Source organism: Exiguobacterium sp. SH1S21, assembly GCF_004337175.1.
GTDB lineage: Bacteria > Bacillota > Bacilli > Exiguobacteriales > Exiguobacteriaceae > Exiguobacterium > Exiguobacterium aurantiacum_A.
Genome location: NZ_SJUY01000001.1, coordinates 226,455 through 284,125 on the forward strand (window position 1 = coordinate 226,455; position 57,671 = coordinate 284,125).

The window sequence follows — 57,671 nt, forward strand, 5'->3', positions numbered from 1 at the left end:
CCCGAGGCACACGCTTCAATGATGGTGATGTTGCCATTGGAATACGTAGCTGGCAGCACGAGGATATCTGATTCACGATAGACGAGATGCATATTGTCCCAGGCGTCGATGTCATCCAAGAACGTCACACCTTCGAGGTCATGCTCCTTGATGTAGTCACGACACGCCTCGTACAAGTGTCCATCGCGATTCAATGCGAGCGACAGGTTCGGGTAGTCTCGTTTCAAGGCCCGGTACGCTTCTAAGGCGATGAGCGGTTGGTAGCGGTCGATGAGCCGGTTCGCGAACAAGATTCGAATCGGGTCACCTCGCCGTTTCACACGAAGCGGATGGTCGAAATATGCCTCGATATCGATTGGATACGGTGCATTGACGACTTGTTTATCAGTAAAGCCGAACTCACGAACGAACTGATCACGCGCAACTTGTCCCATTCCGAAGATGAGGTCAGCTCCAGCAAACATGTGATGCAAAATTCGTGTCTTCCATTTCGCATTGACTCGTTCGAGTAGCTTATCCGAAGCGTTATCCTCGTTTGACACGTCGCGGATAGGCTCGCTCAAGACGACGACTTTACTTCCTTTTCGTTTCGCGATCTTCAAGATGAGCGAATGAAGCGGTGTGAAACCTCCAAGCAAAATAATATCTGGCTCAAATCGATTGAGTTGTTTAAACACATCAAAGGAGACGTAATTAAGTGGCCCAATAAATCGTGAACCCGATAGAACTCGGCAGCGATCACCGAGCGGGACTTTCCACCAGTCGGGACGCCGGGCCGTCAATTGGTCATAAAACCAAAACTCGGTATCGAAATGGTCTTGGAGGGCGTAGCAGAACTTGACTTGATACGGGGCGGCGATGTTCGTGATGAAGACGAGTCGTTGTTTCATCAGATTCACCTCACCCGATCCGCTTCGTCGAACTCGGCACGTGCCAAGCTGCGAGTTCTGCTTGAATGTAGGGTAGCGTCAACAGCAGCCGTTTCACGTCTTCGACGCCGAGCTGTTCGGTGTTGTTCGAGTTGTACTCGCCTTGGACCGTCAGCTCCCTGCTGCCTTCACTGAAATATTTGTCGTAGTTGAGGTCACGGTTGTCAGCCGGGACGCGGAAGAAACCACCCATATCTTCGGCGAGGACGTGTTCTTCACGTGTCATGAGCGTCTCGAACGTCTTCTCGCCGTGCCGGGTGCCGATGACTTTGACCGGATTGTCGACTTGGAACAATTGTTTGAGCGCCTCGGCGAGGTCACCAATCGTCGAAGCCGGTGACTTTTGGACCATGATGTCGCCCGCGTGCGCATAATTGAAGGCGAACACGACGAGCTCGACCGCGTCACTGAGACTCATCAAGAACCGGGTCATGAGCGGGTCGGTCACGGTGAGCGGTTCCCCGTTTTTGATCTGTTCGACGAAGAGCGGGATGACCGAGCCGCGGGACGCCATGACGTTTCCGTAACGGGTGCCGCAGATGAGCGTCTTGTCCGGACCGACGGCGCGTGCCTTGGCGACGAATACTTTTTCCATCATCGCTTTCGAGATGCCCATCGCGTTGATCGGATAGGCCGCCTTGTCCGTCGACAGACAGATCACTTTCGCGACACCGGCGTCGACCGCAGCGTTCAAGACGTTCTCGGTGCCGAGGATGTTCGTCTTGACGGCTTCGATCGGGAAGAACTCGCACGATGGGACTTGTTTGAGCGCCGCGGCGTGGAACACGTAATCGACGCCGTACATCGCGTTTTTGACGCTATTCGAATCGCGCACGTCACCGATATAAAATTTCAGTTTGTCATCGTTGTAGCGCTTGCGGATGTCTTCTTGTTTTTTCTCGTCGCGCGAGAAGATGCGGATCTCTTTAATGTCCGTATGGAGGAACCGTTCCATGACGGCGTTGCCGAACGAGCCGGTCCCGCCGGTGATGAGCAAAGTCTTATTCGAAAACATGATCGAGTCTCCTTTCTGAGGTGCATCGTCTGAGAGGTCAGGAGGTTGTGTATGAAGTCTTTTACCCGCCAAATTTGAAATGAATTGGTAATAGAAGGGAAACCCCTATCATTTTTTCGCAACATGTGTCATCTCTTTTTCTTTCAACGGGACGGTCGGCGGTTCGACCTGCCCTTCGATGATGCCTTTTCGAAGGAGGACGTTTCGGACCGTCAACAAGATACAGACGAGGTCGAGACGGTGACCCATGTGTCGGACGTAATCCCCGTCAAACTTCGCCTTCACCTCGATCGGGAGCTCATCGCGTCCTTTCACTTGCGCCCACCCGGTCAGGCCTGGTTTGACCGGGGCGACGCCTTCTGCGCGTCTCGCCTCGATCAAGTCGGTCTGATTCCACAGCGCCGGCCGTGGACCGACGAGCGCCATGTCGCCTTTTAAAATGTTGACGAGTTGCGGGAGTTCGTCGAGGCTCGTCTTCCTGAGGACGCTACCGATCGGCGTGATGTGTTTCGTCGAGCCTGCGAACAGGTGGGTCGGCACGTCTTTCGGCGTGTCGTCCCGCATCGTCCGGAACTTATAGATCCAAAACAACGTCTCGTCCTGACCGACGCGCTGCTGTTTGAACAGGACCGGCCCTTTCGAGTCGAGTTTGATCAAAATCGCGATCAACACGAGCAACGGTGCGAGCAAAAATAGTGCGAGCAAACTCAAGACGATGTCGAGTTTCCGCTTTTGATTCAAATAGCGCATCCCTCACACCTCCTTCTTGAGCGGAATCCCCGGAGTCTGTTTCCACACTTCGCGCATCACATAATCCGTGTACGACAACAAGATGCGGAGCACTTTATCGGACACGTTCGGCATCGCGTAGTCGGAAACGAGTCGCATCGGCGTATCCGTCTCCTCTAACACGCGGAGCGCTTGGAGGACGCGGTCGCGTTTCAATCCGACCATCATCGCCGCCCCTTCTTCCATCGCCTCGGGCCGTTCGTGCGCTTGGCGGATGTTCAAGCCCTTCAATCCGAGGATCGAGCTCTCCTCGCTGATCGTCCCGCTGTCGCTGAGCACCGCTTTCGCATGAAGTTGCAAGTGGACATAGTCGCTGAACCCGAGCGGCTTGAGCGTGCGGATATTCGGGTGCAGCGTCACCCCGGTCTCGCGAATCCGGTTGGCGGTGCGCGGGTGCGTGCTGATGATGAGCGGGAGGTCGTACGTCTCAGCGATCGCGTTCAACGTGTCGACGAGGTCGAAGAAGTTCTCATCCGCGCTAATGTTCTCGTCCCGATGCGCGGAGACGACGAAGTAGCCGCCTGCCGTCAGACCGAGCCGGTCAAGCACGTCCGAGCGGTCGATTTTGTCTCGCTGGCGCGTGAGCACCTCGAACATCGGGCTACCCGTCTTGATGACGCGGTCGGACGGGAGCCCTTCTTTCAGAAGATACTCGCGTGCGATGTCGCTGTACGTCAAATTGACATCGGCGATATGGTCGACGATGCGGCGGTTCGTCTCTTCCGGCACCCGTTCGTCAAAGCAGCGGTTTCCTGCCTCCATGTGGAAGATCGGGATTTTATGGCGTTTGACGGCGATGGCGGCGAGGCAGCTGTTCGTGTCGCCGAGAATGAGCACGGCGTCCGGTCGTTCCGCCTTGAGCACCGGGTCGACCGCGATCAAGATGTTGCCGATCGTCGCCATCGGCCCGTCAGCGGAGGCGTCGAGGATGTAGTCCGGTGTGCGCAGACCGAAGTCTTCGAAAAAGATCTCGTTCAACTCGTAGTCGTAGTTTTGTCCGGTATGGACGAGGATATGTTCGATCGCCTCCGACGCCTCGAGCTTGGCGATGACGGCCGAGAGACGGATGATTTCCGGGCGCGTGCCGACGATGGTCATCACTTTGAGTCGATTCATAACGTTCCCTCCTAAGAAGTATGGTGGATGGATAGGATGCGGATCTTCACTTGGGCGAACACTTGATGGACGAGTGCTTTCTCGCTGTCATCAAACGCGAGGAACCACATAATGATGCCATAGAGGACGACGAGCACGCCTCCTTTCAAGGCGAAGGTGAACAGGTTCGACGCTGGGAACAGCTGTTGGATGCCCCAGCCGATGACCGTATAGAGCGCGAGCGCCGGAAGAATCCTCACGTGGCATGACCGGAAAAACAGGGCGATGTCGAGTTTGAGGATGCGGCTGTAGACAAAGTTCATGTAGAAGACGAGCCCGATGATATTGCCGATACAGATGGCGACAGCCGCCCCGATCGGCCCGTAAATCGGGATGAGGAGCGGAGATAACGTGATGCTGATACAGGCGACGATGAGTGCGCCATACGCCCGATACTTCACTTTGTTCTCGGCGATGAGCGTCGTGTTGCCGATGTCTTGCGTGAGCGTCACGAGGCTCGGGGCGATGAGTAGGAGCGCGACGTAATACGAGTCACGAAACGCCTCGCCGACCCAGAGCCGCATGAACTCTTGCCCGAGGACGAAGAACGACATGACGATCAATCCGACGATATAGAGCTGGATGCGACCGATCCGGACGAACAAGACGGCGATTCCTCCCCTGTCGTCACGCGTGAGCATCCGGCTCACTTTCGGCAAGAACAAGAAACCGAGCGCCGACGCGATCGTCCAGACGTACCCTTCGATGACCATCCCGATCGAGAACAAAGCGATCGAGGCACTGCCGGCGAGCATTCCGAGCAGGCTCGGCGTGATATTGAGGATGAAGCGCTGGGCGACGAGTGTGACCGTGCTCCATGTCATGAAGCCGAAGATGTCTTTATAAATTCCTTTGTCGCGTTCACGGAAGTTCGCGCGGACCGTCGTCTTCCGGTGGATAAAGATGTATTCGATGATGAGCACGAGCGTGCCGACGAACGCGGTGACGAGGACGAGCGCATACAGCCCGTAGCCGAGGAGGAGCGCCGTCACCATGAGGACGACGGTTAGCACCTTCTCAGCTAAATGAAGCGCGCTCGAGAACAAGAAGTACTCATGTGAGACAAGGATGCCCGTGAACGGTTTTGCCGGGAATGACATGACGATGAACAGACCGGCGACGACGTACAAGATTTTCAACTTGTCGAGCTCGGCCGCGGTCAGCCCGGCGTATACCGAGTCGAGGAAGAAATAGACGACCGCGAGGATGATGAACAAGACGAAGCCGATGACGGTGAACAGTTTATAGGCGACGCCGAGGAAGCGTGCCGCCTTATCCTCGTCCCCTTCGGCCATATATTTGCTCATGAACCGGGATACGGCCGCGTCGAGCCCGAAGTCCATCGCGAACATGCTGATCAGCGAGATGGTGAGCATGTAGAGCCCGTAGTTCGCCTGACCGATCTCCCGGATCATCCACGGCGTATAGATCAGTCCGGACAAGATGCCGAAAAAGATTTGCATATATGACATCGCTGCCCCATATTTGATTTTGCGCGTGCTCGCGGCCTCATCGGGCTCGACGCGTGTCGACATGTGTTTCCACCTCTCTTCCTTACTGCCAGAAGAACGTATACACCGGTGCGTCCTGCAGGAACAACAAGACTAAAAGCGTCACCGCCGCGTAATAGACGAGCAATCGTTCGCGCCGCTCGAACGTCTTGAGGATCTCCGGGATCATCAGAATCAAGAACAGCGTGAAGTATTGGACGAGCCGCATCATCGACGGGTTGATGAACGTGAGCGGCAAGAAGCATGCCGCGAGGAACAACGCGTTAAAGTAATGCGTCGCTGACGGGTTATTCGCCAAAATCTCATCGCGCCGCCATAAGGCGACGAACAGGACGAACAGGAGCATGACGCTGAAGTTGATCGCACCCGCCCCATTCATGTAGTCATACGTGTCATAGCCAGATAACGTCACCAACATCTCAAAGAACGGGCCCCGAAACACGAACAAGGCGGCGATGAAGCCGAGCATGCCGAGAATATACACTTTCGTCAGTTGCCGGTTAGCCAAGAAATAAAACGGCAAGAACACGAGCGCCGACTTATGGATCGTCATGGCGACGAACACGAGGACGAGAAACAGTAGGAGCTTGCGGGCCCGGACGAAGTGATAACCGATGAGGACGACGAGCGCCGTCGCCACCGTCTGGCGTAACCCCGTCACGGCGAAAAATTCATAAAACAGGACCGAGAAGAGTAAAAAGCTGATGAGCGGCTCGCTCGAATATTTATAGATGAAGTAACCGAGCGGCACCATGAAGATGACGGCGATCAAGACGAGATACAGTTGATAGTCCGAGATGACGAACTGGGTGAGCCGTTGGAACACATAATAGCCCGGGTCCTCGCTCTCTGTGAAGACGATGGTAAAGAAGTCCCGCGTCAGCGCTTCGAGCGGCAGCGGCTTCGTCGCAAGGAACAGCGCTCCATATTGCGCCGTGTCGTCCCCGACCGAGATGTGACGAAATCCCGACAAGACGATCCACTGGACGGTCGCGAACGTCACGAACCAACCGCGCCTGTAAGTCGTGTCAGAACGCATGAGTAGCATCGCCCAGAGGACGAGCAGTGCGATGTTGACGAGATAGATGGTCATGAGGTCGCCTCTTTTCTAACGATAGATGAGGTTCGTGACGCCCCGATAGAGCGACAGCAAGTTCGAGATCAAGAGTCCGTTGAACCGCAGACGCCCATGTTCGAACGGACTGAAATAGTCACGCACGTCTCGGGTCGCGAGATACGCTTCACGCACCGCCGCCGCGTCTTCTTTGAACGTATGGCGCAAGATGATCGGGATGAGCGTACTCGCATCCGGACGGCGCTCGACGTCAAGGAGTAACTGGCTGAGATAGCGGTCCGACTCGATTTCGGCGCGGTGGGCAATCTTTTTCGTCTGTTGGGCCCCGTGAATCCGGGACAGAACGAGCGGCTCATCCGTCAAATAGTAGTCAAACCCGTCAAGTGCGAACCCGATCCAACATATCCAATCTTGGATGAACCGGTCCTCCTCCGAGAAGCGCCGCGCTGCGAACGCCGCGCGCGGGATGAGGAGCGCACAACCGTTCAGGCTCGACGTCAACATCAAGTGACGGAACATATCACCCGCTTGATACAACCCGGTGAACTTGCGCCGGTAACGTCGGATTGGGGCCCCGTGTTCGTCGATGAAGCGAGTGCCGGTGACGAGAATCGTCCGCGACGGGTCGAGTCTCTCCTGCTCGAGCGTCTCGAGCTGTGCCTCGATCTTCCGCGGGGCGTACAAGTCGTCATGGCTGAGCCAAGAGAAGAAGTCTCCACGCATCTCGTCGATCCCACGGTTGAGCGCGCTCGAGACGCCGCCGTTCGCTTGCTCGATGTAGCGGATCCGGTCGCCGTAGCTAGTGGCGATATCCGCCGTCTTTCCTCTATCGGTCGAGCCATCGTTGACGACGATGACTTCGATATGCGTATACGTCTGGGCGAGGGCGCTGTCGATACATTCAGCCAAATAGTTGCTCCCGTTATAAACCGGGATGATGATCGAGACGAGTGGTTTCATAAAATATTCCTCACTTTCTCGTGTCGGAGCGCCGCGTAGACGTCCAAGTAGTCGATGGCGCGGTCACGGAGCGCAAAATTCGTCCGGGCATGCGTGACGCACGCGTCTTTGTACGATCGTTTGCCACGGGCAAAGATGCGCTCGATCCCGTAATTCAAATCGGCGAGTCCCCGTGTCGCGACGACGACACCCGTTTGATCGGTGACGAGTTCCGGGCTCGCGGTCGCGTCCAAGACGAGCACCGGCGTCCCGCACGCCATCGCCTCGACCGTGACGTTGCCGAACGACTCCTGTTCCGATAAGTTGAGGAACACGTCGGCGAGCGCGTAGTAGCGGGCGAGTTCACGTGCGTCGTTCGTTTCGTTGACGTGGATGACGTTGGGCGGGAGCTCGGTGGCGCCAAGCCGGCCGATCAAGAGGAATGCGTCATTCGGACGTGCCGCCGCGAGGTCGAGGAAGGCTCCGAGCCCTTTCGCCTCACTCCATGTGCTCGCGACACCGAGCAGTACCATCTTGTCGGCCAACTGAAGCCGTTCCCGTAGCTCGGTCGTGTCGACCGGACGAAACACGTCAAGGTCGACCCAGTTATGAATCCGACGCAGGACAGCGGCGTGCTGTAAGAACGAGAAGCGGGCCTCGGTCGTGATCCAGTCGGAGACACCGACGACGGCGAGGCGCGGGATCGCCGTCAACCAACGACGTTTGTCGTCGATCATCTCGCTCGTCCGGTCGAACAGCCAGCTCGGGATATCGTCTTTGAGTTGCGGGCAGTCGCCGCAACCGTGTTGCCACTTGTTGCATCCGACCGTCGTGTAATGCGTGCATTTTCCGGTGAAGAACCAGCAGTCATGGAGCGTCAAAACGGTCGGGATGTCGCGTGCGGCCAAGTATTCGAACAACGTCCTGAGATGAACGTAGTTGGCATGCAAGTTATGGAGATGGACGACGTCCGGAGCGTAGCGCTCGATGTCACGGACCAAATTCTCCGTCGCAAATCGTGAGGCGTAGCCTTGCCGTCCGGTGATGCGGGCGTGCAGCGCGTGCAGCTTCACGTCTACGGGATCGCCGATGACGTAACTCGCCTCGGTGACCGGTCCCGTCGAATGGGCGACACGTGTCTCGTGTCCGCAGTCGTGATGGACAGATGCGAGTTCTTTACAGATTCGTCCAGTGCTCTTCACGTCGTTGATCGCGTTAATATGGAGAATTTTCATCGTCGCCACCTCACTCGTACGCGTAATACTTATGGCGTCCGCTCTTCCGCTTGTTCAAGACGAGGCCGAGCATATGCGTCCCGGTCCGCTCGAGCTGTTCTTTCGCTTTCACGACGAGTTGGCGCTCCGAATTTTCACAGCTGATGACAAGGATCGTGCCGTCGGCGATTTTTGCGAGCAGACGGGCGTCCGCCACTTGCATCATCGGCGGTGCGTCGAGGATGACGATATCGTATTGCCGGCGCACCTCGTCGAGCAGTTCGACCATCTGGTCAGAAGCGATGAGCTCGGTCGGATTCGGCGGGATCGGTCCGGCGGTGAGGAGCGACAACCGCTCGACGCCCGTCTTTTGAATGGCCCGCTCGAGCGAAATCCGTCCGACGAGAATCGTCGATAGCCCGGCTTGGGACGAGAGGTTGAACGTGAACTGCGCCGTCGGTTTACGAAGGTCACAGTCGATGAGGAGGACGCGCTTTCCGAGCTGTGCGTAGACGACGGCAAGGTTCGCCGCTGTCGTCGACTTCCCTTCCCCGGTCGAGGCCGATGTGACGTTGATCATCTGTAGCTTCTGACCGATCGACGTGAACTCGAGGTTCGTCCGGATCGTCCGATACTGCTCCGAGATCGGCGACTTCGGATTGGCGAGCGTGATCAAATCACGCTGCCCGTAATCAGGAAGATTGTCGTTCTTTTTTCTCAGAAACATGAGGGACCTCTCCTTTCCCTTTAGGGGTGTTCGTTTTTATTTTTTTCGGTTTCATGTCACGCCGTTCGATGACCGGCACCGACCCGATGACGGGGAGGTCTAAGAGCCGTTCCGCCTCTTGTTCGTTTTGGATCCGTTTGTCGAACACGTAGCGTAAGAGACCGATCAGCCCGCCGAAGAACAAGCCGACGAACATACCGATTATTGTATTGACGAGGATGTTCGGTGAGATCGGGGTGAGCGGCACTTCAGCCGGCGACAAGATGCGGACGTTGTCGATGTTCATCAAGTCCGGGATCTCGTCCGCGAAAACTTCGCTGATGACGTTCGCCGTCTCGGCCGCCACCGCCGCGTCCGTATGGGTGATGACGACGCTGATGACTTGTGACTCTTCCTCGCTCTCGACTGTGAGCGCGTCACTGATCGGGTCTGGTGCGTTCGGGACGCGTTCTTTCACTTCGTTCAAGATCGCCGGGCTCTTCATAATGACTCGGTACGTATTGACGAGCGAGAGCGACGAGAGCACTTCCGAGCTGTCGACGCGGTCGCCTTCTTGTTCGGTCACTAAGAGCACTTGCGTCGAGGCCTCGTACGTCGGTTGGATGAACGCCGTGCTCACATAATAAGCAGCGAGCCCGCCGAGCAGGATGAACGGTACGAGTAGCCACTTGCTTTTCTTAAGTACCTCGACTAGATCACCGACGATCGTCATTTGCTGATTCATAAATGTTTCCCTCCCTACAGACAGAATGGACGACAGAAATAAGGCATGAGCCTACCGTAATACGTTCTTTCCCTGTTCATCTTGACAATCGGAGGGAATCATTTATCATTTTTTCGCAACATCATGTCATGTTGCCGTTCCGTTTCGTTCTTTGTCTTTTTAGGAACTTGGACCTAAAAAAAAGACCGCCTCGCGAGGAGACGGTCGGTCAGTTCAGTTCGCGATGCAGTTCGCGGTCGGTGATATAGTCGGGTTCGAGTTTTAAGATGACGCGGTCGAAGGTGCGTTGCAGGGCGAACATGCCAAGCAACAGGACGCCGAGCGCTAGAAAGAACGACGTCCCCGGTGAGCCGGTTTCAAACCACCCAAGCAACGCGTACAAGACAAGGAGGCCAAACAGCGTCAGCCAAAACGGGAAACGGATGAGCCGTTGATACGTCGCGTCATCGTTGAATGTACTCCGGATTGTCCCGAGTTTCCATTCACGCACGAGCAACGGGACGACGCCGAGAAACCCGAGTCCGATGAGGAGCGGTTGTGAGAGGTCGACCGTTCGCAGGAACGTGCTCGTCAGGAAGATGGAACCGGCTCCGATCATAATCGCTTTTGCTTTGCCTTGCCGTGCGTAGTCGACGAGGCGACGGATATGTTGTTCGCGTCTCATAGGTCAGCGCTCCTTTATTTAGTCGTTCATCCATATACGAAGTGATCCGCATTTTGGTTTCATAACGAAACAATGAACACTATATAAACACCGAATTCCGTCCTTTGATCCCCATTTGTGACCAATAAAATAAATCTGAATATTTGTAAATGTAAGCGTTGACATTTCGTTTTGACACGTGCTACATTTCAAGTATCAAATAACAACTGAATGGTTCCCTGCGCAGGAATGTTACCTTTAGTGGGCATAACCTGACTCGCGTCAGATCGGTATACGTCTCGTTACGTATCCCATCTGACACGGGTCAGGTTTTTTATTTGAACAAACCAAATTCAACGTAAAGGATGGGAATGGACATGAAGTACGAACAGCTCGCACGCGACATTATCAAGCACGTCGGCGGCAAAGAAAACGTCAACAGCGTTGTCCACTGTATTACCCGATTGCGTTTTAAATTGAAAGACGAAAGCAAAGCTAATACCGAAGCGCTCAAAAGCATGGATGATGTCGTCACTGTCATGAAGAGTGGCGGCCAGTACCAGGTTGTCATCGGCAACCACGTCCCGGATGTCTATAAGGCAGTCGTCGAAGTCGGCGGCTTCCAAAACCAGTCGCCTATTGAAGAAGAGGAAGGACCGAAAGGGTCACTGTTCAGCCGCTTCATCGACATTATCTCTAGCATCTTCACCCCTGTCCTCGGCGTCTTGGCCGCGACCGGGATGATCAAAGGGTTCAACGCCCTCTTCGTCGCTCTCGGTTTGCTCGACGCGACATCCGGCACGTATCAGCTGTTGAACGCCATCGGTGACTCGCTATTCTACTTCTTCCCGATCTTCCTCGGCTATACGGCCATCAAGAAGTTCGGCGGCAGTCCGTTTATCGGGATGGCTATCGGGGCGGCGCTCGTCTATCCGACGCTGTCGACGCTCACGGCCGGTGATCCGCTCTACACCGTCTTCGCCGGCACGATGTTTGAATCACCGATCCACATCACGTTCCTCGGTGTCCCGGTCATCTTGATGACGTACTCGACATCGGTCATTCCGATCATCATCGCGGCGTTCTTCGCAGCGAAGCTCGAGAAGTTCTTGAAGACTGTCATCCCGGACGTCATCAAAATGTTTATCGTCCCACTTTTGACGCTTCTCGTCATCGTCCCACTCACGTTCATCTTGATCGGGCCAATCGCGACATGGGCCGGCACGTTGCTCGGTAGCGCGACGGTCGCCGTCTACAACTTGAGTCCTCTCGTCGCCGGCCTCTTCCTCGGCGGCTTCTGGCAAGTGTTCGTCATCTTCGGCCTCCACTGGGGTCTCATCCCAGTTGCCATTAACAACTTGACGTCACTCGGTGCTGACCCGGTACTCGCACTCGTCTTCGCAGCCTCGTTCGCGCAAATCGGTGCCGTACTCGCCGTCTTCCTCAAAATTAAAAATCAAAAAATCAAGACGCTCAGTATCCCGGCGTTCATCTCAGGCATCTTCGGGGTCACCGAGCCAGCCATCTACGGGGTCACGCTCCCGCTCAAAAAACCGTTCATCATGAGCTGTATCGGTGGTGGTATCGGTGGTGCCATCATGGGTGTCATGGGCACGCAAGTGTATATCATCGGCGGACTCGGCGTGTTCGGCTACCCGTCGAACATCTCGCCAGAAGGCATCACTTCCGGCTTCTACGGCTCACTCATCGGGACGGCCGTCGCCTTCGTCGTCGGTTTCGTCTTGACGTACTTGTTCGGTGGCGTCAATCAAGCGGTCGCCGCGACGCCACAACCAGAAGTCACACCCGTCGCAGAAGAAGTGTCAGCGACAAAAGTCGGGCAAGAACAGATCCTTAGTCCACTCGCTGGGAATGTCGTGAAACTCTCGTCCATCTCGGACGCCGCCTTCTCGTCGGGCTCACTCGGTCAAGGCATCGCCATCGAACCGACGGAAGGCCGGCTCGTCGCACCAGTCTCGGGCACGGTGTCGGCACTGTTCCCAACCCACCACGCCATCGGCATCACGACCGAGACTGGTGCCGAGGTGCTCATCCATATCGGCATGGATACGGTACAATTGGAAGGCAAACATTTCAAAGCACACGTCACGCAAGGCGAGTTCGTCGAGAAGGGTCAGCTGTTGATCGAGTTCGACATTGAGGCTATCAAACGCTCAGGTCGTGCTCTCACAACACCTGTCATCGTCACAAACCGGCAGAAGATTGCTCCGATCCAGGCGACACGTGTCCTCGCGGGCGAACCAATCTTTGTCATCAACGAATAACGACGGGAGGGACAATCCCTCCCGATCATAGAAAGGATGGATTTGATGAGTTTTCCAAACGGATTTTTATGGGGCGGCGCAATCGCCGCGAACCAAGCAGAAGGTGCTTATTTAGAGGGCGGGAAAGGGCTGACGACGGTCGATTTGTTGCCGACCGGAAAAAAACGGTTCGACGTCATGTTCGGTGACTTACCGTCGCTCGAGCCGGTGCCAGGTGAATTCTACCCGTCGCACGAGGCGATCGACTTCTATCACCGCTATAAAGAAGACATCGCCCTGTTCGCTGAAATGGGTTTCAAGGCGCTCCGCCTGTCGATCTCGTGGGCGCGGATCTTCCCGAACGGCGACGACGCGGAACCGAATGAAGCAGGACTGAAGTTTTACGACGATGTATTCGATGAACTATTAAAACATGGCATCGAACCGGTCGTCACGCTCGCCCACTTCGACGTGCCGGTCAGCCTGATCAAAAATTACGGCAGTTGGCGCGACCGCCGCGTCGTCGACTTCTTCGAGACGTACGCGACGACCGTTTTCACCCGCTATAACGGCAAAGTGAAGTATTGGATGACGTTCAACGAAATCAATATGCTGTTGCACCTACCGTTCATCGGTGCTGGGCTCGTGTTCGCGGACGGTGAAGACAAGCAACAAGTAAAATACCAGGCGGCGCACCATCAGCTCGTCGCGAGCGCAAAAGCGGTCAAGGCGGCACACGCCATCAATTCGGATATGCAGGTCGGCTGCATGCTCGCGGCTGGTCAGACGTACGCCTACTCGTGCAACCCGGACGACGTCTTGGACGCGATGGACAAGGACCGTGAATCATTCTTCTTCATCGACGTGCAGTCACGCGGCGAATACCCAGGCTACGCCAAACGCTACCTCGACGAGCACGGTATCACGCTCCAGATGGAAGACGGCGACCTCGAGCTGTTGAAAGAATACACGGTCGACTATATCGGCTTCAGCTATTACGCGAGCCGGACGACGAGCACCGACCCCGAGATCAACAAATCGACCGAAGGGAACATCTTCAGCTCGCTCGAGAACCCGTTCCTTGAGAAGTCGGAATGGGGCTGGACGATCGACCCGACCGGCTTCCGCATCACAGCGAACCAGTTGTACGACCGCTATCAAAAGCCACTGTTCGTTGTCGAGAACGGACTCGGGGCCGTCGATACGCCAGATTCGAACGGCTACGTCGAAGACGATTACCGCATCGACTATATGGCGAAACATATCGAGCAGATGCACGAGGCCATCAAGGACGGCGTCGAGATCCTCGGCTACACGAGCTGGGGGCCAATCGACTTGGTCAGCGCCTCCACCGGCGAGATGAAGAAACGCTACGGCTTCATCTATGTCGACAAAGATAATGAAGGAAACGGGTCGCTCACCCGCTCGAAGAAGAAGAGTTTTGATTGGTACAAACAAGTCATCGCGACGAATGGGACCAATCTGACGTCCTCTGCCCAAACCACATAAGCACCAACAGTCGAACCGGTCCCAGTGATCGGTTCGACTTTTTTGTCAAAAGATTTTTACCGTAAACGCTTGCATAAAAATATTTTTCATAATATGATTCAGGTGAAAATAATTTTAAGGGGGATTTATCTCATGTCACGTTTATTTGAACGGGCACAACAATTCGGGAAATCATTTATGCTGCCCATCGCTGTCTTACCGGCAGCGGGACTCTTACTCGGGATCGGAGGGGCGCTCTCGAACCCGAACACGGTCCAGGCGTATCCATTCCTCGACATCACCTGGCTTCAGCATTTATTCACCATCATGGCCGCAGCCGGGTCGATCGTCTTCGCCAACTTGGCTGTCCTGTTCGCGATCGGAGTCGCGGTCGGGCTCGCCAAATCGGATAAAGGGACAGCGGGACTCGCCGCAATGCTCGGTTATCTGATTATGAACGCCACCATCAACGCCATGCTTCAAATCACGGGTGAATTGATGGAAACGGATCTCGCCAGTGCCGGCCAAGGGATGGCGCTCGGGATTCAAACGCTCGAGACCGGTGTCTTCGGCGGGATTTTGATCGGGATTGTGACGGCGCTCTTGCATAACCGTTACAACAAGCAAGTACTGCCGCAGTTCCTAGGCTTCTTTAGTGGATCGCGCTTCGTTCCAATCATCACATCGTTCGTCGCCATCGGTGTCGGAATCGCACTTTACTTCATCTGGCCGACCGTGCAGAGCGGCATCTTCTCGCTCGGTGGACTTGTCGACAAGACAGGCTATATCGGGACGTTCATCTACGGGTTCGTCCTCCGTATGCTTGGACCGTTCGGGTTGCACCACATCTTCTACATCCCATTTTGGACGACCGGCCTCGGGGGCTCACTGGTTATCGACGGGACTTTGATTGAAGGGACGCAGAAGATCTTCTTCGCCCAGCTCGCCGACCCGAGCACGACCCAGTTCTATGAAGGGACGGCCCGCTTCATGTCAGGTCGCTTCATTACGATGATGTTCGGTCTCCTCGGTGCCGCACTAGCCATGTATCACTGTGCGAAACCAGAACAGAAAAAAGTCGTCTTCGGTCTCTTGTTCTCAGCGGCGCTCACGTCGTTCTTGACGGGAATCACGGAACCGCTCGAGTTCGCCTTCTTGTTCGTGGCACCGGTCCTCTACTTGGTCCACGCCATCTTTGACGGACTCGCCTTCATGATGGCCCACATCTTCGAGATCACGATTGGTCAAACGTTCTCAGGCGGGTTCATCGACTTTATCTTATTCGGGGTTTTACAGGGAAATGACAAGACGAACTGGATGCTCGTACCGGTCATCGGTGCCTTCTGGTTCTTGCTCTACTACGTGACGTTCCGCTTCCTTATCACGAAGTTCAACTTCATGACGCCAGGTCGCTCGGATGAGACAGCTGTTAAGACAGCCGACGTCGATGCATCAGACCGTACGACAGCAATCATCGCAGCACTCGGTGGCGATGCCAATATCGACACGGTCGACTGCTGTGCGACACGCCTCCGCGTCACCGTCAACGACCACCAACACGTCCGTGAGGATTTGTTGAAGGCGACGGGCGCCCACGGGGTCGTGCAAAAAGGAAATGGGATTCAAGTAATTTACGGTCCTTCTGTTACAATTATTAAGAATGAAGTCCAAGAGGCGTTAGGCCGGGGCGAATAACGAATTGTGTTGGAGGGAACAGCCGTGTGGGAACAAATGAAAGACGTCTATCCAGAGATGACGGACAGTGAGAAGAAGATTGCCGATTACCTCATGACGAATATGAACGACGCCATCGAGTTAACGATCACCGAGTTGGCGCAAGCCATCCAGACGTCACCTGGGACCGTGACCCGGTTCTGTAAAACGATCGGGGTCGGAAGCTATTCGGCACTGAAGCTCATGATGCAAAAGACATTGACGGAAACGAACTTGCCCCAGACGGCGACGTCGCTCGAACCGATGCAACGGTCGTATATCGAATTGATTCAGACGACCGCTCACTTGATCGATCAAGACGAGCTGTTAGCCATCTGCGACCATATCCGAGGTTGCCGCTCGGTCCATCTATACGGACTCGGTAACGCCGGGCTCGTCGCCCAAGAGATGGAGTACCGCTTGCGGCGCATGGGATTGCTCGCGACGACGGCGTTCGATAGCCACAGCATGGTCATGGACGCCTCTATTGTGACGAAAGACGACTTGATTATCGCCTTCTCGAACAGCGGTGAGAGCCGAGAGGTCGTCCAAGCCGTCCAGCTCGCCAAAGAATCGGGCTGTACGACCGTCGCTTTCGTCGGTTATCAGCACTCCCCTCTCGCCGAGCTTGTCGACCATCGACTGTTGACGGCCGGCGCGTCGGGTGAGGCGTTCTTAATCAACACACAACTCCCGCTCCTCTTCACAGCGGACGCGGTGACGAAGACATTGATGGAAACGAATGAAGACTTAAAAGCGCATTATTTAAAGACATTGAAAGCGCTCGATCGATTAAAAGAAAGAAGTGATTAAGATGACGAATTTACCAACCGGATTAATTGTCTCGTGCCAAGCACTCGAGAATGAGCCGCTCCATAGCGATTTCATCATGGGTCGGATGGCAATCGCGGCCGTCCAAGGCGGCGCCAAAGGCATCCGGGCCAATTCGGCGAAAGATATTCGTGAAATCAAACAGCAAGTGAACGTCCCGATCATCGGGATCGTCAAACGTGACTATGCGGACAGTGACGTGTTCATTACAGCGACGATGAAAGAAGTCGAAGAATTGATTGAGGTCGGCGTTGACGTGATTGCCCTCGATGCGACACAACGCTTGCGTCCCGGCAACATGACGCTCCAAGATCTCGTCCACGCCATCCGTTCGATTTATCCGAACCAACTCCTCATGGCTGACTGTGCGACGCTTGAGGATTGTATCGAAGCGGATCGACTCGGCTTCGACTACATCTCGACGACGCTCCACGGCTATACGGCCGAGACGAACGGCTCGCTCCTCTTCCATGACGACTTCAAGTTCTTGAAAGATGTGCTCGACCGCGTCACGCAACCGGTCGTCGCCGAAGGCAATATCTTGACGCCCGAGATGGCCAAACGCTGCATGGACCTCGGCACACACGCCGTTGTCGTCGGTGGAGCCATCACGCGTCCACAACAGATCACGGCGCGGTTTGAGGCTGCTTTAGCCATACACTCTGAAAGTTCAATATAAGTGCCTGTCCTCTCCCCTTATCACTATTAAGAATCAGAATTGAGAAGTTCAACATGACCTCGAATTGGATGATAGACGTGATCCCTTCGAGGTTTTTTGTATGCGATTAATTAAACTAGTAATGCTCTATAAAAAAAGGGACAAAAATCTAAAAAATGATAAAATGATATTTAGACTATCGTTTTTATCGATAATCACGATGAGATAGAGGAGCATAATGATAGGATGCATTTTGACGAGACTTCGATTTCCCCTGAGAGCACTGACCACCTCAGGGATTTTTCGCATGTCCCTCAATGAAAATCGAACGAAGCGACCCTTCATTTTACTTGCACGTATCATAAAAAAAATCGAAAGAGAGGGTCAAACGTATGGCAGCGAGTAAGCATAAACGGTCACCATTATCTTTATATCTGACAATTAGCGGGATTTTTTTAGCATGCACCTTTCTCGTTACGATGTTAGATAATCATCAATCGATGAGCATCGGTATACTTCCATTTTTTTCTGGAATGGTTAGTGTCTTCTGGATGACCACCTCGATTCGTCACCATAACGACCCTCCGCGATATTGGATATATATCTTGTGGGCTCTTATCACCCTGACAATCGGAAATTTTGTATGGTTACTGTTAGAAATGCAGTATCTGCATCCCTCGAAACGATTTCTCGCAAATTTATTTTGGATTTTTTCATACCCGTTATTTTTGATGTCGCTCATTGATCGCACGCAAAAAAGTGGTTTTTTACTTACTGACCGTCAATATCGGTTTAACCTCTCAATCTATATGGTCATGGCGATGGCCGTCAGCTCCCATTTCTTGTTGCAGCCATTCCAATCTGCGTTAGACTATCCACTTTATATTCACGCGATTATGTATATTTATCAATTCGTCGATCTTGGTATTTTGTTCTTAGGTATTATTCTCTACTATATGGTCCAAGCAGAAAAAACAGAGAAGACGATCTTATTTTTAGTGGCAGGACTTTTATTACAAGCAACTGCGGATGTCATGATGGTAATCTCGTACCCAGAAATTTCAAATGTCGCTCACGTTTTGTGGACAATCGCTCCACTTCTGATTGGATTAACGGGACTCTTATCCCACGAATATTTGTCAGGCACCTGGAGCAAAAATAAAATCAACCAGAACGCGGAGTACGAGCTCTATTTGCCTTATGCGAGTGGCATTCTATTAAATGTGCTCGTCATGTATAGTTACGACTGGAAAATCAACGTACTCAGTGTCGCTTTAACAGTCACTTACTTCTTGATTGTCGGAAGACAGTTTTTCATCATTCGAGAAAACAAGCACATCCTTGCGCAAATGGAGCATCTAGCTTTTCATGATAGTCTGACAGGGTTGCGCAATCGTCATAGCCTTATCACCGATTTAAAACGCTATATAAGCCATAAGGATGAACGATTGGCGCTATTGATGATTGATCTAGATCGATTCAAATATATTAACGATTCGCTTGGACACCACGTAGGCGATAAAGTCTTGATTGCTGTCGCGGAACATATCCGTTTAATCACGGGAGAGAACGAGCGTCTTTATCGACTCGGCGGGGATGAATTTGTAGTCGTGTTGCGTGAAGGGTCTGAAGAAAGTGCCGAGATTTTTGCGAACGCCTTGCTCGACCTCTTTGCAATCGAGATGACGGTCGCTGAGAAAACCATGAGTCTAACCCCGAGTATCGGAATCAGTCTGTTTCCTAAGCACTCAGAAAACGCCGAGGACTTATTGACGAAGGCGGATGTCGCCATGTACGAAGTAAAGGCGAAAGGGAAAAATAATTTTCTGTCATTCGACACCGAAATGATGACAAAAATGCAACGAAAGATGGAGATTGAAAAAGCGTTAAAGATTGCGCTCGAGAAACAGCAATTTCATCTTGTTTATCAACCAAAAATCGATTTAAAAACCAATGAATTGAATGGCGTCGAAGCGCTGTTGCGATGGAACCACCCTGTCCTAGGAATGGTCTCGCCGATGGAGTTTATTCCTGCAGCGGAAGAGACAGGTATGATTATCGATATCGGAGAGTGGGTGATGCAAGAAGCATGCCACCAAGTCAAGGAGTGGCAATCTTTCGGGATTCCACAGTTGAATGTCGCCGTCAATGTCTCGGTCAGGCAATTAGAAGACGAAAATTTCATTGCTATGGTGAAACAAATCATCGGACGTACAAGGATCGTACCGTCTTGTCTTGAACTCGAAATTACGGAATCCATCATGCAGAACACGAAAGTGACGACGACCCTATTGCATCAGTTAAAGGAACTTGGTGTCCGGACTTCGATTGATGATTTCGGTACAGGCTACTCTTCGCTGCATGTTTTACAACATTTGCCGATTGATGCGTTAAAGATCGATCAATCGTTTGTTAAAGGATTGGATGAGTCCGCGTCTTCACCGATGGTTAAAACAATCATCGAACTTGGGTTGAACCTCGATTTGGATATTATCGCTGAAGGGATTGAGACAGACTTCCAACTACAATTCCTTAAACAAAATAGCTGTACGCTCGGTCAAGGCTACTTGCTCTCTAAACCGCTAGATCGAGCTGACTTTGAACGATATTTAAAGTCTTTCTCATTCATCCATTGAGATAATTAAAAATTGCACACAAAACCCTGAATGCTTGCACGTGAACGTGCTCATTCAGGGTTTTGTGCATTCCTAGACCAGCGAGTCATTGAAAATCGGTCCGCCCCGTCACCGGATAGTTCCCCGCTTCCCACGTATGATCTTTCTGTAGCGTCTCGTCCGACACCAAGAAGTAGTCGTACCCGACTTTTCCTGGCCGATTCGGGACCGGATCGTTCCACGTCGTGTCGAGATGGTACCAAGCACCGTCCAGCTTGACGAGGTTCCATGCGTGCAACTCCGTCCTGGCCTCGCCTGAGATGTATCTCGCCTCTACTCCAGCCGCTTCTAACAGAAGCAACGTCGTCAGCGCGTACCCTTCACAGACACCTTCCCCGTTGAATAGAATCGAGTACGGGGTAAACGGACTCGCCACGCTATCCAAGTTATAAGCTGTATTCAAGACGACGTAGTCGTTCACATATTTCACTTTCTCATAATCGTTCAAGCCGCTAGGCATCTCCGTAACGACTTGATCGACTTTTGCTTCGATTTGCTTAGCTTCCGCGACGTTCATATCGTAGGCCAATTGCATATCCAAATCGACATACCCGCCGTGATCCCGATACTCTGTCTCGCCTCCGCGTGACAAGCGGAAGACATAAATATGGTTCGCTTCGAGCCAATCCCACGCTTCATCCATCGTCTGCTCGAAGTCAAGACTTTTACCGATATAACGGATGCTGAATGATTCATCGAATTGGCTCATATGATAAGCGAGCGCCATGCCGAGTTCTTCCGGTGAGGCGATTTGTTCTGGTAACTCGAACGTGTCCCCTAAAATCGTAGCGGTTTGACTCTTGACTTGTTTCGGACCGAAAAGTTCCGTCATGTCACCTTCCATATACACCATGTATCCGCTCACGAAGCTGACCCCGAGCATTGTCATTGTCAACACGCCGCGTCCGGTCACAACGATGGACGACCAAAGTGCCGACCGTCTACTTTTGATAAGACGATTGAGTTCATCGCTGACCATCTGTTCTAGCTGCGTCCGTTTCATCTTCAATTTAGGATGAACTTGAAACACGACTTTTCTGTACACCGGATCGAGCAGTTCAAACTGTTTAGCGGGATTATGCTCATACTGTTTCAACTCGATTCGGATGGGACGAAGTTCACGCTTTAATGCCCGATGGACAATTCTCATTTCATGACCTTGACGAAACAAGAGAATCGTAATCCCCCCACTTAATAACACGATCAACGTATACATGATGACATTCACGACGTTCGTTTCTCCTCTCGTTCATGTATGCTACCGAATAGAATATTTTCCCTACTCTTAAACCTCTATAAGTATATAATAACTCTATAAACAATATATGGAAGGTGTTGCCGCATGAATATCAATACATATTTGAAAGAGTACGCCCAAACTGCGCTCGGCGAAGGAACACATATCGCTCCTAACGTCCCCGACAAAAAATTGAACGGTGCCATTAAAACTTATGCGCAAGATGCACTTCCAGAACACGTCGTCGTTTTGTACGATTCAACTCTCTTTAAGAGCGGCAAAGAAGGCATGCTGTTTTTAGGGGACCGCTTCTACTTCAAGCCGCTTCTTGAAAAGCCAATCTGTGTATACTACAAAGATTTACAACGTGTCGACTTAGAACGAGAAGTAACATATAAAAATGACAAACGAAAAGAGAAGCTCCATGTCGTCATGCACACCGAACAGTACGATTACAGCATGTCTGACAAGCTAGCGACGTATAACATCGAAGGCGTTGTCGAGTTGTTAAACGGCATCGCAGCGCTCAAAGACAAAGAAGACGAACTCGTCAACGTCTCGCAAGTGACACCGCTCGCCGACTTGCCGGAAACGTATAAGCTTACATATTTAAAAATTTTGGCCGATTTCACCTTCGTCGACGACCAGCAAATCGATGCGAAAGAGTACAGTGAACTCATGTCACTCGTCACTCGGATTCACCTCAGTTCCGAGTATCGATTGCAGCTTCGAAGCTACTTGAGCAACCCGTCGCTTCACACTTCGACGACCGACTTGATTGAAGAATTACGTGCCCTGTCGACGACGCTCGATTTCTCCATCGTCGAGAAATCATTGTTCAAAGACTTACTTTATCTGTTCAAATTAAAACGGCCACTCTCAGCATGGTTTGAGAATGCGTTTCTCCAACAACTAAAAGAGGATCTGTCGATTTCAAGAGACGAAATCGAACTTATCTTAAGTGCTATCCAAAGCGATGAGGATATTTTGACGTTCCGGAAAAATGACTCTGAGATTGCCAAGTCGATGAAAGACTTGGCGGCGAAAGCGGCCGCGGTCGGAGTCCCATTGACGGCCATCTATTTATCAGGATCTGTCGTCGGCTTGAGCGCCGCCGGATTGACGTCTGGTTTGGCTTCTCTCGGCATGGGCGGATTGCTTGGATTCTCGAGCATGTTCACCGGAATCGGGGTGTTGGTCGTCATCGGAGTCGGGACATACCAGGGATTGAAGAAAATCACAGGAATTAAAGATATCGAGAATAATAAGCAACGGGAATATATGCTTCAAGCCATCATCCGGAACACTCAGCAGACGCTCAACTATTTGCTCGAAGACATCAATGAGATTTCAAGTCGTCTCGTTATCGCCATCCAACAAGGGAATGAAAATTCGGAGAAAATCAATCAGTTATCCAATATGCTACAGATGCTAAGCCAAAGTGCTCAATTCAGCGCCGGTAAGCAAACCCATTCGCAGAAAGAACAAATCATGACGCAACTACCGTCAAAACTGAGTACGGTTCGCTTAGATGAGTTGACGTCGAAAGCGACATATCAAAAGATTCGCGATTACATCTATACGTGTTATACGCCTGAACCAATCCAATTGGATGACATGACGTTCAGTAACGAAGAGGAGCTCGTCTTGAAAGAGACGCTCACGCTCGAAGAACTAGAACAATTGCATGAGTCATTCCAAGCGATCGGTTACTTCGAGATGACAGGCGGCGGTCTCGCTGAAGTGACGGGTGGAGCGAAGCGTCTCGTCAAGAACGTCTTCGGTGACAGATGAACCGGTCCGAACAAGACATGGTAGACAAGGCGAAAGCGCTACTCGTCCAACAGCATCAAGCCGCCCAGGCCGAGCAACGCTTAGGTGAAGTAAACAAGCATCTATCACAACTTGAAAATACACAGGATGCGCAGGCTGCTGTCCTCGATGATTTGTTTGAAGATATGATGCGGCTCATGAACGGGCAGTCTCTTTCAGCGGAGGCAACAACGCTTGCACCGCTAGCCGTCCCGATGTTTGACGAACTCGAGCCGATTCAAGTCTCGGGCGTCTCTTGGGATATCTATTTGGCCGAACTGGATACGTATGCGACGCGACATGACGTGTCTGGGCTCGACGACCCGTTCGCCCATTTGTTGACGGCACGACAGCGTCACGATTTGGCAACAACGTTCAAAGAGGAGTTCATGCTGAAGGAAGCGGAATGTGACCGCTACGACTACATGATTGCGTCCTTCAGCGGTCTTGTCGCGGGGGTGATTGACAGTTTCTTTGTCGGTTCACCAACGGACAGCAAATTTCGCAGTTGGTCAGATGAGAAAGTCGACAACGTCGTCATTAAGTTCGCCAACCTCGTCTGGAAACAGGATAAAAAAAACGGGGCCCGTCTCCGCAAACAACCGGACTCGATTGCGAGCGCCATCGGTTTTTTAGAGCGTCGGTTTAAAGTGAACTACGACGCGCGCTATGCGAGCGATTTGAAGATGGGCGAGGCGACACTAAATATGCGTCCATCAGACCATCACTTGAAATCGCTCGCCCACGCGCCGGACATCATCGGCTTGTTCTTCTCGATTTTAGATCAATTTACGGGTAAGGCCAGTTTCATCTCGGACGGCCGACTGCTTCGGCTCGAGCCAAAAGAAGACGGGACCCAAGTGCTTCAAGGTGGGAACGTGTTGGCTAAACTGTTCGCCGGGTTCGCTAACTGGATTGGTCATCTTTTATCAGACGTTTCAGGGTCGAGTGGTGTCCGGGGGCATGACGATGGTCGTCGTGGCGCTGGCATCCCGCTCCCATTTTTCGAACTGTTCCAATTCGCCGACTTCGGACAGGTTTCCCATAAAGGCAAGACACTCTCGTTTGCCGACTTCTCGACTAAAGTGTTCGAGAGCGGGTATGATGCGCGTCACGGTGTCGCGATGGCGGTTCCGGTCGTCTTCAACGAACTCGTCATCCGCCTGCTTTGGGGTTTGAAGAGTCTGTTTTATCACAAAAACGGATGGTTGGAGTCAATCCCTGTCGGCAACAAACCGACACTTCGAAAAATGCTGCTCGTTGGTCACGGGGCCTTGTGCCTGACCGATGGGATGGATGCATATATCCGGAGTGGAAACGTCCCGATTCTGTTTGCGACACGGCTAAACTACGTCGCCTGGAGCCGCTTCGCTTTCGCTTCCATGCAAGAGCTCAAGCATGTGCTCGGGAAAGACGTGTACGACTGGAAAGCCGTTGACGCTTATTTAGAGCAAGAATGGAAGAAACTCAGCGGCGAATACTGATCATAAAAGAGCTCTTATTCCCTACTTACTCGTACCATCTTACAACTAGAAAATTCGACCGCTGTCTCCGACTGGACGAACGTAATCATTGTGAAAGAAGCCATGACGTCGCTCGTCGATGCTCTTGCGTTTCGTTCATTTAGTGCGACGGTGACCGAAGTGTTGAATGAGCTATATACTGTAAAAGCGCAACGCAAAAGACCATCGAACTTGTCATACACAAGTTTGATGGTCTTTTTTCACTCCACCCCAAACCGATACACCGTCCTCGAATGATACAACTCACCCGGTTTCAGTTCAATCGATGTGGCGATGTCTGGATAGTGCGGCGCGTCCGGAAGCGCCTGGGCTTCTAAACAGATGGCGCTATGCTTCTGCCGTCCCTCGAGCGTGACCGGTGTCTCTTCGCTTAAAAAGTTCGCCGTATAGACGACCATGACCGGTTGGTTCGTCTCGACGTCGAGCACGCGTCCACTCACCGGGTCGTGCAACCGCGCCACCCCATCCTTCAAGATGAACGGATGATCGAGCCCGCCCGCTCTCGCGATGGCTTCATCGTCTGACGTGATCGCCTCGCCGACTCGTTTCCCGTCGCGGAAGTCGAACGGTGTCGCATCGACAGGCTGCAGTTCCCCGGTCGGGAGCGACTCGTCATCGAGGCGCGCGACGTGGTCGGCCGGCAGCGTCAGCACGTGATCGTGGATCGTCGGCCGGCCACCGAGATTGAAATAGTTGTGATGGTTCAAGTTGACCCACGTCACTGCGTCCGTCTCAGCCGTCATCGTGACGACGAGTTCATTGTCGTCCGTCAGTTCATAGATGACTTTGAAGCGGACGTTCCCCGGGTAGCCTTCTTCCCCGTCCGGACTTAAGTATATGAATTGAATCGCCTGTCCGTCGACGTCCATGTCCCAATACCGCGACGTGATGCCGTCCGTCCCTCCGTGGATATGATGCGGGGCCTCGCTTGGGGTCAAGGCCACGCCATCAATCTCGGCGTTACGGATTCTTCCGGCGATGCGGCCGACGACTGAGCCCAAATAGACCGGGTTCTCGAGGTATTGATCCAAGTCGCCATATTTCAAAATGACAGAGTCCATGTTGCCGTCACGGTCTGGTGCCGTCAGCTCGGTCATGGCACAGCCATACTCGATCGCCGACAGCCTCATCCCGTTCTTGTTTTCAATCGTTGCTTCTCTCATTGGCTCACCTACTTCGACTAGTTTACCTGTTACTTCCCGTAGTCGACGCGCCGTACTCCACTTTATCGACGTGACTCAAAAATGAGCTCATGAACGCCGTGAAGCGCTCCTGCCCCTCGACCGTCTGTTTGAACACACCCGCGTCCTCTAATCCTTTGACGAACTTGTCGACGACGGCCTGGTCGACGATCACACGCGCGTCACCTGACTTCGTCTTCAACTCCTCGGCCCACGCCTTGTGCATGTCCGCGACCTCGACGTCCTCGCCTTCGATGAAACGGACGACTTGTTCGAGCTCGGTCTTGAGTCGGGCCGGCAACACGGCAAGCCCCATCACTTCGATCAAGCCGATGTTCTCGCGCTTGATATGATGGACGTCGGCGTGCGGATGGAAGATGCCGTCCGGATGCGCCTCGCTCGTCCGGTTGTTGCGGAGGACGAGGTCGAGCTCGTAGCGGCCATCGCGGCGCCGGGCGATCGGCGTCACCGTATTGTGGCGGACGGCGCCCGTATACGGCACGATGTCACCGTCCTCGTAGTTTTGCCAGTGGCCGAGCAGTTGGTTCGCCAACATAGCGAGCTGCTCACGCTGCGTCGAACGGAGCCGGACGACCGAGAGTGGCCATTCGAGCGTCTCGATGTCGACTTGGTCGTAACGGTCCGAGCGATACGTCGCGACGACGTTGGCATCGTCCATCGCAAACCGGTAGCGGCCGGCTTGGTAATGGTCGTGTGTCAAGATCGAGCCGCCGACAATCGGCAGGTCCGCGTTCGACCCGGCGAAGTAATGCGGGAACTGACCGACGAAGTCGAGCAGACGCTCGAACGCCGATCGGTCGATGACCATGTCGCGCACTTCGTTCGACAGTAAAATCGAGTGTTCGTTGTAGTACAAGTACGGCGAGTATTGGAACGACCACTCTTCCCCACCGAGCGTGAGCGGGATGATTCGGTGGTTGGCCCGGGCCGGATGTTTCAAGTGTCCGCCGTAACCTTCGTTCTCGATCGCGAGCAACCCCGTCGGATAGTTCGTCTCTGGCGCCGGTTGTAGCCGGGCCCGTGCGATCTCGCGCGGGTCTTTTTCCGGCTTCGACAAGTTAATCGTGATGTCGAGCGTACCGTAGCGGGTCGGTGCCTTGTACGTGATGTTGTTTGCGATCCGTTTCGTCTGGATATAGTTCGACGCCTGACTCATCTTATAGAAGAAACTCGTCGCGGCCTCGACGTCAACTACCCGAAGCGCGTTGAACGTGTGCGTCACCTCGGACGGTTTCGAGACGAACACGTCCATGACCTCGGCCATGAACCGGTCCTTCTCCTCTAATAAATTCTCGACGAGCCCAGACTCGACCGCGTATTCGGTCAACGTATCGAGCAAGTTCGGGATCGAGTCGCGCGGCACGAACGTCGGCTTGTCAAAGTCGAGCTTGTTCAATCGTGCGAGCACACGGTTCCGCGAGTAGATGCGGTCTTGCTCCGTGATCAGTTCCTCGCGGATCCCCGCCTCGACGAGCGCTTCAATCGTTGCATCGATCATCGTCTCGCCCCCTCTACGTGTTTGTAGCCTTCCGGATGTGACTCGTGCCAGTTCCAGGCGTCTGTGAGAATCATATCGACCGTCGAGCGCTCTGGTGTCCAACCGAGCACGCGTTTCGCCTTGTCCGGTGACGCGATCAGCATCGCCGGGTCTCCGGCACGGCGTGTCCCCGTCTTGACCGGAATCGGGTGTCCCGTCACACGGCGGGCCGCCTCGATGATTTCGAGCACCGACAGTCCCGTCTCCGTACCGAGATTGAACACATCGCTGTCTCCGCCTCGTTTCAAGTAGTCGAGCGCGCGAACGTGGGCGTCGACGAGGTCTTGGACGTGGATGTAGTCGCGGATGCATGTGCCGTCCGGCGTGTTGTAATCGTCGCCGAACACGGTGATCGCCTCACGCTGCCCGTTCGCCACTTCGAGGACGAGCGGGATGAGGTGTGTCTCCGGCGTATGGTCTTCGCCGATTTCACCCGACGGATCGGCCCCGGCGACGTTGAAGTAGCGGAGTGCGACGAAACGAATGCCAAAGGCACGGTCACACCACTTCATCATCGTCTCCATGGCGAGCTTCGTCGCCCCGTACGTGTTCGTCGGGTTCGTTTCAGCCGTCTCCCGGATCGGCATCTCGTCCTGATCGCCGTATGTCGCGGCCGTTGAGGAGAAGACGATCCGCGCGACGCCGTGTTTGCGCATCGTCTCGAGCAACACTTGCGTCCCGAAGACGTTGTTGTCGTAATATGCGAGCGGTTCCTCCATCGACTCACCGACGAGCGAGTTGGCGGCGAAATGAAGCACTTCCGTGACCTCTTCGTTCGCGAACGTCTCGTCCATGAACGCACGGTCACGGATGTCGCCTTCATAGAAGCGGACTTGTTTCGGGACCGACTCGATATGCCCGGTCTGAAGGTTGTCGATCACGATCACGTCTTCCCCGCGTGCGAGCAAGGCGCGGACTGCATGGGAGCCGATATAACCGGCCCCGCCGACGACGAGTACACTCATTTGACTTCCTCCTCTACGAGTTCACGCGCGCCGTCCCCGACGGACGCGATATAAAATGTCGGCGCGTAGCCGATCGTTGTTTCGTATACGGTCGACACGGTCTGGATGACGGCTTCCGTCGACGTCTTGTCGACGATGGCGATGGCGCAGCCACCGAAACCGGCACCGGTCATGCGGGCGCCGATGACGCCGTCGCAATCTTGCGCTGCCTGGACGAGCGTGTCGAGCTCGACGCCGGTCACTTCGTAATCGTCACGAAGCGACGCATGCGAGTCGTTCAGCAGTTGCCCGAACACGTCGAGCTTTTCGTCTTGAAGGGCGGTGAAGGCGAGCTTCGTCCGCTCGTTCTCCGAGATAGCGTGGCGGGCCCGTTTCCGGAGCGTCTCCGGGAGTTCCGATGCGACCGTCTCGAACGTCGCGACCGATAGCTGGCCGAGCGAGGCGACATCGAACCGCTCTTTTAGCAGGCCGAGTGCCGTGTCGCACTCGGTCCGGCGCTCGTTGTATTTCGAGTCGGCGAGTTCACGGCGCTTGTTCGTGTTCATGATCAAAATGTCGTAACCGTCGAGCTTGATCGGCGCATAGTCGTGATGGAGCGTATCGCAATCGAGCAGGATGGCGTGGTCGGCCTTGCCCATCCCGATCGCGAACTGGTCCATGATGCCTGAGTTGACGCCGATGAAGTCGTTCTCGACACGTTGACCGAGATGGACGAGATCGATTCGCTCGAGCCCGAGGCCGTACACGTCATTGATCATGAGCGCCGTCACGAGTTCGAGTGAGGCCGACGACGACAGTCCGGCGCCGTTCGGGATATTGCCGGCGAGGAAGAAGTCGAATCCTCCGACGTCGTGTCCGTCTTGTCGCAAGAGCGCGACGACCCCTTTGACGTAGTTGGCCCAGTCGTGACCGGCGTCATACGCCCCGTCCGTCACCGGGAACGTGACGACGCCGACGTCCTCGAAGTTGAGCGAGTAGACGCGAATGATACCGTCCTCGCGCTTCCGGACGAGCCCGTACGTGCCGAACGTGATGGCACAGGGGAAGACGTGACCTCCGTTGTAATCCGTGTGTTCGCCGATCAAGTTGATGCGGCCCGGTGCGAAGAAGATCCGCTCAGGCCCCGCCAAAAACACGGTCTCGAACTGTTCGTTCAGGTGTGCTAAATCAAATGCAAGCATACGACTCCATCCCTTCCATCGCTCACGCCGGGTGGATGACCAGGCAGTAAGCGTCATAATCGATTTGTTGTGTCAATGTGATCCCTTGTTGCATCAAGTAGCGGCCGCTCAAACGTCTTCCTTCATATAAATAGACGCGGTCCGGGTCGAGCCCAGCGAGTTTGAGGCGCAACTTGTTCTTACCGTAGTGACGTCGGTCTGCGTTGACGAGGGCGACGTAGTCCTCCCCGTCCGTATAGCCCATCGCGTGGAACCCTTCTTTCTTGAGTGAGGCGAGACGATAGCTCGTCCCGTGCTGCACGAGCGGGCGGATCGACTTGTACGTCTCGATCCAACGCTTCGACGCGGCTAGGTCTTCCGTGCTCCATTCGAGCAAGTTGCCGCCGATGCCGAGCGTGCCTTGCATCGCGCTGACGAAGCGGTAGTTGAGCGGGAGTGCGCGGGCGTTCAGCCAGTTCGGCGCGTCCGTCACCCAGCAGCTCATCATCTTGGCGTTATAGGCGTAGGAGAACCCTTCCTGGATCTCGAGCCGGTCGAGCGCATCGGTGTTGTCGCTCGTCCAGACTTGTTCGACGCGCGAGAGCACGCCGAGGTCGATCCGACCGCCGCCGCCGGCACAAGACTCGAAGGCGACGTCCGGGTGTCTGTCCCGGAGCGTGTCGAGAATACGGTAGACCGCTTCCGTATGACGGAGCCACAGTTCTTTCGCGTCACCTAAATGCGGGCTGTCCGGTTCGGAGAAGGCACGGTTCATGTCCCATTTGATGTAGCGGATCGCATGGTTCTCGAGCAGATCGTCCAACAGATGCGTCACGTGCGCCTCGACTTTCGGCAGCGCCAAGTTCAGCACGAACTGGTTGCGCGACGTCGTCGACGGGCGTCCATTCGTGTGGTAGATCCAGTCGGGATGCGACCGGTACAAATCCGAATCAGGGTTGACCATCTCCGGCTCGACCCAGAGGCCGAACTGGAGGCCTTTGTCCTCGACGTAGCGGATGAGCGGCTCTAACCCGTTCGGGAACTTCGTCTTGTTGACGTGCCAATCGCCGAGACCGGCCGCGTCCGAGTTCCGTTCGCCGAACCAGCCATCGTCGACGACGAACAGCTCGCAACCGATCGCAGCGGCCTCATCGACGAGACGTTTCTGCCCGTCCTCGCTGACGTCGAAATACGTCGCCTCCCATGAGTTGTAGAGCACGGGACGCAGCGTCTCGCGCGTCCGTTCCGGCATGATGACGTCGCGCTCGAAGTCGTGCGCGTTCCGGCTCATCGCCCCGAAACCAAGTTGTGTGTAACCGATATAGGCCGCTGGCGTCGTGAACACGTCACCTGAAGCCAGCCGTTTCGCGAAGTCGAACGTGTTGAGCCCGCCCGTCACTTGCGTGAAGCCGAACTGGTCGCGCTCGAAATGGATGGCCCAGTTTCCGGAATGGCCGAGGAAGCCGTAGATGACCTCACCGTGCTGTTCCGTCGCCGCATCGTCAAGTGCGAACCACGGGTTGCTTTGATGGCTCGTCAAGCCGCGCCGGCTCTCGATCGTCTTCTTACCTGGGAGTAACTCACCTTGTTGTAATTGGAACTCACCGGTCCATGCCCCTGAAAAATGACTGAGGCGCAGATTGCGCTCGGTCAACCCGAGGCTGAACGACTGCGCGCTCTCGAGCGTGACGTCCGTCCCAGCTTGAACCGTCATCTTCCGTGCAATGATGTCGTACGCCGGATACACGGTGAAGTGGAGCGTGACCGTCAACTGTTGGATCGAGTCAATCAAGTCGAGCTCGAGCGTGTCGTGATCAATCCGTGCGTCTTGGAACGTGAAGGCGTGCAACCGTTCAGTCGCCGTATGGCTTTTGAGTGTCGGCTCGGTGTAGACGAGGTCGCCGAACGAGACGAACTCGTACGCGGCGACGCCTTCTGGTGTCTCGAACGACGAGTGCAACACCCGACGATCTGGTAGTTCAATGTAATCCGTTTCATAGAGCCGATTGCCGAGGTATTGATGGACGAGCCGGCCCCGAGCGTCGATGTCGAACACGTAGGCAATCTGCTTCCCTTCGATGACAAACCGGTTGTCGAAGCGATAGATCATGCCCCCACCTCCCGTTTCAACATAATGACGTCGAGCGGTTTGAGCTCGAGTGTCCCCGAGACCGCGTCCCCGTCGAGCGTCTGCCACTCGTCACCGATCTTGACCGTCGACGTGACGTCCGTCGAATGGTTCATATAGAAACGGATGACGTGACCGTCGCCGTGACGATCGACTTTCTCGACGTCGTCCGGAAGACGCGTTGCGTCGATGCCGGCACGCGTGAGCGCCTCGTTGTATATTGTGTCAAGCATCGTATCGTCGACCGATGAGCCGATGTACGTCACGTCGCCTTTATACGTGTGACGCGTGACGGCGGCCGTCCCTTTGTAGAACGCCTGCTCATACGTCGCGAGCACGTCGGCACCTTTTGGCGTGATCAAGTCGCACCAAATGTTCGCCTCAGACACGTAGTCGCCTAGGCGAACCTGGTTCGACTGGACCGCCTGCAAGCTCTCGTACTCGTCAATCTCGATGCCGGCGTATGTCGCGAACTTGCCCGGGAGCGTGTCTGCGTGACAGCGGTTGATCGGGTCTTTGACGCCGGTCCGGTACGTGAAGATGACGTGGCCGCCGTTCTCGATGTAGTCGATGAGCGATTTGTCGAACGTGTCATTGCCGAGGAAATAAAGCGGCACGACGACGAGTTTATACTTGTCGAGCGCGTCCCCCGGGAAGACGATGTCGGTGTTGACGCCTTGGCGCACGGCCGCCCCGTAGAAGCGGACGAACTCTTGCTTGAAGTTGAACGCGTCCGAATGAGGCTGGTGCGTCCACGCCCATAAGTTCTCTTGGTCGTAATAGACGGCGACGTCGGCTCTATATTCGGCCGCGTTGATCATGTCGCCGTGCGTCGTCAACTCTTTCATGACGCCTTGTACTTCATCGAACTTGCGTTTCGGCTTGCCGTCGTGGTCGATGATGCCGTGGCAGAACTCCTCGGTACCGAAATGGGCGGCTCGGAAGCGGAAGTAGACGATCGCCTCGGCGCCGCGGGCGACGGCTTGATGTGTCCAGAGACGGATGTGGCCCGGTCGTGGCAAGTAGCCGATCCGGCTCCAGCCTTGGGCGCCACTCAACTGCTCCATCACCCAGAAGCCTTTACCTTGTTTCGACGAGCGGCACAGATCGTGATCGTGCGCCGTCTTCTCGAACCGGTTCGGCTCCGGTAGCCCGCCCCAGACCGGATAGTTGTCGAACGAGACGTAGTCGAGGTCTTGGGCCATCTGTTGCTGGTTGATCGCCATGTCGCTATAGACGAGGTTGTGCGTGATGAACGCATCGTCATGGATGAGCGGACGGAGCGTGTCGACTTGGAGCTTGTTGAACGAGCGGTACGCGTCCGAGCAGAAGCGATCGAAGTCGACGAGGAGCGACGGGTTGTGCTCTTGGAACACGGTGCGAGGGACCGGAATCTGGCTCCATGCCGAGTATGTATGGCTCCAGAAGACGGTCCCCCAGGCCGCATTCAACGCGTCGAGCGTCTCGTAGCGGTCTTGTAGCCATGCTTGGAACGCGATTTGGTCGACGTCGCCGTACGAGCGGTCCGATTTCTCGTGGCCGTACTCGTTGTCGGTCTGCCAGCCGATGACGCGCGGATGCTTGCCGTAGCGCTCGGCCATCTTGCGGGTGATGCGCTCGCAGTACTCGCGGTACACCGGGCTGTTGACCGTGTAGTGGCGCCGGGCCCCGAAACTGATGCGGACCCCGTCAGCCGTCACCGGCAAGATGTCCGGATACTTCTCGATCAGCCAGGCGGGCGGCGTCGCCGTCGGCGTGCCGAGGATGATGTCGAAGTCTTGGCCGAACTTGTCGACGACCTCGTCCCAAAACGCGAAGTCGAACTCGCCGTCGGCCGGTTCCATCATCGTCCACGCGAACTCGGCCATCCGGATCACGTTGACACCTAACTCTTTCATCAAGCGGACGTCCGTGTCCCACAGGGCACGGTCCGTCTGTTCTGGGTAATAGTCTACTCCTACATACATGTTAGTCACCTCAATCGATTATTTGACCGCTCCCGAAGTCATCCCTTTTTGTAAGAAGCGTTGGAAGAAGATATAGAACACCATCGTCGGCAAGCTGATCAAGACGAGCGAGGCGTATAGTTTACCCGGGTCCCCGCCGAGCGCTTCAGTGAAGAACGTCGGCGCGAGCGTCACCGTCTGCTTGGCCGGGTCCGTCATGAACGTGAGCACCATCAAGTACTCGTTCCACGAGTTGAGGAACGCGTAGATCGTCGCTGTCGCGAGCGCCGGTTTGGCGAGCGGCATCATGATCTTATAGAAGATTTGGAACGTCGACGCCCCGTCGATATGGGCCGCTTCCATCAATTCGTTCGGCAGCTCGTCGAAGTAGCTCTTGATGAGCATGAGTCCGAACGGGAGGAAGAACGCCACCTCAGCGCCGATGAGCCCCCAATAGCTGTTCAGCCCGTCGAGCGTCCGCAGCGTGAAGAAGAGCGGGACGATGAGCGAGGCGACCGGCAGCATGAGCCCGGCCAAGACGAGGTTGAACAATAGGCGTTTCCCGGCGAACTCGAGCTTCGAGAAGCCGAACGCCGCGAAGGCGAGAAACGAGATCGAGATGATGATCATGAAGAAGGCGACGATGAAGCTGTTGAAGACGAACTGGGGAAAGTTCGGGTTCTGTAACGTCGCGATATAGTTACTGAAGCCGTTGACCCGTAAACTCTCTTTGAACATGACGAAGATCGGGAACAACCATATGACCGCCATAAGTGACAGGCCGACATTGGTGAGCCATCTTCCTTTTTTCGTTTGAATTTCCATGGGTACCCCTCCTCAGTCCATTTTCTTCTGCACACGCGTCTGGAAGTACGTGATGCCGAGCGCGATGATCAACAAGATGATGGCGACGGCACTGGCGTAACCGACCTCTTGGTGCAGCATCGACTTGCGGAACAAGTACGTCGAGATGACCTCGGTCGAGTTACCCGGTCCACCTTGCGTCGAGATCCAGACGATGTCGAACGTCTTCAGTCCACCGATGACCCCGAGGATCGTCAGCGTGAACGTCGTCCCTTTTAAGTTCGGGAACACGACGCTCCACAGCGTGCGCCAGAAGCCGGCGCCGTCGATGTTGGCCGCCTCGAACACTTCTCGTTCGATCGCGAGCATCGCCATGTAGTACATGATCATCGACGAGCCCGTCCATTGGAAGACATTGATCAAGATAATCGAGTAGAGCGCGACGTCTTGGTCACCGAGCCAGTTCTGCTCGAACGCGCCTAAGCCGACCATGCGTAAGAATTCGTTGATGTAACCGAACTGGAAGTCGAAGATCTGTGAGAACGCGGCGCCGAGGACGACCGGGCTCAGGACGACCGGGAAGAAGAACACCGATTTGAAGAACGTCCGGCCGACTCCTTTCGTGTGGAGCAAGTACGCCAAGACGAGCCCGAGCCCGGCTTGGATCGTCACGGTCAGGACGGTGAAGATGCCCGTGTTCTTGAGCGCGTTATAAAATTCAGGGTCGCTGAACATGCGGCCGAAGTTCTCGAGCCCGATGTACGTCTTCTCGAACGAGATGCCGTCCCACGAGAACACTGAGTGATACGCGTTATAGAAGATGCCGTAATAGATGAAGGCGATGACGAACAGGACGGTCGGGGCGACGAACGCCCAGCCGATCAAGTTCTTTTTCAGCTGCGCCTTCTTCTTCACCGGGTCCGGCCGTTTCGGCGGCACTGCGGACAGCTTTGGTTCCTGTTCCGTTAAGTCGGTTGCGTGTTGCATAGTGTTCCCTCACTTTCCGCTAAAAAAATCGAGCACCAGTCAGGCTGGCCACTGGCGCTCGTGTCGATTATTTACCTTGGTCGGCGATGGCTTGGATGCGTGCGAGTGCTTCTTTCGCATCTTGTCCGGCCGCGATGTTCTGGAGTTCTTTACCGAGCGTGTCGTACACTTTCGGGTCACGGATGCCGCGGCCCGCAACGGCGTTCTTCACCGTCTCGTTCAAGATCTCGTACGATTCGCGCTCGACGTCAGACGTGAACTTGTCTTCGTACGCGACTTCGATGTCCTTGACGGCTGGCGCCATCTCGAACTTCTCCATGTAGAGCGCTTGGCCCTCACCTTGCGTCATGTAGGCGATGAAAGCGGCCGCGCCGTCTTGTTGCTCTGACTCTTTGTTGACGCCGAGCGCCATGTCGATCGAGGCAATGACCGGTTGCTCGGTGCCACCCGCGAGGTTCGGGAGCGGGACGAATCCGATCTCGTCTTCGAAGTTGTTCCACTTGTCACGCTTCTCGACCGTCGTCATCGAGTGGGCTTCCCATGAGCCGATGACCCACATCGCCGCTTTCTTGTCGAAGAAGTTGTTCATGCCGTCCATGTATGTCGCGAGGCCGAGCGCCCCTTCTTGGAAGACTTTGTCTTCGAACAGTTGCTGCCAAAGTTCGGCCGTCTCGACCATCTCTTTGTCCGTCCATTTCGCTTCGCCTTCGAGTACTTTTTGGATGTAGCCTGGTGCGACCTGATGGCTCAACACGTTGAATACGTCCGTGCCGACCCAGGCGTCTTTCGCGCCGAGTTGCATCGGGATGACCGCGTCGCCCGAGGCATTGATCGTCTCGATCGCTTTGACCGTCTCGTCATACGTCTTCGGTGGCGTCACGCCGTATTTGTCGAGCAACGTCTTGTTGTACATGAGGTAGGCCTGACCTGTGAAGCCGACCGGCACCGCCATCTGTTCGCCGTCGACCGTCGTCTGTTCGACGCCGAGCTCGATCAACTTGTCTTTCCAGCCCGCGCCGGCCGCTTTGTCCATGTAGTCTTTCGCCGGGACGAGACGGTCCTTGTATTGCGGGATCATCGGTTCTTTGAGGCCGATGACGTCCGGGCCGTCGCCGCCGAGCATGGCGACTTGGAGTTGCTGCTCATAGTCCTCGAGACGCTTGAACTTGACGACGTAGTCGTCTTGCGACTCGTTGAACGATTTGGCGAGTGCCTCGCCGACTTCCGGTTGCGGCGCCCAGCCCCACCAGTTGATGACCGGCTTGCCGTCTTCCGTCGTCGCGGCCGCCTCTTCTTTCCCGCCGCAAGCTGCGAGCAATGATGACAAGACGAGTACCGATGATGCGAGTGCGATTGTTGATTTTTTCATGTCCAATTCTCCTTTGAATGTTATGCGACCAACTTGAGGCAAAGCTCCCGAATCAAGTGGTCTGGCATCGGTTGATCCCCGAGCCGGGTGAGCGTGTACGCGATCAGTTCCAAATCAAACTGCCAATGGTCGTCTATGTACGAGCCGACGACGTACAGGTCCGCCCCGAACGGCAGCGCGTCCTGTTGCTTCAAGCGCCAGAGCAGCATCTCGAACAGTTCGTCGAAGCTGTTCGCCCGCTCGGCCTGGTTCAAGTCCGAGACGCGGAACAGGCGGATGTCGCGTGCCTCCTCGTCATATAGCCGGAAGATGCCGTCCCGCCGTGAGCGGGTGACGACGACGCCGTCCGCTTTTGTGAACGCTTCCAATTCATCAAACGTCGAACCGTCTCTTGTGAATAGCCGCGTCGCCCCGTAGCGACCGAATATATCGTGAAACTTGTCTTTCAGCAATGGTGTCTCTATGTCCATGTCTTCCCCTCCACTTTCCCGTTTGAGAGTGTCACCCCTTACTTAGTAAATTAAATTTATTATCTAACTACAAACAGACTATACCATACGGATTTTATATTTGTAAACGGTTTCATTTAAATTATTTTTCGACACAAAAAAATCGCCCTCGTGTGAGAGCGATTGAGTCATTGGATTTCGCCGAACAGCTGGTTCGTGATGAGTGCGGCCGCACCGAGCGCGCCGTGGTTGGCGTTCCACGGGACGACGCGGATATCGGTCTGGCGTGCGTCCATCGTCAACGCCGTCTGGGCGACGCGTTCCTGGATGTTCGTGACGACTTGTGGCGCGTAGTTGAACAGCGGCCCCCCGAGCAAGATCCGGCTCGGGTTCAATAGATGAATCATATTGAGCGTCGCGATGCCGACGTATTCTCCGGCCCGCTCGTACAGCTTTTGGACGTCCGGGTTCGTTCCGACCGCGTCGCGCATGCCGTCGAGCGTCAAGTCATAGAGCTCTCGCGCCTCGTTCAAGATGGCCCGTTCGCCGGCGACGGCCTCCAAGCAGCCGCGGTTGCCGCACGAGCAGATTGGCCCGTCGAGCATGATGCGCATATGGCCAATCTCACCGGCGATATGGTGTTCGCCGTCGATCAGCTCGCCGCCATGGACGTAGGCGCCACCGATACCATAGCCGGCGTAGACGTAGAAGAACTCATCGATGCCGATTGCCTCGCCGAAGTAGAGCTCCCCGAGCGCGAGCGTCCGGACGTCGTTCTCGACGAAGACGTGCTGTTTCAGGCGTGCCTCGAGCTCCCGCTTCAGCGGGATGTCATGCAAGTGGAAGCGCGGCGCGAACAAGACGACGCCCGCTCCGGCCTCAACCATCCCGTGGACGGACACCCCAAGTCCGATCACGTCCCCGGAAGTCTTGCCGGCAAGTTGTATGTATAGCGTCACGATGGCGTCGATGAACTCCTCGTTCGTATCGAACCGCTCGTCGTGCCATGCCTCGTCAAGTAATTCTCCGTGAATGTTCGTCACGACGCCGTGCAATTTTCGTTGCGTCGCATCGATGCCGATGACGAAGCGGTCGCTCGCCGCGAGCTCGAGCATGATCGGCCGCCGTCCCCCGCTCGATACACCGAGCTCACGCTCGTTGACCAGCCCTTCTTCCTTTAGTTCATTGACGATGTTCGAGATCGTCGGCTTCGTCAAATTCGTCGCCTTGGCGAGCTCGACCCGGGACACCGGCTGATGGAGCCGGATGAGCCGGAGGATGAGCGAGCGGTTATACGTCCGCATCCATTTCGAGTTCCGTGGTGTCGTCTTCCCCATAACTAGTCCACCCATTTCTGTGCTTTTTTCTTAGTATAGCATGTCGGAGAAAGCGGTCATGGGTTGACTGAAAAATTCTGGCAAATCAATTCCTTTCGGTCGCGACGACGCTGTCAAAGAAATCGCGAACGTGATAGTCCTGCGGATACGCCGACAGCTCTTTCGCGTACGCAAAATCCCCGAACAACTTGTTCATCGTGACGTTTCGGTCGACGAGTTTTCCAATGACGCCGTTGAACAGACCTAAGCGCCGGACGCGGTTGCCGTGGACGGCCCCGATCATCGAGACGAGGTCGGACGTGCACACGTAGTCCGCGTTCTGGGGATGGAACGTCCCGCTGTCTCCGTTCAAGACGATGAGCGCTAACAATTCGGACAAGTTGTCGATATGGATCATGCTACGTTTATTCTGAAAGCTCGGGAAGACCGGGACTTTTTGAGCAAGGCCCGCCAGTTTCACGTAATTGCCTTTCGAGCCCTTCCCGTAAATCATCGGCGACCGGACGTTCGCGACCACGAACGTTTCGTCTGACAACTCCGCAAGCTTGTTCTCGGCTTGGAGCTTACTGTCGCCGTAAAAATTGGACGGGTTCGGCATGGTGTCGCGCGTGATCAATTTCGCGTTCGTCGCGTCCCCGTAGACGATCATACTGCTGAGGAAGATGAACTGCTTGACGCCAGACCGCTTCGCTCTGGCTGCGACTTCCGCTGTCAGCTCCGTGTTCACCTTGTAGTAGAGGTCTTCCATACTTTTATCCGTCGACACATGGGCAATCCCGGCCACGTGCAAGATTGCATCGTAGCCTTCAAACGAACGTTGTCTCCATGCACCATCACGCATCCCGACCGTATCGACGTGAATCTGCTCCTTGTAGTGCTCCTCGATCCAACGCTTGCATGAATCGCCGACAAAACTTGTTTCCCCGGTAATCAACACTCGCTTCACGGTATCGCCTCCTATGTATGGTTCAATCGCCCTTTCCACTTCTCTACAATTCTTCCCGTATTTGTCACTGGATACGCATAAAAAAGAACGCTCATTTACGGAGAATCCAACTTCTAAATTGCTTGATCAAACGAAGCCAACTTACGGTTAATTAGGATGGCATCTCCTCACCGAATCACCTTTTTTGACCAATCGGAGAATATTCATTGATATCCCTGATGCACCAACGGCCTTATCGCACGTAAGCCTAGAGCTTACGTGAAATATCGGCCTAGGATAAAGTATGGAGTCGAAAGGCGACCGTGTAGCAACATCCGAAAATTGAATATCAATGACTATACTCGAAGCATCCTAGGAAATTGAGAGAGCGCTCGAGAAAGAGCAAACCAATGAACACAATTGATGACCAAATTCACGAGTGGGAGCCGATGATTCGTTACGTCATCCGCCACTTACACATCCATCCGAATGAACAGGAGGACTGCGCCCAAATCGCAAGGATCGCTTTATGGGAGGCATTGAACCGCGGCTGCACGTTATCGAAGACGTACTGCTTCCAACGCATCCGCGGCGCAATCCTGAACCACCAACAGAAGAACGCCCGTCACTTGAAACATGAAGTCGCGGCCGAACGCCTGCCCGAACAATGTATCGAGTCCGAGCGTCACTTCTACGACTGGCTCGACGAACAACGGATGTTGCTGTCACCACGCCATTTCGAACTCCTCTGCCACTTGATCGACGGGACCGAACAGACGTTGCCTTACTCCCCGAGCCGGCTCCGGGCGTATAAGGCGGACGTCCAACGCGAACTGCGAGAGGCAATCCAGATGAAGGAGTGAACACGATGAAGAAAATACTGTTGCATGACGCAATCACCGCTTACTTGGAAGACTTGGAGACGCGACGTGAGAAACCCGAGACGACATTGAAATCGTACCGCAACACGCTGCGGCGCTTTGAACAGTTCGCGCTAGAGCGTGGTGCCGTCTATATCCAAGACGTCACCGAGAAGAAACATGCCGTCCCTTACAAACAATCCATCAACGACAAAGCTGACAATACGGTCCGGTCCTACATCATGGCGGTGCGAAGTCTGTTCACGTTCGCGATGGAACGACGCTGGGTGAAACAAAACCCGTTCAGCCGGATCGTCACGCGCGAGAGCGTCCAAAAACAACCGACCATCCTCAGTCGCGACCAGCTGAACACAGTCCTGTATCACGCGCGGAACACGACGCTCTATACGATTTATCTCGTCGGGGGTGACGCCGGTCTCCGGATCAGTGAGATTTTAGATTTAGAATTGAACCATCTCGATTTCGAAAACAGTATCCTAATCGTCTGGAAAGGGAAAGGCGACAAAACGAGATTGATCCCGATGACACCTCGGCTCGCTCAAGAACTGAAGACGTACATCGAGAAGGACCGACCAAACGTCGGAGACTCCAACTACGTCTTTCTCATGCCGAGCGGCCGCGTCGTTCAGGCGAACTTTGTGAACGAGGATTTGAAACAGATTGCGAAAGCGCAACTCGGCCTCCACTTAACGAGTCATATGTTACGTCATAGCTTTGCGACAACGTTATACAATCAAACGCAAAATATTTTGCTGGTCGGCAACCTACTAGGTCATAAGTCGACCCAAACGACGGAACGCTATTTGCACGTCTCACAAGAACAGAGTCGTAAAGCGCTTGAAGGGTTGAATGACTAAGAGAGCATAAACGAGACTTGAGAGACTTTAAACAGTCATTCAAGTCTCGTTTGTTTTGTGATTACAGCTATGAATTTTCACCACCTCTGACATCCTATGTACCATCAAATGCCACTTTTTGTACCAGTCGGCGCCACGCACTTACCGTTTTATGAATGGCAGTCCGTCAGACAAAGTAAGGCGGAGTTATGAACCACTGGTTGCGGAAAACTGAGCCACCAAATGCGGAGACTGAATCGACTTCGAAGACTCCCCTGGTTTGCAACGAATTCGGAGTCTGATCTTGAGATTATTCGTATAAGTGCTGTAACGTCGCACTAAATTTCAATAGAAGTACGGGATTCATTTGTTAGGAAGGCATTCAAGTTCGTACTCGTGATGCAGGAGCGACAAGGTGACGTTCGGCTTAAATGTTCAAAGTCGATTAGATGTCCATCTGACGATTTAATAGACTTCCAGGGGGGAATGAGTATTGCGGAGACAGAGAGCCACTAGTGCGAACAAGGCGCTCCCGGTGGCCTCTTTCTTATAAATCTAATGGGTTATGTCCCACCCTCGTCGTCGTTCACCAACATTGCGTAAGAACCATTTCATTCTAACGTTCACACATACTTAAATGTCATGCCGACGGCATACATCTCTAGTATAGGGGAGAAAAGGTTTCGAGCGGATAAGTGGTATAATGTCCGAACTGAGTGGCTCAGTTGTCCGCACTCGGTGGCTCAGAAGAATGCACAAGTGGCTCATTTTAAATGCAATAATCATCAACCGACGAATCATCCAGAAAGTTCTCTGGGAGGACGAGCCTTCCAATAAACCACTTCTCCTAAAAATACTGGACATCCATCCCTTCTTGAAGGAATTGAACGAGCTGATCCGCTCATTCAAAGAACTTTTCGAGACAGCGACGTCTGAACAAGATATCTTAAGGTGGTGTGGACAGGCAGAGCGGATGAACGAAACGAAGCTATCTTCTTTTGCAACCTATATAAGAGGGGATCTCGACGCCATCCGACTTGGAATGACCCTGCACTGGTCAAACGGTATGGTCGTGCAGGTTTGGAGCTGTTGCGAATCAAAATATTGAATTTGACTTGAAGCTCTTTGTTCTACTGGAATATGAATCGATGTCTACATAAACATATGGATGAAGCGTTTCATCAAAAGTGAGGAAGAACCATTTTAACAGCGTTGATTACACCCGAGATACCGATGTGACCAGTTCAACATAATCAGGGATGTCACGACCATGTATCCAAATCACTTAAGGATAGCATCGGTAAAGTGTTCGCAAGAAAGTCTGTTCAGCGCCAACGATTTCCGAGACGTGGTCTACTATCTCGCGACCCTCACGGACGATGGGCGAACTCGTCCAACTGTTAAAAAGTAAAGAGTTCTCAAGTAAGTCGAAGATTCAGTTGAAGAGGTTACGAGATTCGGACCTGGTCACCATCGATGACCTGATATATATGGCTATGGACCAACGAGAAGCCAACCTCTTCTTCCATCTCGTCAACCACCTTTATGAGCGCAGCTCGATCATCCTGACCCCGAAAAAAAGCCCAGATCAATGGGGCGAATTAATCTGTGACCAGGGCATTACGACTGCGATACTAGACCGGCTAACTCCATCGCGTCGAAATCATACATAGTGATGACGACAGTCATCGGATAAGGAACAGAAAATCATTGTTTTCGGCAGACGTGTAAAAGGCAAACGAGCAAACAGTGTCAAAATCAACTTGGCGTCTACACGTAGGACCCTCAGTAGAGTGTAATGGCTGATTTGAAAGCCCATTACAGCAGAAACACGTTCAGCCTCCTTCGCATTCATGGCCCATACTAAAGTCGATAACAGGCACTCCGTACGGAGTGGTCTCCGGGAATGAGAACATGGCCATGGCAACCGCTCAGTAAAAATGAATCATGGGCAACTAGAGTTGTCACAGAACCACTTGGGCACTTGAACATACAAATGGAGCACATGGTGCAGTCTTGGAAAGGTCCTTCAGTTGTCGTTTCGCAAAACCGTGACGTCTGTGACAACAATCACCGAAGTCCGAGCAACGCGCCATTTTGGACGCGAGGCGTGCTACAAAATGCGTCACCCAATGGTGTGTTTGAACACTCCTGATGTGCAATCAATCATCTAAAAGTTCTAACTAATTCATGGGTATCAATCCTTTTTGACTTTATTCCCATAATGTCAGAATCATTACTTCACTAACATTGCGTAAGAACCACTCCTACTTTGCACTACACATTAAGTGGGTAGAGGAGGCCTTGTCCTGACCGTAGTCAGTCCCGAACACTAGATAAAATAGTATGGGTCATAGCCTGTGCCACTTAATACAATATAGTTGTATAAAACCAATACGAATATAAATACCATCATATATATTACTTTTAATTCATCATTCTTCATTTTCGAAAATATTAAAGGAATTAACAATAATGCATACGGGGCGAAATATTCTGCTATCCGTTGAATCATCTGGACTTTTAATCCTAAGACGCTAAAAACTGTATAGAAAACTACAGCGTTAATCCAAATTTTTTGAATAGTATTATTCAAGTCTATTTTTTTATGGTAAAATAAACTAAAAATTAATATAGCAATCGGTAAAACAGCGTTGGTAAATGATAACCCCGTCATACCATATGCATCTGGTGTGTATACTGAATAAGATGTTCTTTGAATGAATTCTAGTATTGTGTTTAAAGAAAGCATCGTCGCAATAGAACCCAATAAAATTATAGTGAGGTTTTTTATGTTGAATTTGAAATTCAATATAAAGTAAAATACTATCATGATTAAAGCACTTCTGTGAAATAGTGATGCTATTATAATTACTATACAATATTTAAAAAGGTTTCTCTCATATAGAAATTTAGATCCAAAAAAAACTATAGCAACTGCTAAAATATGGCGCATGGTATTGAATGAAGTATAATAAGCGCCAATTGTAGTAAACATTAAAACACTAAGCCAGATATAAGCAGAATATTTACTGAATTGATGAAAGAACCCATACAAAATGATAAAAGTAATGAAAATTAATAAATAAAAGTCATTACTTGTAAATAGTCCAATTAGTTTGTTTAGGAAGATGTAACCATTTTCCTGATAAAAGTTTGCTTGAAAAACTTCAGTAAAACTATACCTGTTATACGAATGAAATAACATAGAATAATTTTTGTAATCAGTAGTAAAGTCACCTCTAAAGGCAGAGACAATAAAAAGCAATAAAAAGCTGGGGATTATAAAAAAGTGATTGGGAAGACTTTTTCTATTGGTTTTCAGCTTGACATTTGAATTAATGATTTCGAAAAGAAATGCCAAAATTATTAAGATTAGACTAACCGAAACATAAACTAACACCGTTAAAATGACATCCTTTCAATGAAACAATATTTTGAATTTATATTCGAAAAGAATAATTGTATTTTAACATACAGTAGTTAAAATATTCTATTACTATGAGGCAACTAATCAATAATCGTACAAAACTAGTAAGTAAGCACTCTACGAAAATAGGGTGCTATTTTATTTGGAAAGAGCTGATGTGATTGCTTACGGTAACTGGTTAAACGGTAATTTTGAAATGCTAACAGATGTCTCCAATTGTTAATGCTATTTCGTAATGTCCAAAAGTTGATAGTATTGTTCGCCCAGGATTTGACGGATATAATATCCTTAAGAACCCTGGAGAAAAAGAAAAAACGTCTCCCATAATGTCAGAATCTTTTCTAACCAACATTGCGTAAGAACCTTCCTATTTTGCACTACACACTTGTCCGCGGATAGGTTGACCGATTCCCAGCCCACCAAGAAACCTTGCTCGATCACAACATTGTCGTAGTGAGTGATTGTTTACATCTCGTCCACATGTGTAGTGCAAAATACTTCACCTTCACCTATTACGCGTAACAGCCTTTTTTAGTTAAGCAGTCACAAACTCTCACTGTAGGCTTGTTTTTTATTCAGGGCAAGGTGCTTTAGTTAATTTTATAATTTCATTCTCTAAAATTTTTTTTAATTATTTTAACTTGCATTTTTTTAATTATCTTTATTGCACCTTGATCATATAATGAATGTATATAGTAAATTCTATTATATCTTCTTACATAGGCATTCATATGCTTTACAAAGTATTCAAAATCATTTAGCTCTTGTGCCTTTTTAAAAACTATATGACTCTGTGTTGATATTTCCATACGCAAATCTTGAACTTTCTTTCTAAATAAACCGATATCATTAGACGATGATACTCTCTTCTCGGGTCTCCAAGAGTTATCTTTGTCTTTTTTATAAAGTCTATAAGGAAGTTCATCTCTAGTATGATGGAAATGACTTTTTTGAGACTGAATTAAAGTCTCTAAGCTAATCTGATCTAAGTGTATTTTCTTGGAATGAATCCCCTCGCAAATAATCTTTTCGATTATAGAGTTTCGAATCAAAACAACATTGTTACCTTGACTATCAGAAGTATATTCTGGCAACCAAGCGTCACCGAGAGTCACATCAGCAGTTTCGTTCATAACGTCGTCAGTAAAATCAGATGCATGACTTTTAAAAAAACCATGCCCCCAATTATATCCAAACAGCTCATTCATTTTTTTGGTTATCTTAACTTCTTCCCCGTTGATAGTTCCCTTCATTTCAATAGAATATTGATTAGAAGGTTCATTTAAAATTTTCTTTCTGTAATCAATAGTAGTTAAGTCGCCAGGTTTAATGCCAACCTGCCAAGCTAAGCAATCAGTGAATTTAGTACTTTTTTGATGCCCACATATTAAACCGATAGTGAACTTAATTCTTTCTCGAATAATCGGATCATAATCTGCTAACAAACGAACACTCATAATATGGCTCGGTGTTCCTACAATAGCATATCTCCCCTCGGTGTTTTTTACTTTTTCCAGTACTTCAGAAACTTCTACCGGATAATATCTAGTTTTTGCTCCAGCTTTAATTTCCTCTATGGAATTTGATATATCATACTTAAATAATATTGGCGATTCTGTATCTTTATTTTCTTTTACGTGGATTACCCCATCAATTAAGTTTCTTTCGAACAACTCCTTGAAAATCCAAGTACCAAATCCTCCTGAACTGGCATTTTTTCTATAATCACCTTCTAAAACGTGTCCAGCATAAATATTGCTATAGTAACCTACTCTTTCGTCATACTTAATATCAGGAATATTGCCAAATAAATTTTCACTTATCTCATCTTCATTCTTACTATCTTTCGAATTCAAACACACTTTTGATAATAAGTTTAGAGAATCCTTGTCTAAATAGTTGTTATAGTTTGGCTTATATTCTCCAAACTCATTTAAACTTGTTTGTATATCTTTGTTAATTACTGTAAATATTCCAGTTCCGAAAGAATACCCGTTTTTTACAATTGTACTAAATACGTTATCTGACGATTTCATTTTATATTCTCCCTTTTAAATTTATTTAATAGATTTGAAAATCTATTTTTTATTTTCAGCATTGAATTTAAAATAGAAATAATCATTTTTTTCTCGGTAGAATTAAGCGAAAATCTCCAAAGTATAGATGTATATATAACGGAAAATAAAAATATTTTTAATAGTATCGACAGCAAACTATCGGAGGCTATAAACACATTTATAAAAAATCCGCCAATTAAAGAAGACCCTATAGGAATTGATAATAAAATTATATTTTTCCAAAATAACAGCACATTAAGTTTTATTTTTTTGTAATAGTAGATATTCATAACAATTGAATTTCCTAAAATATACGATATACCTATACTGAATGCTATTCCTACCCCACCATAATTATTTACTAACAAAAGTGAAAGTATTAAATTAAATATAGCAATTAAAATCAAGACTACCGATCGGAATTTTTGAAGGTTCTTCGCCTGCAATATAATCAGCCCAATATTTTGAATCAATGGTATAGTTATTGGCACCATAATTAAAATAACCATATAATATGCTTCAGCAAAGTCTTCTCCAACCCACATTTTAATAAACTGATGTCCAAACAAAATAAAACCACATAAAATAAATGACAGAATCATAAACTGAATTCTTCCAAACTTAATCATTATTTTAGAAAGTTCATCCGAACTAACATTATTAGCTACCATCATAGAAACTTTTGGAAGAAGTAACATGCTTATTGATGTAGAAAAATAAAGATACAACCGAATAAATTGAATTGCAATTGCAAAAACAGCGATTGCAATTGTATTAGAGAATATCCCTAAAATAATTTGTCCAGTATTCCAGTTGACTTGATCAACTACAATCCCCAAAAAGATGAAAAAAGAATATCCTAATATTTCCTTCAATACATCAGAATCTATAATTGAGAACCTGAATTTTATATTTAAATTACTAATACAATAATATACGTTAAAGATTAGTAGCAATATATTAATAATCGAAGAAATGACGACTACAGTAAGGGCACCATATCCTAAAAATAAAAATGGTAGACTAATAATAGGGAGAGCTATTGTACGAATAATTGAAACAATTTTACTTACAATAAACTTTTCGTATGCTTGCATAATAGCCCCAAATATACTTAACGGAAACGAAAGTGAAAAAGTAATGGTAATTATTACAATCATCATTTTCACCAAACTAATTTCCGCATCCGAAAAATTATTTTTAAATGCTACTTCCGCTGTGTTGTAAGCTACAATTCCTATAACAACAGTCAAAATTCCTATAACCGTATATAAGATTAAAAAGAAACCATTCATTTTTGCTTCTGAATCCAGATCACCTATAACCCTATTTCTTGCAGTATACCTAACTATCGCATTTCCTAATCCCATATCTAAAATACTAAGATATGCAGCTAATGAGCCTACCATTGCATATAGCCCATATTCTTCTTGTCCCAAATATTTGATTAATATAGGTGTAAACAATAAAGTTACAACTATAGTGACCAAAATTGATAAATACGATAATATAGCTCCAGATTTAATTTGACTCAATTTTAATAACTTCCTTTTTTGTTATTAATTTATAATATTGGATTCTGTATATCGCATAATTAATATTAAATCAGTAGTCTCATATAATAAGAACTCTATCTTTAGAAGTGAGATTTTTTAGTCAAGAGCAGTGAATTTCTGTCTTTATAAGAGCCTATAAAAGCGATTACCTAATAAATTCTTCAGATTTTGAGTCTAGGATAGAAAAACAAAACTCTAATCGTATATTGTTATTTGGATAAACTACGATGAGAGTTTTTTATTTTGTCCTAAAAATTTATATTTTTTAGTTCTGATAGACCCTAGTATTTAAATGTCTTTCTTATGATTCCCGACATCTCATTCATCTTTCCGTTCAATCACCACAATATAACTTTCCAACTAGTTATCTTGCTTCTCGAACAAGAAAATAAGATACGATTAAACCCAAATATTATAGATGTCGCTATCGAAGTTTCACTCTTTTATTCTAAAGCTGCATATGGAAATCGGTTGAAGATATAGAACCCAGAGCTTATAAAGTCCCCTAGAAATAACCGGAATTATCTCATACAATATATTAAGAAACCATTATCATAGACTCATTGTTTTTTTTAAAAAATTATATGACTTCTCTCTTTCCTTGTCTAATATCTCTTTAATTGGAGCATATTCAATGTAAAAAAGGTCTTTTCTATTTACAATTGCTGACCACTTTCTCTCTTTAAGATTCAATTTTGACAACAAAGTATCAATACGAGAATTCATAGATGTTTCATTTTTAATATATCTTTCAAAAACAATAAAAGGTTTTTCAAAGACAATTGAAAAGACGCAGCCATGAAATGAATCTGTAAAGATTAATGAAGCAGAGTTTAGATAATCAAGAAATTCAGAAGGTCCTACTGAGTACCGAACTCTGTCCTTTAAACTACCTAAATTAATTACTTTCAGCCTATATTCATTAGCAATGTCATCTATATTTTTTTGAGTTTCTTCGCTAATTTCGCCTAAAAAATAAGTGAGAAGGTAATTTTCCATTGGTTTGTCTACATCTGGATAGGAAATCTTTAACCATTCTTCTTTTTTTAGTAACAAAGTTGGATCAACAAGTACCGGAACCTCTTTTCCTGTAATATTCTTAATGATTACTGCACCGGCATCTTCTCTAACTGAAATTTTTTCAAAACCTTTAAGTTTTTCTTTATAGTTTATAGTTTCTTGAGTTGATAAATTGGAAACCCCAAAACTTGGAGCGTAAGAAATTCTTTTATGTGTTGGTGCAAAAGTTAAAAAATCAATTTCTGTTCCGAATTTAAAAAAAGGATTCCAGACTTGATCACTACCGGTAATAAAAAAATCATAATCCTCTGAAAGTTTCACCGGCACATACAGATCATTAATTTTAAAGTCTGATTCGCTTATGTACTTATTTGTGAAGTTCTTAAAGTTAAGAATTTTTTCTTGATATATTCTTTTATTTAAATTCAATAGTATTCTACGCTTTATCCCCCCCCAATTTTTTAAGTTAAATAACTTTTTAAATTTAGAATGAATAGGTACAGAGACTAAGTTTCTGTCATAAACTAAAGTCTCAACTTCAGATTCCATAGCCCTTACAGTCTCCTGTAAAGCATAATTTTGTAGTCTATTACCATAATTGCTATAATCATTTATTGTCAAAATAGCAATTTTTTTCTTAGGAGTCATTTTCATCACCTCAATAATAATTTAGAAATTAATTTGATTAGTTAACGGTTTACTAAAATAAATACCCTTGAAATCTCTATGTTCATTTTTACAGTCCAGAGCAGACATTTCCTTAGGCTTCTATTGATTTTTCTAAGTCAATTAACCGACACCGCCCACCCAACCATTATGAAGTCCAACACTTTTAGGAAATACTTAAGTCAAAAACCATTGGATTTTCTTCTCTGCCACGTATCTCGGCCGATTTTTAGCGCTTATCAGAGTAAGGTCACTGACATATTGATTCGCCCTACATAGATTCAGAGATACAATATCGGTAAGATACTTTTTTCCCAAAAGAAAAAATCCTATATTTTATTTTAGGGAAGGAGTCACGCACAATTTCTCGATTAGTTTTCCGCAGGACGCCTCGTAGATCTCAGGCATTGCGCTAAATTTAGATTCCACTTTCATGTAACACTTTTGTAATCTTTTAGTCTCGCATCCGAAATTAGGTCTGATCTCTTAAGAAACAGTCAAGGTCTTCATTTCGTTGAAGCGGATAGGTACCCTAATTTCAGACGGGTCTCTATTTTCCAAATCATAGCGCAGTAAAATTCGGGTAACCTCGATTAAAACTTCCAGTAAGATGTATTAACTTTAGATATTACTAGAATTTTTACTTGTATTCATGATGTATCTGATTTTATAATTTAAAATTTTTTATCTAGAATGCGTTTTTTTAGTTCGAGTTTTCTTTAAAAGCCTCACCGAAAAACTTGTGTTTATCATACTTGAAAATATTAATATTTTATAACTTAGCGGTACAATAGCTGATAAAAGAACTCCCCTGTTCACTTCTTTTGAGAGTTTATTAACCTTATCGATGTACTTCAATTCTGCGTTGGTATCACTTTTTGAAATATTCAGCAGTATACTTACTAAAAAATGCGCTCTAAAATATGGTGTGTACTTTTCCAATTCGTATAATCCTCTATCTTTCAACTGCTTTGATACTATATTATACACTTCAAGACTTGACATTCGCTTTTCATTAATAGGTTGAGAATTTGCACTTTCATCATGTTGAATATAATTGTATGCTTTTTCATGGCACAAAGAGATTGACTTGCTGTCCATTAAAATCCTCGACAAAAACTCTAAATCTTCAAAAAAATGAATTTTTTCATTTAATCTTTTTTCGGAAATTGAATTTTTAACAAACAAATAAGCCCACAGAGAAGTTGGAAAAGATAGTTGATAAAGATATGTTAGTGCAAGAGTGTTTGATATATTATCACTCAGGAGATTTAAATCCTTTTGCTTTTTGCTTTTTATAGTGTATTTTGTCAGAACAGCCATATCGCTATTATCTTTTTTTATTCGCTTCAACATAGATTCATACATACGATGATCAATGTAATCATCACTATCAACAAAACCTATAAAATCTCCGTTCGCTAACTCTAGTCCAAGGTTTCTCGCACAAGAAACACCCATATTTTCAGTACTTTGAATTTTGACTCTATCATCAATTGAAGAATATTTCCTACAAATACTTAATGACGAATCAATTGAACCGTCATCAATTAAAATAAGTTCAATATTATTATGAGATTGACTTAAAATCGATTTGATACATCGTTCAATATATTTTTCAGAGTTATATATTGGTACAATTACGCTTACTAAATCATTCAATTATTTTCCTCCTTTACTATTATTGAGGGATTTGTTTACTAATATTTCAAAACCCAGATATCTTTGATGATTTTGTTCGTATTTTTCTAATGCTCTTTCAGAAAGTTCCTTTAGTAAATTATCGTTATTTATTAAAATATCAAGCTCAGAATAGATTTCGTCAGGATTTGTTATGCAGTAAGCTGTATCATGCAAGTACTCCATAGAAGCAATTGACTCAGGTCCAATAGCCAATACCGGTTTTCCCACTGAAAGATATTCAGGTATTTTTGTTGATATTGATAATCTAGTAGACTCTATGCTTTTTTTCTCGAACGATTCAACATGAACTAATATATCGGAAGTGTTTAGAACTTTTTCTAGTTCCAAACTATTTATTCCGCCCAAGAAACTACTAACATTCTGTACGTTAAGTACTTTTAGCAATTTAGTATTAATTTTTTGATGTGAATATATTCTCAAAAACATTTTTTCATTATGTGTTTCATTATATCTTTGTATTGCCTGTCCTAATGAGACTAACGTTCTCCATCTATTAAAATGCAAGCCACCAGTGTATACCAAAGATACTTCTTTATTAACATTATCCCCTTTCTTTACCTCTTCATTTTTTTGGTTTAATGACTTTGTCATATTCATTATGACTTGACTGTTTTTCGAAAAAATTACTTCATATTCTTTTTGCATTTTTTCTGAAATAGTCAAAAATTGATCGCTTTTCTGCAACATTTTTTTCATTTTTTTTAGTAATGCTTGTCGTCTTATCCACCAAAAAGGAGAGATGGTTTTACGAGGCAAAATATAGTCATCAGTCATGTATAAGAACAAGCGACTTTTAGTCTCATCCAATATATAATCTGTTACATCATAAGCAAATTCACTGTCACCGGCACAGAACATTATAACTTCAGGTTTAATCTCATTTAACCAGTCCTTAAGATTTTTATTCTTCCATCTATCTGTTTTCCAAATTAATTCTCTACAGTATCTAATGAAATTTATATTTTTCAAGAAACCAAATCCAATAAATGGAGTTCCAAAATGATTAGGTTTCTGTTTTGCCTTTATTGTCATCCCACATCGGTTTTGATTTTTCAACATTGAATTAATGATATCTATCTCGGTTACTCTATAAAAGTTATTAAATTCGGTATTATCGGGTATCTCATTAGAGAAATATAATTGAAATACATTTTCCTTCGGATAATTTTTAAAAAATGAAGCTAAAGTTTTTCCATTGTTATTATGTTTACTAAAAGAATTGTTGCTAATAACTAACGTTCTAGGATATTTATTTTCCTCATTCATATTTATTTTCTCCAGATGACTTTATTAATATAGTCTGTATAAGATAAGAGGATACTCTCAACTTTAATTGATACAAAATCTACATTGTAGTCATTTACAATTCTTTTCTTTATATTCTTTTCTTCTAATACTTTTAATCCTTGGAGTACTCTTTCTACGTTTAAACCTACCATCATTACAGTCGCTTCTTCCATCGCCTCTGGACGTTCGTGCGCTTCTCTAATATTTAGAGCTTTTAAACCTAAAATCGATGCTTCTTCACTGATTGTTCCACTATCACTTAAAACAGCTTTCGCATTAATCTGCAAATTATTGTATTCAGTAAAACTAAGTGGTTTCAGTAATTGAATATTTTCGTGAAGCTTAACGTTTTTTTCTTCAATCATTTTACGTGTTCTAGGGTGTGTACTTAAAATAACTGGATAGTCGTAAAGTTCGGAAATTGTATTTAAAGACTCGATTAAATCATTAAAATTTTGGGGCGATCCTATATTTTCTTCTCGATGAGCAGAAACCAAAAAGTATTGATTTTTCTCTAAAGAAAGCCTTAATAGCACGTCAGAATTTTCTATTTCTAAACGTTTTGATTCTAATACCTCATACATTGGACTACCTGTTTTAATAATTCGATCTGCAGGTAAACCCTCTCGAAGTAAATACTCTCTAGCAATGTCACTATAAGTTAAATTTATATCAGAGATATGATCTACAATTTTGCGATTCGTTTCTTCTGGCACTCGTTGATCAAAGCAACGATTTCCGGCTTCCATATGGAAAATAGGAATTTTGCGTTTCTTTGCAGCAATTGCACATAAGCAACTGTTCGTATCCCCTAGAATTAACACTGCTTCAGGGTTTTCTTTCTCTAAAATCGGATCAATGGCAATCAAAATATGTCCAATCGTTTCTATTGCAGTTCCAGTAGCAGCATTCAAAAAATAGTCTGGCTTTCTAAGGTTAAAGTCTTCAAAAAATATTTCGTTCAATTCGTAATCATAGTTTTGTCCCGTATGAACTAAAATATGTTCAATGGCTTCTGATTCTTCCAAACGATTAATTGTTGCAGATAAACGAATAATTTCAGGACGTGTTCCAACAATCGTCATAATTTTTAATTTTTTCATTGATTAATTAAACCTCCAAATAATATGTATCAGGACTACTAGGATCAAACGGCTCGTTTACCCACATGATTGTTACCATTTCCGTGTCACCCAAATTTTCAATATTGTGCGTATATCCTACAGGGATATCAACTACCTCGAGTTTGTCACCGCTCACAGCGTATTCAATAACTTCTTCCGAATCAACTTTCCTGAATCGAATGACACCTCGACCACTTACAACTAAAAATTTCTCATTTTTTGTATGATGCCAGTGGTTACCTTTCGTAATCCCCGGCTTCGAGATATTAACTGAAACCTGCCCTCTATCCGGTGTTCGAATAAACTCAGTGAATGATCCACGCTGATCTTTATGCATTGTCAATTCATATGAAAATTGATCCTCAGGTAAATAACTTAAGTAAGTGCTATATAATTTCTTGATAAAAGGATTATTCATGTTCGAGATAGACAAATCATCTCTCGATTCTTTAAACGATGTTAATAGTGTCACTAAATTACCTAATGAAACCTTGTAACATGGCCTAACTTCACCATATATCGTTGGCTTCGTTTTCCGATATTCAATTTGCTTAATCAGTTCTGCTATGACGTCATCGATATATGCTAATGTAAGTTCCACCTTCTCATCATTAACCTGAATCGGGATATGTCGTGAGATATTATGACAAAATGTTGCAACAACACTGTTATAGTTCGGTTTGCACCATTTTCCAAATAAATTAGGAAAACGATAAATTTTTATATCTACTATCTGTTTTTCTCCGTAAGAAATCACAAGAGATTCCGCTTCTTTTTTACTTATGCCATATGGATTGGAAAGCTCCGCTTGCGCCGAAGATGAGAATACCACTGGAGGTGGGGTCGGATTTTGAGAAAGTAAAGTCAATAGTTCCTCTGTAAAACCTTTATTTCCAATTTCAAATTCAGTTTCTTCTTTTGGTCGGTTTACTCCGGCAAGGTGATAAACAAAATCTGCTTCTAACGCGAATTGCTTCAACTCAGTTTCTGTTGTGTCTCGATCACAAAGCAGCAAATCGTTATATCCTTGATTTTTTAACTCTGCTACAAGATTCTTGCCCACAAAACCATTTGCTCCAGTTATAAGTATCTTCATGCTTGCACTCGCTTTTTGAGTTCGGTTTTTACATAGTCAAGCGTCATTAGACGTTGCTTAATTTGCTCGATTGTTAGACGCTGTGTGTTATTGGAATTATATTCGGTTTCTTGCGTCAATTGTTGATCGCCCTCGCTAAAATATTTGTCATAATTCAAGTCGCGAATATCTGCAGGAACTCGATAGAAGTCACCCATATCATCTGCAACAATATGCTCTTCTCGAGTCAGTAATGTCTCGAATGCCTTTTCTCCGTGACGTGTACCAATTACTTTAATTTCATTATCTGCTTCAAATAGTTCTTTTAAAGCGATGGCTAAGTCACCAACCGTAGACGCCGGAGATTTTTGAACCATGATGTCGCCGGCTACTGCATTATTGAATGCAAATACAACGAGTTCCACCGCTTCTTCTAAGCTCATCAAGAATCTCGTCATGTTCGGGTCTGTGACGGTTAACGGTTCACCTTTTTTGATTTGATCAATGAATAAAGGAATGACTGATCCACGTGAAGCCATAACGTTACCGTAACGAGTACCACAGATTAACGTTTGTGTCGAATCAATCGTACGTGCTTTCGCTACAAAGACCTTTTCCATCATTGCCTTTGAAATCCCCATCGCGTTGATTGGGTACGCCGCCTTATCGGTTGAGAGGCAGATTACTTTTTTAACACCGATTTCGATGGCGGCATTTAAAACGTTCTCAGTCCCGAGTACATTTGTTTTTACTGCTTCTAACGGGAAAAATTCACATGACGGTACTTGTTTTAAAGCGGCCGCGTGAAACACGTAATCCACACCATACATCGCATTTTTCACACTGTTCTGATCACGAACATCTCCAATATAAAACTTTAACTTGTCGTTTTGATACTTTTTACGCATGTCCTCTTGTTTTTTCTCATCGCGTGAGAAAATACGAACTTCTTTAATATCAGTTTCAAGGAAACGTTCCATTACTGCATTTCCAAATGAACCAGTTCCTCCAGTTATTAGCAATGATTTATTTTTAAACATTTAATCACTCTCACTTTCCATAAAATGCTTCATTATAATCGAATAACTTACTTTAGAGTTATAGTTGTTTTCTAGATATTGACGAGAATTTTTACCCATCTGTGTTCTGAGCGTTTTGCTGTTTAGTCGACCAAGCAATACATTAAACCCTTCTATATCCTGACTCGAACAACTATATCCAAATTTACCTTCTGTTGTAATTTTTCCTATATCAGTATTTCTATCAGAAGAAACTATGATTGGCATCGCTGCTTGCATATAAGATAAAATTCTTGACGGGAAATTTGGGATTGTAAAGCGATGGTCCAAAAATACCAATCCCACATCACATGAACTAGCTAACATTTCATATTCATGTTTAGGAAGTCCATGCATCAATTTAGCATTATTAAAATGTTCTTGTTCAAATATTTTATGAAGTTTATCATATTCGGTACCAGAACCAATAATTAAAATAAATGAATTATCATTCTCCTCATTTTTTCTTAGACATTCAATGATGAAATCAATTCCTTGCGGTTTTCCTAAATTGCCTCCGTAAATAAAAATTGTCTTATTTAAAGGTAGTTTATACTTTTGTTTGATATTCATTTTATCAACGTCGCTAATATCTATGTTTAACGGTGAAATTGTATTAGGACAAATTTCAACTTTATCAGAATCTACTGTTTTATTTTCCTTTAAAATATATTTTACATTCGCTAGTGACATACAACCTATATGGTCTGAAATCTTATATAATTCTTTTTCTTTCCACCTGAAGTAGGAATAAATGAATCTACTTAAACCTTTTTTAGATATCATCTCTAAATCAACAGCGTTCTGAGGGAAAATATCTTTTAACAGTAAATAAGATTTCGCTCTATCACGTTTAACAATAAAGTTGATAGTGTTTACCAGAGTAATTGGTGGAGTAGCATAAATTATCAAATCAAATTTAACACCGCTAAAATACTCTCTTATGGAATTTTTAAATTTTCGATTTAAAAGTAATAAGGAAATCCCTTTTTCGATCATATTGGTTTTTTGCACATTTCCAATTTGCACTTTTAATATCTTTACGTTTTTTTCATCAATTAAATAAGTATTCTTTTGTCTCTTTTTTTCAACTGGAGAAACAATATAAACTTCATGATTATTTAATGAAAACTCCCTCATCAAATCTGTATATATACCTTGCTCTTCTAATGAATCAAAGTCTAACAATGTAAGAAATAGAATATTCATTTTTTTACTTCCCTTGCCGGAATACCTATATACAGTC

At 48.6% G+C, this 57,671-nt stretch carries 46 protein-coding genes and 1 pseudogene (2 of these 47 cut by a window edge); 12 read left to right on the forward strand and 35 right to left on the reverse strand.

The features are described 5' to 3' along the window. The 11 genes from EVJ24_RS01130 to EVJ24_RS01180 form a co-directional block, all read right to left on the reverse strand. Nucleotides 1–890 carry the 5' portion of a glycosyltransferase family 4 protein gene (locus EVJ24_RS01130; protein ID WP_131438961.1) on the reverse strand. It extends 241 nt beyond the left edge of the window, so the window shows 890 of its 1,131 coding nt (coding positions 1–890); the start codon lies at nucleotides 888–890; the stop codon falls past the left edge of the window. A gap of 10 nt (nucleotides 891–900) precedes the next feature. Continuing rightward, complete coding sequence (locus tag EVJ24_RS01135) at nucleotides 901–1,944, reverse strand: polysaccharide biosynthesis protein (protein ID WP_131438962.1); 1,044 nt, start codon at nucleotides 1,942–1,944, stop codon at nucleotides 901–903. A 108-nt stretch (nucleotides 1,945–2,052) separates the two neighbouring features. Then, entirely contained in the window at nucleotides 2,053–2,694 is a 642-nt protein-coding gene (locus EVJ24_RS01140) for a sugar transferase (protein WP_131438963.1), read from the reverse strand. A 3-nt stretch (nucleotides 2,695–2,697) separates the two neighbouring features. Further along, entirely contained in the window at nucleotides 2,698–3,849 is a 1,152-nt protein-coding gene (gene wecB / locus EVJ24_RS01145; RefSeq protein ID WP_131438964.1) for a non-hydrolyzing UDP-N-acetylglucosamine 2-epimerase, read from the reverse strand. Between the two features lie 11 nt (nucleotides 3,850–3,860). Then, a complete protein-coding gene (locus EVJ24_RS01150; RefSeq protein ID WP_131438965.1) occupies nucleotides 3,861–5,423 on the reverse strand; it encodes an oligosaccharide flippase family protein in 1,563 nt (520 codons plus the stop codon). Nucleotides 5,424–5,442: 19 nt separating this feature from the next. After that, a complete protein-coding gene (locus EVJ24_RS01155) occupies nucleotides 5,443–6,492 on the reverse strand; it encodes an EpsG family protein (protein WP_131438966.1) in 1,050 nt (349 codons plus the stop codon). A 15-nt stretch (nucleotides 6,493–6,507) separates the two neighbouring features. Further along, nucleotides 6,508–7,434, reverse strand: a complete 927-nt coding sequence (locus tag EVJ24_RS01160) for a glycosyltransferase family 2 protein (protein WP_131438967.1) — start codon at nucleotides 7,432–7,434, stop codon at nucleotides 6,508–6,510. Continuing rightward, entirely contained in the window at nucleotides 7,431–8,648 is a 1,218-nt protein-coding gene (locus tag EVJ24_RS01165) for a glycosyltransferase (protein WP_201740339.1), read from the reverse strand. The genes EVJ24_RS01160 and EVJ24_RS01165 overlap by 4 nt, the downstream gene beginning before the upstream one ends. A 10-nt stretch (nucleotides 8,649–8,658) precedes the next feature. Beyond that, the gene (locus EVJ24_RS01170; RefSeq protein ID WP_131438969.1) at nucleotides 8,659–9,354 is read right to left on the reverse strand and encodes a CpsD/CapB family tyrosine-protein kinase; all 696 of its coding nucleotides are present in this window, start codon (nucleotides 9,352–9,354) and stop codon (nucleotides 8,659–8,661) included. After that, nucleotides 9,320–10,078 (reverse strand): YveK family protein, encoded by a 759-nt coding sequence (locus EVJ24_RS01175; RefSeq protein ID WP_131438970.1) that lies wholly within the window; start codon nucleotides 10,076–10,078, stop codon nucleotides 9,320–9,322. The genes EVJ24_RS01170 and EVJ24_RS01175 overlap by 35 nt, the downstream gene beginning before the upstream one ends. Nucleotides 10,079–10,286: 208 nt before the next feature. Then, entirely contained in the window at nucleotides 10,287–10,742 is a 456-nt protein-coding gene (locus EVJ24_RS01180) for a hypothetical protein (protein ID WP_131438971.1), read from the reverse strand. 356 nt (nucleotides 10,743–11,098) lie between these two features. Here EVJ24_RS01180 and EVJ24_RS01185 point away from each other — a divergent pair, with 356 nt between their 5' ends. The 6 genes from EVJ24_RS01185 (at nucleotide 11,099) to EVJ24_RS01210 (ending at nucleotide 20,311) form a co-directional block, all read left to right on the forward strand. Continuing rightward, on the forward strand, nucleotides 11,099–13,006 hold the full coding sequence (locus EVJ24_RS01185) for a beta-glucoside-specific PTS transporter subunit IIABC (protein ID WP_131438972.1): 1,908 nt from the start codon (nucleotides 11,099–11,101) through the stop codon (nucleotides 13,004–13,006). Nucleotides 13,007–13,042: 36 nt separating this feature from the next. Beyond that, complete coding sequence (locus EVJ24_RS01190; protein WP_131438973.1) at nucleotides 13,043–14,494, forward strand: 6-phospho-beta-glucosidase; 1,452 nt, start codon at nucleotides 13,043–13,045, stop codon at nucleotides 14,492–14,494. A gap of 132 nt (nucleotides 14,495–14,626) precedes the next feature. Next, nucleotides 14,627–16,168 (forward strand): maltose/glucose-specific PTS transporter subunit IIC, encoded by a 1,542-nt coding sequence (locus EVJ24_RS01195; RefSeq protein ID WP_071398237.1) that lies wholly within the window; start codon nucleotides 14,627–14,629, stop codon nucleotides 16,166–16,168. A 24-nt stretch (nucleotides 16,169–16,192) separates the two neighbouring features. Continuing rightward, nucleotides 16,193–16,999 carry a MurR/RpiR family transcriptional regulator gene (locus tag EVJ24_RS01200; protein WP_071398238.1) on the forward strand — a complete coding sequence of 269 codons (807 nt, stop codon included), beginning with the start codon at nucleotides 16,193–16,195 and terminating at the stop codon, nucleotides 16,997–16,999. Between the two features lies 1 nt (nucleotide 17,000). Further along, the gene (locus EVJ24_RS01205; protein ID WP_131438974.1) at nucleotides 17,001–17,696 is read left to right on the forward strand and encodes an N-acetylmannosamine-6-phosphate 2-epimerase; all 696 of its coding nucleotides are present in this window, start codon (nucleotides 17,001–17,003) and stop codon (nucleotides 17,694–17,696) included. Between the two features lie 371 nt (nucleotides 17,697–18,067). Continuing rightward, nucleotides 18,068–20,311, forward strand: a complete 2,244-nt coding sequence (locus tag EVJ24_RS01210; RefSeq protein ID WP_131438975.1) for a putative bifunctional diguanylate cyclase/phosphodiesterase — start codon at nucleotides 18,068–18,070, stop codon at nucleotides 20,309–20,311. Nucleotides 20,312–20,396: 85 nt separating this feature from the next. Here EVJ24_RS01210 and EVJ24_RS01215 read toward each other — a convergent pair whose 3' ends face one another. After that, complete coding sequence (locus EVJ24_RS01215) at nucleotides 20,397–21,578, reverse strand: transglutaminase domain-containing protein (RefSeq protein ID WP_131438976.1); 1,182 nt, start codon at nucleotides 21,576–21,578, stop codon at nucleotides 20,397–20,399. Between the two features lie 114 nt (nucleotides 21,579–21,692). On the opposite strand from EVJ24_RS01215, the gene EVJ24_RS01220 reads away from it, so the two are divergent. Both EVJ24_RS01220 and EVJ24_RS01225 read left to right on the forward strand, forming a co-directional pair. Then, entirely contained in the window at nucleotides 21,693–23,381 is a 1,689-nt protein-coding gene (locus EVJ24_RS01220; RefSeq protein WP_131438977.1) for a hypothetical protein, read from the forward strand. Next, nucleotides 23,378–24,883, forward strand: a complete 1,506-nt coding sequence (locus tag EVJ24_RS01225; RefSeq protein ID WP_131438978.1) for a hypothetical protein — start codon at nucleotides 23,378–23,380, stop codon at nucleotides 24,881–24,883. The genes EVJ24_RS01220 and EVJ24_RS01225 overlap by 4 nt, the downstream gene beginning before the upstream one ends. A 239-nt stretch (nucleotides 24,884–25,122) precedes the next feature. On the opposite strand, the gene EVJ24_RS01230 is transcribed toward EVJ24_RS01225, so the two are convergent. The 12 genes from EVJ24_RS01230 to EVJ24_RS01285 all read right to left on the reverse strand — a co-directional run bounded on the left by EVJ24_RS01230 (nucleotide 25,123) and on the right by EVJ24_RS01285 (nucleotide 39,752). Beyond that, the gene (locus EVJ24_RS01230) at nucleotides 25,123–26,085 is read right to left on the reverse strand and encodes an aldose epimerase family protein (protein ID WP_131438979.1); all 963 of its coding nucleotides are present in this window, start codon (nucleotides 26,083–26,085) and stop codon (nucleotides 25,123–25,125) included. 22 nt (nucleotides 26,086–26,107) lie between these two features. Next, complete coding sequence (locus EVJ24_RS01235; RefSeq protein WP_131438980.1) at nucleotides 26,108–27,622, reverse strand: UDP-glucose--hexose-1-phosphate uridylyltransferase; 1,515 nt, start codon at nucleotides 27,620–27,622, stop codon at nucleotides 26,108–26,110. Next, a complete protein-coding gene (galE, locus tag EVJ24_RS01240; protein WP_131438981.1) occupies nucleotides 27,619–28,626 on the reverse strand; it encodes a UDP-glucose 4-epimerase GalE in 1,008 nt (335 codons plus the stop codon). Before galE ends, EVJ24_RS01235 begins: the two co-directional genes overlap by 4 nt. Then, entirely contained in the window at nucleotides 28,623–29,807 is a 1,185-nt protein-coding gene (locus tag EVJ24_RS01245; RefSeq protein WP_131438982.1) for a galactokinase, read from the reverse strand. The genes galE and EVJ24_RS01245 overlap by 4 nt, the downstream gene beginning before the upstream one ends. 22 nt (nucleotides 29,808–29,829) lie before the next feature. After that, complete coding sequence (locus EVJ24_RS01250; protein WP_131438983.1) at nucleotides 29,830–31,896, reverse strand: alpha-galactosidase; 2,067 nt, start codon at nucleotides 31,894–31,896, stop codon at nucleotides 29,830–29,832. Continuing rightward, nucleotides 31,893–33,881, reverse strand: a complete 1,989-nt coding sequence (locus tag EVJ24_RS01255) for a beta-galactosidase (protein ID WP_131438984.1) — start codon at nucleotides 33,879–33,881, stop codon at nucleotides 31,893–31,895. Before EVJ24_RS01255 ends, EVJ24_RS01250 begins: the two co-directional genes overlap by 4 nt. Nucleotides 33,882–33,899: 18 nt before the next feature. Further along, on the reverse strand, nucleotides 33,900–34,685 hold the full coding sequence (locus EVJ24_RS01260) for a carbohydrate ABC transporter permease (protein WP_016507830.1): 786 nt from the start codon (nucleotides 34,683–34,685) through the stop codon (nucleotides 33,900–33,902). Nucleotides 34,686–34,697: 12 nt separating this feature from the next. After that, complete coding sequence (locus EVJ24_RS01265) at nucleotides 34,698–35,651, reverse strand: carbohydrate ABC transporter permease (protein ID WP_131438985.1); 954 nt, start codon at nucleotides 35,649–35,651, stop codon at nucleotides 34,698–34,700. 67 nt (nucleotides 35,652–35,718) lie between these two features. After that, nucleotides 35,719–37,020, reverse strand: coding sequence for an ABC transporter substrate-binding protein (locus EVJ24_RS01270; protein ID WP_201738992.1), 1,302 nt, complete (start codon nucleotides 37,018–37,020; stop codon nucleotides 35,719–35,721). Nucleotides 37,021–37,040: 20 nt separating this feature from the next. After that, nucleotides 37,041–37,490 carry a hypothetical protein gene (locus tag EVJ24_RS01275; protein WP_070328426.1) on the reverse strand — a complete coding sequence of 150 codons (450 nt, stop codon included), beginning with the start codon at nucleotides 37,488–37,490 and terminating at the stop codon, nucleotides 37,041–37,043. Between the two features lie 167 nt (nucleotides 37,491–37,657). Next, nucleotides 37,658–38,806: an ROK family transcriptional regulator gene (locus tag EVJ24_RS01280; protein WP_131438987.1), complete on the reverse strand. Its 1,149-nt coding sequence runs from the start codon at nucleotides 38,804–38,806 to the stop codon at nucleotides 37,658–37,660. An 85-nt stretch (nucleotides 38,807–38,891) separates the two neighbouring features. Next, nucleotides 38,892–39,752 (reverse strand): NAD-dependent epimerase/dehydratase family protein, encoded by an 861-nt coding sequence (locus EVJ24_RS01285; RefSeq protein WP_131438988.1) that lies wholly within the window; start codon nucleotides 39,750–39,752, stop codon nucleotides 38,892–38,894. Nucleotides 39,753–40,141: 389 nt separating this feature from the next. Between EVJ24_RS01285 and EVJ24_RS01290 the strand changes: the two genes are divergently transcribed. From EVJ24_RS01290 to EVJ24_RS01305, 4 genes and pseudogenes are all read left to right on the forward strand, one after another. After that, entirely contained in the window at nucleotides 40,142–40,594 is a 453-nt protein-coding gene (locus EVJ24_RS01290) for a sigma factor (RefSeq protein WP_070328421.1), read from the forward strand. A gap of 5 nt (nucleotides 40,595–40,599) precedes the next feature. Further along, nucleotides 40,600–41,469, forward strand: coding sequence for a tyrosine-type recombinase/integrase (locus EVJ24_RS01295; RefSeq protein ID WP_131438989.1), 870 nt, complete (start codon nucleotides 40,600–40,602; stop codon nucleotides 41,467–41,469). A gap of 730 nt (nucleotides 41,470–42,199) precedes the next feature. Continuing rightward, nucleotides 42,200–42,556 carry a hypothetical protein gene (locus tag EVJ24_RS01300; RefSeq protein ID WP_131438990.1) on the forward strand — a complete coding sequence of 119 codons (357 nt, stop codon included), beginning with the start codon at nucleotides 42,200–42,202 and terminating at the stop codon, nucleotides 42,554–42,556. Nucleotides 42,557–42,824: 268 nt separating this feature from the next. Further along, nucleotides 42,825–43,179 (forward strand): annotated as a pseudogene (locus tag EVJ24_RS01305) (ATP-binding protein); the annotation flags it as partial. Nucleotides 43,180–43,780: 601 nt separating this feature from the next. On the opposite strand, the gene EVJ24_RS15570 reads toward EVJ24_RS01305, so the two are convergent. From EVJ24_RS15570 to EVJ24_RS01360, 11 genes are all read right to left on the reverse strand, one after another. After that, complete coding sequence (locus EVJ24_RS15570; protein ID WP_161568719.1) at nucleotides 43,781–44,851, reverse strand: EpsG family protein; 1,071 nt, start codon at nucleotides 44,849–44,851, stop codon at nucleotides 43,781–43,783. Between the two features lie 635 nt (nucleotides 44,852–45,486). Next, nucleotides 45,487–46,914, reverse strand: coding sequence for a Coenzyme F420 hydrogenase/dehydrogenase, beta subunit C-terminal domain (locus tag EVJ24_RS01315; protein ID WP_131438991.1), 1,428 nt, complete (start codon nucleotides 46,912–46,914; stop codon nucleotides 45,487–45,489). Then, the gene (locus tag EVJ24_RS01320; RefSeq protein ID WP_131438992.1) at nucleotides 46,911–48,470 is read right to left on the reverse strand and encodes an oligosaccharide flippase family protein; all 1,560 of its coding nucleotides are present in this window, start codon (nucleotides 48,468–48,470) and stop codon (nucleotides 46,911–46,913) included. Before EVJ24_RS01320 ends, EVJ24_RS01315 begins: the two co-directional genes overlap by 4 nt. A gap of 573 nt (nucleotides 48,471–49,043) precedes the next feature. After that, nucleotides 49,044–50,165: a polysaccharide pyruvyl transferase family protein gene (locus tag EVJ24_RS01325; RefSeq protein ID WP_201740332.1), complete on the reverse strand. Its 1,122-nt coding sequence runs from the start codon at nucleotides 50,163–50,165 to the stop codon at nucleotides 49,044–49,046. Between the two features lie 696 nt (nucleotides 50,166–50,861). Beyond that, entirely contained in the window at nucleotides 50,862–51,839 is a 978-nt protein-coding gene (locus EVJ24_RS01330) for a glycosyltransferase family 2 protein (RefSeq protein WP_131438993.1), read from the reverse strand. Next, nucleotides 51,840–53,147, reverse strand: a complete 1,308-nt coding sequence (locus tag EVJ24_RS01335) for a hypothetical protein (RefSeq protein ID WP_131438994.1) — start codon at nucleotides 53,145–53,147, stop codon at nucleotides 51,840–51,842. It abuts the gene before it with no gap. Between the two features lie 2 nt (nucleotides 53,148–53,149). Then, complete coding sequence (wecB, locus tag EVJ24_RS01340) at nucleotides 53,150–54,271, reverse strand: non-hydrolyzing UDP-N-acetylglucosamine 2-epimerase (protein WP_131438995.1); 1,122 nt, start codon at nucleotides 54,269–54,271, stop codon at nucleotides 53,150–53,152. A gap of 7 nt (nucleotides 54,272–54,278) precedes the next feature. Then, nucleotides 54,279–55,388 (reverse strand): polysaccharide biosynthesis C-terminal domain-containing protein, encoded by a 1,110-nt coding sequence (locus tag EVJ24_RS01345; protein WP_131438996.1) that lies wholly within the window; start codon nucleotides 55,386–55,388, stop codon nucleotides 54,279–54,281. Next, nucleotides 55,385–56,407 (reverse strand): polysaccharide biosynthesis protein, encoded by a 1,023-nt coding sequence (locus tag EVJ24_RS01350; RefSeq protein WP_131438997.1) that lies wholly within the window; start codon nucleotides 56,405–56,407, stop codon nucleotides 55,385–55,387. The genes EVJ24_RS01345 and EVJ24_RS01350 overlap by 4 nt, the downstream gene beginning before the upstream one ends. Then, a complete protein-coding gene (locus EVJ24_RS01355) occupies nucleotides 56,408–57,634 on the reverse strand; it encodes a glycosyltransferase family 4 protein (protein ID WP_131438998.1) in 1,227 nt (408 codons plus the stop codon). Next, a protein-coding gene (locus tag EVJ24_RS01360) for an acetyltransferase (protein ID WP_131438999.1) crosses the window boundary here: on the reverse strand, nucleotides 57,631–57,671 show its 3' end. 586 nt of this gene lie beyond the right edge of the window; the window shows 41 of its 627 coding nt (coding positions 587–627); its start codon lies off the right edge, out of view — the gene reads right to left on this strand; its stop codon occupies nucleotides 57,631–57,633. Before EVJ24_RS01360 ends, EVJ24_RS01355 begins: the two co-directional genes overlap by 4 nt.

Excerpts from the sequence above, each read along its gene's own strand:
- EVJ24_RS01195 (WP_071398237.1), top strand. The coding sequence starts at position 14,627 with ATGTCACGTTTATTTGAACGGGCACAACAATTCGGGAAATCATTTATG.
- EVJ24_RS01260 (WP_016507830.1), bottom strand. The coding sequence starts at position 34,685 with ATGGAAATTCAAACGAAAAAAGGAAGATGGCTCACCAATGTCGGCCTG.
- EVJ24_RS01345 (WP_131438996.1), bottom strand. The coding sequence starts at position 55,388 with ATGAAGATACTTATAACTGGAGCAAATGGTTTTGTGGGCAAGAATCTT.
- wecB (WP_131438964.1), bottom strand. The coding sequence starts at position 3,849 with ATGAATCGACTCAAAGTGATGACCATCGTCGGCACGCGCCCGGAAATC.
- EVJ24_RS01165 (WP_201740339.1), bottom strand. The coding sequence starts at position 8,648 with ATGAAAATTCTCCATATTAACGCGATCAACGACGTGAAGAGCACTGGA.
- EVJ24_RS01350 (WP_131438997.1), bottom strand. The coding sequence starts at position 56,407 with ATGTTTAAAAATAAATCATTGCTAATAACTGGAGGAACTGGTTCATTT.
- EVJ24_RS01180 (WP_131438971.1), bottom strand. The coding sequence starts at position 10,742 with ATGAGACGCGAACAACATATCCGTCGCCTCGTCGACTACGCACGGCAA.
- EVJ24_RS01175 (WP_131438970.1), bottom strand. The coding sequence starts at position 10,078 with ATGAATCAGCAAATGACGATCGTCGGTGATCTAGTCGAGGTACTTAAG.
- EVJ24_RS01230 (WP_131438979.1), bottom strand. The coding sequence starts at position 26,085 with ATGAGAGAAGCAACGATTGAAAACAAGAACGGGATGAGGCTGTCGGCG.
- EVJ24_RS01295 (WP_131438989.1), top strand. The coding sequence starts at position 40,600 with ATGAAGAAAATACTGTTGCATGACGCAATCACCGCTTACTTGGAAGAC.
- wecB (WP_131438995.1), bottom strand. The coding sequence starts at position 54,271 with ATGAAAAAATTAAAAATTATGACGATTGTTGGAACACGTCCTGAAATT.
- EVJ24_RS01265 (WP_131438985.1), bottom strand. The coding sequence starts at position 35,651 with ATGCAACACGCAACCGACTTAACGGAACAGGAACCAAAGCTGTCCGCA.
- EVJ24_RS01220 (WP_131438977.1), top strand. The coding sequence starts at position 21,693 with ATGAATATCAATACATATTTGAAAGAGTACGCCCAAACTGCGCTCGGC.
- EVJ24_RS01335 (WP_131438994.1), bottom strand. The coding sequence starts at position 53,147 with ATGAATGAGGAAAATAAATATCCTAGAACGTTAGTTATTAGCAACAAT.
- EVJ24_RS01190 (WP_131438973.1), top strand. The coding sequence starts at position 13,043 with ATGGATTTGATGAGTTTTCCAAACGGATTTTTATGGGGCGGCGCAATC.
- EVJ24_RS01325 (WP_201740332.1), bottom strand. The coding sequence starts at position 50,165 with ATGAAAATGACTCCTAAGAAAAAAATTGCTATTTTGACAATAAATGAT.
- EVJ24_RS01150 (WP_131438965.1), bottom strand. The coding sequence starts at position 5,423 with ATGTCGACACGCGTCGAGCCCGATGAGGCCGCGAGCACGCGCAAAATC.
- EVJ24_RS01250 (WP_131438983.1), bottom strand. The coding sequence starts at position 31,896 with ATGATCTATCGCTTCGACAACCGGTTTGTCATCGAAGGGAAGCAGATT.
- EVJ24_RS01355 (WP_131438998.1), bottom strand. The coding sequence starts at position 57,634 with ATGAATATTCTATTTCTTACATTGTTAGACTTTGATTCATTAGAAGAG.
- EVJ24_RS01245 (WP_131438982.1), bottom strand. The coding sequence starts at position 29,807 with ATGCTTGCATTTGATTTAGCACACCTGAACGAACAGTTCGAGACCGTG.
- EVJ24_RS01290 (WP_070328421.1), top strand. The coding sequence starts at position 40,142 with ATGAACACAATTGATGACCAAATTCACGAGTGGGAGCCGATGATTCGT.
- EVJ24_RS01300 (WP_131438990.1), top strand. The coding sequence starts at position 42,200 with ATGCACAAGTGGCTCATTTTAAATGCAATAATCATCAACCGACGAATC.
- EVJ24_RS01280 (WP_131438987.1), bottom strand. The coding sequence starts at position 38,806 with ATGGGGAAGACGACACCACGGAACTCGAAATGGATGCGGACGTATAAC.
- EVJ24_RS01170 (WP_131438969.1), bottom strand. The coding sequence starts at position 9,354 with ATGTTTCTGAGAAAAAAGAACGACAATCTTCCTGATTACGGGCAGCGT.
- EVJ24_RS01185 (WP_131438972.1), top strand. The coding sequence starts at position 11,099 with ATGAAGTACGAACAGCTCGCACGCGACATTATCAAGCACGTCGGCGGC.
- EVJ24_RS01140 (WP_131438963.1), bottom strand. The coding sequence starts at position 2,694 with ATGCGCTATTTGAATCAAAAGCGGAAACTCGACATCGTCTTGAGTTTG.
- EVJ24_RS01210 (WP_131438975.1), top strand. The coding sequence starts at position 18,068 with ATGGCAGCGAGTAAGCATAAACGGTCACCATTATCTTTATATCTGACA.
- galE (WP_131438981.1), bottom strand. The coding sequence starts at position 28,626 with ATGAGTGTACTCGTCGTCGGCGGGGCCGGTTATATCGGCTCCCATGCA.
- EVJ24_RS01235 (WP_131438980.1), bottom strand. The coding sequence starts at position 27,622 with ATGATCGATGCAACGATTGAAGCGCTCGTCGAGGCGGGGATCCGCGAG.
- EVJ24_RS01205 (WP_131438974.1), top strand. The coding sequence starts at position 17,001 with ATGACGAATTTACCAACCGGATTAATTGTCTCGTGCCAAGCACTCGAG.
- EVJ24_RS01255 (WP_131438984.1), bottom strand. The coding sequence starts at position 33,881 with ATGTATGTAGGAGTAGACTATTACCCAGAACAGACGGACCGTGCCCTG.
- EVJ24_RS01315 (WP_131438991.1), bottom strand. The coding sequence starts at position 46,914 with ATGAAATCGTCAGATAACGTATTTAGTACAATTGTAAAAAACGGGTAT.
- EVJ24_RS01225 (WP_131438978.1), top strand. The coding sequence starts at position 23,378 with ATGAACCGGTCCGAACAAGACATGGTAGACAAGGCGAAAGCGCTACTC.
- EVJ24_RS01160 (WP_131438967.1), bottom strand. The coding sequence starts at position 7,434 with ATGAAACCACTCGTCTCGATCATCATCCCGGTTTATAACGGGAGCAAC.
- EVJ24_RS01155 (WP_131438966.1), bottom strand. The coding sequence starts at position 6,492 with ATGACCATCTATCTCGTCAACATCGCACTGCTCGTCCTCTGGGCGATG.
- EVJ24_RS01270 (WP_201738992.1), bottom strand. The coding sequence starts at position 37,020 with ATGAAAAAATCAACAATCGCACTCGCATCATCGGTACTCGTCTTGTCA.
- EVJ24_RS01135 (WP_131438962.1), bottom strand. The coding sequence starts at position 1,944 with ATGTTTTCGAATAAGACTTTGCTCATCACCGGCGGGACCGGCTCGTTC.
- EVJ24_RS01275 (WP_070328426.1), bottom strand. The coding sequence starts at position 37,490 with ATGGACATAGAGACACCATTGCTGAAAGACAAGTTTCACGATATATTC.